Source organism: Vampirovibrio sp. (genome assembly GCF_041737375.1).
Classification (GTDB): Bacteria; Cyanobacteriota; Vampirovibrionia; order Vampirovibrionales; family Vampirovibrionaceae; genus Vampirovibrio.
Window position 1 is genome coordinate 1 of sequence record NZ_JBGSRV010000019.1, and the last position, 57380, is coordinate 57380.

55 protein-coding genes and 1 pseudogene are annotated in these 57380 nt (G+C 49.0%); 25 read left to right on the top strand and 31 right to left on the bottom strand.

All coding sequences use genetic code 11. The annotated features are described in order from the left end of the window. The first annotated feature begins 193 nt into the window (after positions 1-193). On the top strand, positions 194-1933 hold the full coding sequence (locus tag ACEW81_RS12725; protein ID WP_373533372.1) for an ATP-dependent nuclease: 1740 nt from the start codon (positions 194-196) through the stop codon (positions 1931-1933). Positions 1934-1983: 50 nt separating this feature from the next. After that, complete coding sequence (locus tag ACEW81_RS12730; protein ID WP_373533373.1) at positions 1984-3144, top strand: ATP-binding protein; 1161 nt, start codon at positions 1984-1986, stop codon at positions 3142-3144. Between the two features lie 105 nt (positions 3145-3249). Here ACEW81_RS12730 and ACEW81_RS12735 read toward each other — a convergent pair whose 3' ends face one another. The 17 genes from ACEW81_RS12735 to ACEW81_RS12815 form a co-directional block, all read right to left on the bottom strand. Continuing rightward, positions 3250-5487 (bottom strand): zincin-like metallopeptidase domain-containing protein, encoded by a 2238-nt coding sequence (locus ACEW81_RS12735; protein WP_373533374.1) that lies wholly within the window; start codon positions 5485-5487, stop codon positions 3250-3252. Next, on the bottom strand, positions 5480-5704 hold the full coding sequence (locus tag ACEW81_RS12740; protein WP_373533375.1) for a hypothetical protein: 225 nt from the start codon (positions 5702-5704) through the stop codon (positions 5480-5482). The genes ACEW81_RS12735 and ACEW81_RS12740 overlap by 8 nt, the downstream gene beginning before the upstream one ends. 43 nt (positions 5705-5747) lie before the next feature. After that, on the bottom strand, positions 5748-6377 hold the full coding sequence (locus ACEW81_RS12745) for a lytic transglycosylase domain-containing protein (RefSeq protein ID WP_373533376.1): 630 nt from the start codon (positions 6375-6377) through the stop codon (positions 5748-5750). A 6-nt stretch (positions 6378-6383) separates the two neighbouring features. Next, positions 6384-7721 (bottom strand): TraB/TrbI/VirB10 family type IV secretion system protein, encoded by a 1338-nt coding sequence (locus ACEW81_RS12750; protein ID WP_373533377.1) that lies wholly within the window; start codon positions 7719-7721, stop codon positions 6384-6386. Then, on the bottom strand, positions 7722-8540 hold the full coding sequence (locus ACEW81_RS12755; RefSeq protein ID WP_373533378.1) for a hypothetical protein: 819 nt from the start codon (positions 8538-8540) through the stop codon (positions 7722-7724). It abuts the gene before it with no gap. Further along, positions 8541-9500 carry a P-type conjugative transfer protein TrbG gene (gene trbG / locus ACEW81_RS12760; protein ID WP_373533379.1) on the bottom strand — a complete coding sequence of 320 codons (960 nt, stop codon included), beginning with the start codon at positions 9498-9500 and terminating at the stop codon, positions 8541-8543. Between the two features lie 17 nt (positions 9501-9517). Next, a complete protein-coding gene (locus ACEW81_RS12765) occupies positions 9518-10192 on the bottom strand; it encodes a VirB8/TrbF family protein (protein ID WP_373533380.1) in 675 nt (224 codons plus the stop codon). Beyond that, a complete protein-coding gene (gene trbL, locus ACEW81_RS12770; protein ID WP_373533381.1) occupies positions 10192-11427 on the bottom strand; it encodes a P-type conjugative transfer protein TrbL in 1236 nt (411 codons plus the stop codon). Before trbL ends, ACEW81_RS12765 begins: the two co-directional genes overlap by 1 nt. Positions 11428-11693: 266 nt before the next feature. Continuing rightward, positions 11694-12437 carry a P-type conjugative transfer protein TrbJ gene (trbJ, locus tag ACEW81_RS12775; protein WP_373533382.1) on the bottom strand — a complete coding sequence of 248 codons (744 nt, stop codon included), beginning with the start codon at positions 12435-12437 and terminating at the stop codon, positions 11694-11696. Further along, positions 12418-14898: a VirB4 family type IV secretion/conjugal transfer ATPase gene (locus ACEW81_RS12780; protein WP_373533383.1), complete on the bottom strand. Its 2481-nt coding sequence runs from the start codon at positions 14896-14898 to the stop codon at positions 12418-12420. The genes trbJ and ACEW81_RS12780 overlap by 20 nt, the downstream gene beginning before the upstream one ends. 9 nt (positions 14899-14907) lie before the next feature. Further along, positions 14908-15195, bottom strand: coding sequence for a conjugal transfer protein TrbD (gene trbD, locus ACEW81_RS12785; protein ID WP_373533384.1), 288 nt, complete (start codon positions 15193-15195; stop codon positions 14908-14910). Beyond that, positions 15195-15545 (bottom strand): TrbC/VirB2 family type IV secretion system protein, encoded by a 351-nt coding sequence (locus tag ACEW81_RS12790; RefSeq protein WP_373533385.1) that lies wholly within the window; start codon positions 15543-15545, stop codon positions 15195-15197. Before ACEW81_RS12790 ends, trbD begins: the two co-directional genes overlap by 1 nt. 28 nt (positions 15546-15573) lie before the next feature. Next, positions 15574-16548, bottom strand: coding sequence for a P-type conjugative transfer ATPase TrbB (trbB, locus tag ACEW81_RS12795; RefSeq protein ID WP_373533386.1), 975 nt, complete (start codon positions 16546-16548; stop codon positions 15574-15576). A 155-nt stretch (positions 16549-16703) separates the two neighbouring features. Next, positions 16704-17240 (bottom strand): helix-turn-helix domain-containing protein, encoded by a 537-nt coding sequence (locus ACEW81_RS12800; RefSeq protein WP_373533387.1) that lies wholly within the window; start codon positions 17238-17240, stop codon positions 16704-16706. Positions 17241-17423: 183 nt separating this feature from the next. Further along, positions 17424-18080, bottom strand: a complete 657-nt coding sequence (locus ACEW81_RS12805; protein WP_373533388.1) for a hypothetical protein — start codon at positions 18078-18080, stop codon at positions 17424-17426. 148 nt (positions 18081-18228) lie between these two features. Then, on the bottom strand, positions 18229-18942 hold the full coding sequence (locus ACEW81_RS12810; RefSeq protein WP_373533389.1) for a chromosomal replication initiator protein DnaA: 714 nt from the start codon (positions 18940-18942) through the stop codon (positions 18229-18231). Further along, the gene (locus ACEW81_RS12815; protein WP_373533390.1) at positions 18942-19838 is read right to left on the bottom strand and encodes a DnaA N-terminal domain-containing protein; all 897 of its coding nucleotides are present in this window, start codon (positions 19836-19838) and stop codon (positions 18942-18944) included. Before ACEW81_RS12815 ends, ACEW81_RS12810 begins: the two co-directional genes overlap by 1 nt. Positions 19839-20311: 473 nt before the next feature. Here ACEW81_RS12815 and ACEW81_RS12820 point away from each other — a divergent pair, with 473 nt between their 5' ends. Continuing rightward, the gene (locus ACEW81_RS12820) at positions 20312-20845 is read left to right on the top strand and encodes a hypothetical protein (protein ID WP_373533391.1); all 534 of its coding nucleotides are present in this window, start codon (positions 20312-20314) and stop codon (positions 20843-20845) included. A 24-nt stretch (positions 20846-20869) separates the two neighbouring features. Here ACEW81_RS12820 and ACEW81_RS12825 read toward each other — a convergent pair whose 3' ends face one another. Further along, positions 20870-22126: an ATP-binding protein gene (locus ACEW81_RS12825; protein ID WP_373533392.1), complete on the bottom strand. Its 1257-nt coding sequence runs from the start codon at positions 22124-22126 to the stop codon at positions 20870-20872. 526 nt (positions 22127-22652) lie between these two features. On the opposite strand from ACEW81_RS12825, the gene ACEW81_RS12830 reads away from it, so the two are divergent. From ACEW81_RS12830 to ltrA (ACEW81_RS12850), 5 genes are all read left to right on the top strand, one after another. Next, positions 22653-23078 (top strand): hypothetical protein, encoded by a 426-nt coding sequence (locus tag ACEW81_RS12830; RefSeq protein WP_373533393.1) that lies wholly within the window; start codon positions 22653-22655, stop codon positions 23076-23078. 82 nt (positions 23079-23160) lie between these two features. Beyond that, complete coding sequence (locus tag ACEW81_RS12835; protein WP_373533394.1) at positions 23161-23436, top strand: DUF3768 domain-containing protein; 276 nt, start codon at positions 23161-23163, stop codon at positions 23434-23436. A gap of 517 nt (positions 23437-23953) precedes the next feature. Further along, positions 23954-25204, top strand: coding sequence for a group II intron reverse transcriptase/maturase (gene ltrA / locus ACEW81_RS12840; protein WP_373533395.1), 1251 nt, complete (start codon positions 23954-23956; stop codon positions 25202-25204). Between the two features lie 11 nt (positions 25205-25215). Then, positions 25216-25377, top strand: a complete 162-nt coding sequence (locus ACEW81_RS12845) for a DUF3768 domain-containing protein (protein ID WP_373533396.1) — start codon at positions 25216-25218, stop codon at positions 25375-25377. A gap of 1033 nt (positions 25378-26410) precedes the next feature. Next, positions 26411-27889, top strand: a complete 1479-nt coding sequence (gene ltrA, locus ACEW81_RS12850; RefSeq protein WP_373533397.1) for a group II intron reverse transcriptase/maturase — start codon at positions 26411-26413, stop codon at positions 27887-27889. A 412-nt stretch (positions 27890-28301) separates the two neighbouring features. Here the strand turns inward: ltrA (ACEW81_RS12850) and ACEW81_RS12855 are convergent, their stop codons facing one another. The 7 genes from ACEW81_RS12855 to ACEW81_RS12885 all read right to left on the bottom strand — a co-directional run bounded on the left by ACEW81_RS12855 (position 28302) and on the right by ACEW81_RS12885 (position 36593). Continuing rightward, on the bottom strand, positions 28302-29447 hold the full coding sequence (locus ACEW81_RS12855) for an acetyltransferase domain-containing protein (RefSeq protein ID WP_373533398.1): 1146 nt from the start codon (positions 29445-29447) through the stop codon (positions 28302-28304). An 81-nt stretch (positions 29448-29528) separates the two neighbouring features. Then, a complete protein-coding gene (locus ACEW81_RS12860; RefSeq protein WP_373533399.1) occupies positions 29529-30584 on the bottom strand; it encodes a WD40 repeat domain-containing protein in 1056 nt (351 codons plus the stop codon). Continuing rightward, entirely contained in the window at positions 30548-31951 is a 1404-nt protein-coding gene (locus tag ACEW81_RS12865; RefSeq protein ID WP_373533400.1) for a CobW family GTP-binding protein, read from the bottom strand. The genes ACEW81_RS12860 and ACEW81_RS12865 overlap by 37 nt, the downstream gene beginning before the upstream one ends. Before the next feature lie 127 nt (positions 31952-32078). Continuing rightward, the gene (locus ACEW81_RS12870) at positions 32079-33452 is read right to left on the bottom strand and encodes an energy-coupling factor ABC transporter ATP-binding protein (protein WP_373533401.1); all 1374 of its coding nucleotides are present in this window, start codon (positions 33450-33452) and stop codon (positions 32079-32081) included. Continuing rightward, on the bottom strand, positions 33442-34392 hold the full coding sequence (locus ACEW81_RS12875; protein WP_373533402.1) for an energy-coupling factor ABC transporter permease: 951 nt from the start codon (positions 34390-34392) through the stop codon (positions 33442-33444). The genes ACEW81_RS12870 and ACEW81_RS12875 overlap by 11 nt, the downstream gene beginning before the upstream one ends. 18 nt (positions 34393-34410) lie before the next feature. Beyond that, the gene (locus ACEW81_RS12880; protein ID WP_373533403.1) at positions 34411-34854 is read right to left on the bottom strand and encodes a Fur family transcriptional regulator; all 444 of its coding nucleotides are present in this window, start codon (positions 34852-34854) and stop codon (positions 34411-34413) included. 95 nt (positions 34855-34949) lie between these two features. Next, complete coding sequence (locus ACEW81_RS12885; protein WP_373533404.1) at positions 34950-36593, bottom strand: hypothetical protein; 1644 nt, start codon at positions 36591-36593, stop codon at positions 34950-34952. Between the two features lie 123 nt (positions 36594-36716). On the opposite strand from ACEW81_RS12885, the gene ACEW81_RS12890 reads away from it, so the two are divergent. Both ACEW81_RS12890 and ACEW81_RS12895 read left to right on the top strand, forming a co-directional pair. After that, a complete protein-coding gene (locus ACEW81_RS12890) occupies positions 36717-37001 on the top strand; it encodes a hypothetical protein (protein WP_373533405.1) in 285 nt (94 codons plus the stop codon). Positions 37002-37611: 610 nt separating this feature from the next. After that, positions 37612-37714 (top strand): annotated as a pseudogene (locus tag ACEW81_RS12895) (FAD-dependent oxidoreductase); the annotation flags it as partial. Positions 37715-39845: 2131 nt separating this feature from the next. Here the strand turns inward: ACEW81_RS12895 and ACEW81_RS12900 are convergent. Continuing rightward, entirely contained in the window at positions 39846-40535 is a 690-nt protein-coding gene (locus tag ACEW81_RS12900; RefSeq protein WP_373533406.1) for a DUF1826 domain-containing protein, read from the bottom strand. Between the two features lie 133 nt (positions 40536-40668). On the opposite strand from ACEW81_RS12900, the gene ACEW81_RS12905 reads away from it, so the two are divergent. Next, on the top strand, positions 40669-41409 hold the full coding sequence (locus ACEW81_RS12905; protein ID WP_373533407.1) for a hypothetical protein: 741 nt from the start codon (positions 40669-40671) through the stop codon (positions 41407-41409). Positions 41410-41457: 48 nt separating this feature from the next. On the opposite strand, the gene rpsR is transcribed toward ACEW81_RS12905, so the two are convergent. Both rpsR and zigA read right to left on the bottom strand, forming a co-directional pair. Continuing rightward, on the bottom strand, positions 41458-41679 hold the full coding sequence (rpsR, locus tag ACEW81_RS12910; protein ID WP_373533408.1) for a 30S ribosomal protein S18: 222 nt from the start codon (positions 41677-41679) through the stop codon (positions 41458-41460). Positions 41680-41700: 21 nt separating this feature from the next. Beyond that, a complete protein-coding gene (gene zigA / locus ACEW81_RS12915; RefSeq protein WP_373533409.1) occupies positions 41701-42972 on the bottom strand; it encodes a zinc metallochaperone GTPase ZigA in 1272 nt (423 codons plus the stop codon). 136 nt (positions 42973-43108) lie between these two features. On the opposite strand from zigA, the gene ACEW81_RS12920 reads away from it, so the two are divergent. The 9 genes from ACEW81_RS12920 (at position 43109) to ACEW81_RS12960 (ending at position 50141) form a co-directional block, all read left to right on the top strand. Continuing rightward, positions 43109-43381, top strand: coding sequence for a hypothetical protein (locus tag ACEW81_RS12920; RefSeq protein ID WP_373533410.1), 273 nt, complete (start codon positions 43109-43111; stop codon positions 43379-43381). Between the two features lie 61 nt (positions 43382-43442). Continuing rightward, positions 43443-44087, top strand: a complete 645-nt coding sequence (locus tag ACEW81_RS12925) for an RNA recognition motif domain-containing protein (RefSeq protein WP_373533411.1) — start codon at positions 43443-43445, stop codon at positions 44085-44087. Positions 44088-44149: 62 nt separating this feature from the next. Next, positions 44150-44584, top strand: a complete 435-nt coding sequence (locus ACEW81_RS12930; RefSeq protein WP_373533412.1) for a Fur family transcriptional regulator — start codon at positions 44150-44152, stop codon at positions 44582-44584. Between the two features lie 254 nt (positions 44585-44838). After that, entirely contained in the window at positions 44839-46581 is a 1743-nt protein-coding gene (locus ACEW81_RS12935; RefSeq protein ID WP_373533413.1) for an ATP-dependent nuclease, read from the top strand. A 266-nt stretch (positions 46582-46847) separates the two neighbouring features. Then, positions 46848-47414 carry a recombinase family protein gene (locus ACEW81_RS12940; RefSeq protein ID WP_373533414.1) on the top strand — a complete coding sequence of 189 codons (567 nt, stop codon included), beginning with the start codon at positions 46848-46850 and terminating at the stop codon, positions 47412-47414. Positions 47415-47432: 18 nt separating this feature from the next. Further along, complete coding sequence (locus ACEW81_RS12945; protein ID WP_373533415.1) at positions 47433-47822, top strand: hypothetical protein; 390 nt, start codon at positions 47433-47435, stop codon at positions 47820-47822. 8 nt (positions 47823-47830) lie between these two features. Further along, positions 47831-48517 (top strand): hypothetical protein, encoded by a 687-nt coding sequence (locus ACEW81_RS12950; RefSeq protein ID WP_373533416.1) that lies wholly within the window; start codon positions 47831-47833, stop codon positions 48515-48517. A gap of 104 nt (positions 48518-48621) precedes the next feature. Beyond that, complete coding sequence (locus tag ACEW81_RS12955) at positions 48622-49626, top strand: helix-turn-helix domain-containing protein (RefSeq protein WP_373533417.1); 1005 nt, start codon at positions 48622-48624, stop codon at positions 49624-49626. A 161-nt stretch (positions 49627-49787) separates the two neighbouring features. Beyond that, positions 49788-50141 (top strand): hypothetical protein, encoded by a 354-nt coding sequence (locus ACEW81_RS12960; protein WP_373533418.1) that lies wholly within the window; start codon positions 49788-49790, stop codon positions 50139-50141. 2 nt (positions 50142-50143) lie between these two features. On the opposite strand, the gene ACEW81_RS12965 is transcribed toward ACEW81_RS12960, so the two are convergent. From ACEW81_RS12965 to ACEW81_RS12975, 3 genes are read right to left on the bottom strand one after another with little or no spacing between them, the layout of a single operon-like run. Continuing rightward, a complete protein-coding gene (locus ACEW81_RS12965; protein WP_373533419.1) occupies positions 50144-50581 on the bottom strand; it encodes a hypothetical protein in 438 nt (145 codons plus the stop codon). A gap of 10 nt (positions 50582-50591) precedes the next feature. Next, entirely contained in the window at positions 50592-51317 is a 726-nt protein-coding gene (locus tag ACEW81_RS12970) for a nucleotide-binding protein (RefSeq protein ID WP_373533420.1), read from the bottom strand. Positions 51318-51342: 25 nt separating this feature from the next. Next, positions 51343-51690 carry a TraK family protein gene (locus tag ACEW81_RS12975; RefSeq protein ID WP_373533421.1) on the bottom strand — a complete coding sequence of 116 codons (348 nt, stop codon included), beginning with the start codon at positions 51688-51690 and terminating at the stop codon, positions 51343-51345. A 367-nt stretch (positions 51691-52057) separates the two neighbouring features. Between ACEW81_RS12975 and ACEW81_RS12980 the strand changes: the two genes are divergently transcribed. The 5 genes from ACEW81_RS12980 (at position 52058) to ACEW81_RS13000 (ending at position 57258) form a co-directional block, all read left to right on the top strand. After that, entirely contained in the window at positions 52058-52417 is a 360-nt protein-coding gene (locus tag ACEW81_RS12980; protein WP_373533422.1) for a plasmid mobilization protein, read from the top strand. Next, complete coding sequence (traI, locus tag ACEW81_RS12985) at positions 52414-54381, top strand: TraI/MobA(P) family conjugative relaxase (protein ID WP_373533423.1); 1968 nt, start codon at positions 52414-52416, stop codon at positions 54379-54381. Before ACEW81_RS12980 ends, traI begins: the two co-directional genes overlap by 4 nt. Then, a complete protein-coding gene (locus ACEW81_RS12990) occupies positions 54378-56327 on the top strand; it encodes a type IV secretory system conjugative DNA transfer family protein (RefSeq protein ID WP_373533424.1) in 1950 nt (649 codons plus the stop codon). The genes traI and ACEW81_RS12990 overlap by 4 nt, the downstream gene beginning before the upstream one ends. Next, positions 56324-56872, top strand: a complete 549-nt coding sequence (gene traF, locus ACEW81_RS12995; RefSeq protein ID WP_373533425.1) for a conjugative transfer signal peptidase TraF — start codon at positions 56324-56326, stop codon at positions 56870-56872. The genes ACEW81_RS12990 and traF overlap by 4 nt, the downstream gene beginning before the upstream one ends. Before the next feature lie 68 nt (positions 56873-56940). After that, the gene (locus ACEW81_RS13000; RefSeq protein ID WP_373533426.1) at positions 56941-57258 is read left to right on the top strand and encodes an AAA family ATPase; all 318 of its coding nucleotides are present in this window, start codon (positions 56941-56943) and stop codon (positions 57256-57258) included. The last annotated feature ends 122 nt before the right edge of the window (positions 57259-57380 follow it).

Below are 57380 nucleotides of genomic sequence, written 5' to 3' on the forward strand. Positions count from 1 at the left end.
CATTGAACGTTGCTTTGCCTGGCTGGGCAAATTTAGAAAGCTTGAAATCCGCTACGAGTATCACTGGCAGAACTGGGAAGCCTTCTGGCAGCTTGGCTGTGCCATGCTCTGCCTTCAAAAAGTTACCGTATGAGTTCTAACTGTTATTCCAAATAGCCTCATATGCACCCGCTTTTATGATGGTAGCTTGTCTATGGAGTATACGCCTGAAATTCTGGATCCAATGGTTGGATCAATTGATTTGCAAAATGCTTTGTCTGAATTTGCAAAATCCGCCCGTCGCCTCACAACTGCGGATGGTGATGAAACCAACGCTGTCGCGAAAAGAACAGCTCTTACAGCATGGGTTCAGCAGTCTTTAGATGCCTTAAAACATATTAATGACCTTCAAACCAAAACAGGTATTGCAGCGATTAAAAAAATTCGTGATGAGGCAAATGCAAAATCCGATCCAGATACCGCTGATATTGTAGAGCAATTGTTAGAAACGGTTTCAGAGACTTTAAAATTGGCTGAGGACGAGCTAATTACCGATCAATTGTACGAGTTAATTGAACCGGAATTGCCTGTTTTAATTTATTTTGAAAATTATGGCATTCTGGATAGTGCCGTATACTTACCGCACTTCTTAGATTTACTGTCTCGCTCCCCCCATGACCCAAAAGTGAGAACGGTGAATGCTATGTTTAAGCACGTGGGGCTGACCGCAAAGGAAATTGCGGATCTTGGGACAGAGCAGGCGGCTAGCGCACGCCTGTCAGGTCAGACAGTAACATCGGAAATGATTGCAAGCGATCAGGAACGTAAGGAACGCCGCGCAATCAAGTTGAATTCTGGCTCGCTTGATATTACTCAGCGGTTCAATGAATGGTATGGTCAACGCAGGCATCAAATCCGCTATGATGCCGATGGCGACTATTTTAGGATTTGGATTGCAGACGATAAGCGTCCTGGGGTGGAAATTGAACTTGAGTCCCGTAGTAAGGGCTTCCAATGGTTTTTCTCTTTTTATCTGGTGTTTTTGGTTGAATCTGAAGAGGGCCACTTACATTCTATCTTGTTGTTAGATGAACCTGGACTCAACTTACATCCAACAGCGCAGCAAGAGTTGATTTTTTTCTTTGAACGTCTCTCTGATACCAATCCATTGATTTATTCTACGCACTCTCCATTTTTAATTGATGGCGAGCATATTCACCGGGTGCGTCCGGTAACTGAGGACGAATCAGGGCATAGTCATATTAGCAATGAAAGTACCTGGCCCAAGGATAGGGAAACAATTTTCCCACTCCAGGCAGCTGCTGGTTATGCGATGGTGAAGGGGTTATTTCAACATAAGAAAAATGTGCTTGTTGAGGGTATGTCCGATTTTATGTACCTTATCAGCTTGAACATGATGTGTCATGCCGCCGGGCGGCGCGGTTTGCCAGATGATGTTTACATCACGCCATGTGGTGGAACGAAAAATGTAGGTAACATTGCATCACTTTTCTTAGGCCAAAATGTCCGTCCTATAGTTCTACTGGACGGTGACGAAGCTGGTAGAGCGCGTCGAAATGCGCTTTATAAAGAGCTGTATGCAGGACAAGAAAGTTCAATCCTAATGTTACCTGATGTTTTAGGAAAAGATGACTGTGAGATAGAGGATATTCTTGGCGAAGCGCTGATTTTGCAAGAGCTAAGTTCTCTTTTAGATAATAAAGTTACACTTAATAAAGATGATAGAACAAAGGGCAGTTTACCTGATCAGATCAAAGCTGCGTGTGAACGACACTCAATTGTTTTGCCTGATGGTTGGAAACCTGAAGTTGCACGGCGTTTGTCCATTGCATGGTCTTTACAGACTCCCAAAGATTATCCAGAAGAGGTTTTAACCGTTGCGGAAAAACTTTTTGATGCCATTAATCAACGGTTTGATAGTTCTACTGTATAGCAGTCTTTAAAAGGGTTGTATTTCTGGACGATTGATCCATAATTACAAGGATGATTACTCGATTTCTTGAAGTGGAACTAAAAGAGCAATTGGCTCATTTCCCTGCTGTGGCTTTGCTTGGCCCCCGGCAGGTGGGTAAAACGACCTTGGCTCGGTACATAGGGGCTGGAGCAGACTATCTTGACCTGGAAAACCCGGCTGATTTGCAAAAGCTGGAAGATGCACGGGGATATTTGGTTTCTCGGCAAGGCAGGCTGGTAATCTTGGATGAAATCCAGAGAAAGCCTGAACTATTTCAAGTTCTTCGTGGTCTGATTGATGAACGAATCTTGGCGGGTGAACCAGCAGGCCACTTTCTATTGCTGGGATCTGCCTCTATCGACTTGTTGCGGCAATCCAGCGAGACATTGGCTGGACGCATCGCTTACCTAGAGCTGTATCCTATACAGATGCTTGAAGTTGGCCAAGCAGAAAATGAAACCCTTTGGGTGCGCGGTGGATTCCCACGAAGCTTACTGGCCAGTAGCGATGCTCAGAGCGTAAAATGGCGTGAAAATTTCATTTCCACTTATCTGGAGCGAGATATACCGCAGCTTGGCCCTAGAATTCCAGCCGAAACCCTTCGTCGTTTCTGGACAATGCTAGCACATAGTCAAGGAACTCTCCTGAATGCTGCGCAACTGGCAAAAAGCTTGGCTGTAGACGGCAAGACGGTGGCCAAGTACCTGGATCTGATGGTGGACTTATTGATGGTGCGGCGATTACCGCCTCATCATGTCAATGTCAAAAAGCGGTTGGTTAAATCGCCTAAAATCTACGTTCGGGATAGTGGACTGTTGCATGCGTTGCTCCTAATTGACACTCAGGAACAACTTTTAGGGCATCCGATTGTTGGTATGAGCTGGGAAGGGCATGTGATTGAAACACTGCTCTGTTATGCTTCTAGTCGGTGTCAGGCCAGTTTTTACCGGACAGCAACCGGTGTAGAAATTGATTTGGTACTAGAATTACCTGGAAATCAAACCTGGGCTATTGAGATCAAACGGGGCTATGCACCCAAGTTGGAACACGGTTTTCATGTGGCGGTGGAAGATCTTCAGCCTCAAAAGAGTTTTGCGGTCTATTCTGGCCAGGAACGCTATCCTAAGGGAAGCGGAATAGAGGTGATTTCACTGGCTGAACTTGCTCAGGAGATTGCAAATCTCTGCTGAAAAAATGCAGACCCCTAATCTAACCGTTCCCAACCTTACGCGTTTGGGAGACAACGTTGGGGTTTTTCAATGTTGTGGCACTGTTAAATTGCGGTTTCCTTTATTTCATCGCGTCAAACCTCTATTAGCTGCTTTCACCAATTGTTTGCTGAGTTCCTGGTTGGCTTCTCTCAAAGGCTGTTTTTGATTGCTCGTTAGCTGATCCGCCAGGAGTTTGGTTTCACTGGCCTTCAAACCACTTTGAATTTGGCTTAGAACCTCATCTTTCCCTTTGGCCACACAAAGATCGTTCCAGTCGGTGCCACAAGCGCCTTTCTCAAACTGGGGAAGCAACACATTGCCTTTCACCAGTTGAGCCGCTTCCTGGGCCTTCTGGAGGCCAACGTTTTGCTCTTTGGGCTTGTGATGATCGTTATCGCCCGCTAGAAACAACATTTTTTCTGGGTGCTTGGCTTTAAGGGCTTGGGCGACCGGAGCCAGGTTCCCAGCATTGAAGGCCACGGCCACGGGCAGGCCTGAAACCTCATGGAGGGTAGACCCGGTGGCATAACCCTCAGTAATCAGGATTTTATCTGAGCCATTGAACTGGCCAAGGGTATGGAAACAGCCTTGCAGCTTCCCGCCAAAAGGAAAGCTTTTCTGCCCCTGTGCGTCAATAGATTGAGCGCTCCACAAGACGCCCTCAGTATCTTGAACGGGAATTAGCATTTGACCCTGGCTACTCCAGTGGTGGCTTGTTCCGTCCGGCTTGGAAAGCGCCAGTGCCCCTTGCGTGTTCAAGCGTAGTCCATGGGCGGCCACCCCTTTGCTGCTCAAATAGGGATGTTGATCCGCTGGGTTTAGCGTATTCCATAGTTCACGCACCTGGTCTGCGGTTTGGGCTTGCCTACGGTTTGTCTCTAGCTCTCTTAGCGCTTGTTTTTGGGCCGCTTCGGCTGCGAGTCGGGCTTTGTCCGCCTCGGTAAGGGTCGTGACTGTATTCTCATATTTCCAATTGGTTTTCTGGCCGGTTTTATAATTCTGGATAAAGCCTGCTGGATAACCATCCAGAAATCCCGCATAGGCTCCGCTTTTTTGCTGCTGGGTATCCCCTTGCACTTTCACCCGGTATAGTTTGCCATTCATGATGGGGCCGCTATCCATAATCAATCCCGCCGCCTGTAAGGCATTGGCGAAGGCTTCTACCGGCTCTATCTGATCTGATTGATTTTGTTTGGGTTCAACTTGCCAACGACTCAGGGGTTCTAGATCAAGCCCCGAAGGTGCGTACCAACACTTGGCTTGCCGGTCATATTGAGCGCCATGCTTTTTGGCTTCCTCCTTTTCAGAATAGGGCACTGCTAGATAAACCCGTTCGGAGGCCATTGTTTGTGGGATTTTTGGCATGTCTATCGTTCCCCCTCTATTGACCGATTCATCCGGTCGGCCAGCCATTTCATGCGTCTGGCCTTGCTCCTGAGTGAACGACAGAACAAACCGTTGAATTTTCTCGGCGTCTGACGCTGCCCGGAAAATTTCATAGGGATCTTCTTCCAGGGCTTTGATCCAGGAGCCAATGTAGGCCACATGTTGTGAGGGATCATGCCCAATACTCAAGCGGTCGCCCAGCATGAGGGAACTGATCTCAGCCCGGAGTTCTTCCTTGGCATAGCCATCAGAGCCAAACGGATGAACTAAATCCCGGTTTAATCGGGATTCATGCCCTGTCCAATGGCCCAATTCGTGCAAGGCGGTGGCATAAAAATTATCTGCCGTTGGGAATTGACCCCGTTCCGGCAATACAATCCGATCCGTTCTGGGTTGATAAAAGGCCCGGTTGCCAGCTTGGAACTGAATATCGGCCTCAGATTGCGACAAAATGCGTTCTGCCTGTTCATGCCGTTCCCAAGCGGGCAAGGCCGAACGGGTTTCAGGTTCTATGCCGCTCATTTGCGAAGCATTAAAGACAGTAGCGTTAAAGCAGCGAGGCACTTGCAGACGAACGGTTGCCAAAACAGGCTTGCCGTCCGGGTCTTTGAGTGGCTTCCCCTCCGCGTCGGTGGCGGGCACTTGTTTATCCCATTGCCAATACTGGATGGTTGTGCCTTTTTCGCCTTTGTTAATCCGGGCATCGACTTGACTGGCCTGTTTGAAGGTCATCCATCTGGAATCCTGATAGCCACGGTTGTCCGCTTGGCTCATCAGCCAGAGGGCATTCATTCCCTTGTAATCATTGCCGGTGGTGGGATTATAGGGCATGCTGCGCTGGCCGGGTTCCCAGGGTTTGATCCAGGGAGCGGTGCCGGTTTTAAGCTGCTCAATGATGCGACTGGCCACCTGATCCACGTATTCATGGTTATTCATGGCGTTCCCCTTGGGTTTGAATGCTATCAAAACTCGATTCCCAGGCATCTTCTGAGGAAAGAGCATCCTCAACAAAGGCTCCCATGGTTTCAGCCGTTTCCAAATCTACTTCCACCATCACCCCAGGCTGGCCCCAATCCTCCAGGCTTTGGCTAATTACGGGCAATTGCTCCGGTTCTCTCAGATCCAGTTCTTTTTCTCGTCGGCTGTCCGTCATGAAAATTGGCTCCTTTGCTGCGTTGTTTTGACCTGCGGGCCTGTTATTGCTCGGTTCCTTGGCCTGATGTCCAGATGGAATACACGGTTGAATCCGCCGTATAAATATCCGGTGGCCCTTTTAGGGGATCAACCGGAAGGGACGGCTTTTCGGATTTGGGTTTGGCTGCGGCTAGGATATGCGCTGGCCGTTGCGGGATTGAGGCCTGCACAGTCACTTGTAGTCCTTTTTTGCCATAGTATTTGGCCACATACCCGTTGTGAAAGCCCCGCTCGTAATTGCCGGTATTGTAGGCAGACAAAGCGGCGCGCAGAGCATCTTGTCCGTGTCCATACCGTTTGACCGCGCCCGCATAGCCTCGGCTCAAAATACGGCTTCCTGCGGCCAGGTTGTGGCAAGGTTCCAAGACTTGCTCCAACGTAAGCCCCAAGCCTTTGAGATTCTGGCTATTGATTTGCATCAGGCCCAAATCCACGCTGTAGCCTAAGCCGATATAGTAACGTGCCAATTGAGCGGCTTCAGTGGCGTTTTGGGGCCGGGGACGCTTTGCAATAGGGCCATTAATACCCAGCGCATAGGGATTGCCGCCCGATTCTACCCGGATAATGGCGGCAATGGTTTCAGGTGCCACGGTAGGGGCGCAGTGGTGCATCAGTTCAAGAGAAGGCAGCATAGCGCGTTATCTCCGGGAGAGGGTTTGCAAGACGGTTCGCTGGTATGCGTTTGCGTTCCCCTCGCCCCAGGGCGGTAAGACCATATCTTTGCTGACCATCACATTAAAGCGATAGCCGGGGCGAATGGTAATGGTGGGGGCCATGTTGGCCCTGCCCTGATAGGTGGAGATTCCCAATTGATTGAGCTGCATACCCAAGGAACCCGCGATCATTTGCTGGCTAGAATAAGAATAGTCCCCTTGTTGCGCGCGGGGTTGGGAGAGCTGGACACCTGCGGTGATGGCCGATAAAAGCAGGGCCTGTTTAAAAATGGAGGCAGTATGATTATTGGTTTTGTCTTTGAACCCGGCATAGCCGCTTTGATCTTGACCGGCCATTGTTTCCAGGTTTAAGGAAGAAGAATCGGGGTAAATAATTCGGTTCCAGGCAATCAAGACCCTTTTTTGTCCTTGATTCACGGCGTGATCGTAAGTGCCTACCAGTTTGGCCCCTTGAGGAACCAATAAATACCGTCCCGTGGCGGAATCGTAGACGTTTTGGCCGACTTGGGCCACAATCTGGCCGGGCAGTTCGCTGTTAATGCCACTGATCATAATGCTGGGAATCACGGTACCGGCTTTAATTTCATAAGGTGAAATGGCAGGCATCCTGGTATGGGCCAGATAATTGGAACCTTCCAAGGTGCTTAGTCTGCCTTGAATGGTGTTGGGTGTTTCTATCCCATCCAACGTTTGCTCATTGTTGGCTGGAATTGCACTGGCTGTCTGAGCATTCGTGCCGGATTTCAAGGGCAGGGCGGAATAAACGGTGGAATCGGCTTCCATCGCTTTTTTGAGTTCCTCCCGTTGTTCTGCCCGACGTTGGTCCGCTTCCTGTTCCCGCTGCATCTCCATCTGGATTTGCGCCTGGCGTTCATAATCTATGGGCGGCGGAGCATAAGCATTGGTAGGCGGTGGCATAGCGGCATTGGGATTCATGGTGCCATTGGCGGTAGAGGTACTGCCCGGCAGCAGGGAATCTTCTTGGGGCGGCAGGGTAAGCGCAGATTCTTTGACGAAAACCGTATCCGGGGCTTTGGCCATGACTTCAGATGCGGAACCCGCCGAAGGCACGTTGGGATTATTTAGCATGGGGCTTTTGGCCATTGAGGGTTTGGGGATTAGATAGCAGCTCAAACCCAAGACAAGGGCAAACAGAAATACACCGCCAAAAGCCAATACGGGCCATTTCCGCAATTGTTCTCCCAAAGCAAACGAGGGATTGGCGTTCTCCGTAAATTCATCCGGCTCATTTCCAACTAAGTGGGGCGACTCTGGCGTGTCTCCCGGCTGATAGTCACTCATTTATGGCGCTCCTTTGGATAGGCGGGTAAGCGGGGACGCGGCGGCCAACGCGCCGGTATACGTCCGCTCATACAACCGGGACAGTTCAGTATCATCAATGCGAACCCGGATTAAAACCCCTTGGTTTAATGGGGTCACTCGGTAACGAATTTGATGGGCATTGGCCACTAAAGAGTGTGGGCCAGCAATGGTATAGCCTGCTTGCTGTAAGGTGTGTTCCAAAGCGGCACTGAAGGAATTACCGGATTGGCTTTGGGGCGGCTGGGCGAAAGCAAGGCTGCGTTGCTGATTGGGCAAATGCCCTTGAATGAGCTGGGCCACCGCCTCAGCCAATTGAGTGGACTCCACGGCGGGGAAGGGATCAACCCAGGAGGAGCCAGAAGTGAGGACTTCAGGCCGTAGAGCTGGCAAAGCGCCTTTCGTTTCTGAAAATAAGGTTGCAACACGCTTCCAAAGCCCTTTACGCGATGTGAAATTGACCTGCACGGAATGAGATGCTGGCTTAATTTGAACGGGTGTAAAGTTTTCTGGTGCTGATGGCGCTGGGTCAATAGGAGCGATGGGCAGGGTGGTTTGAAAGGTTGCCGGTGGGCTTTGTTGTTGCACAATACGGCCTGTTAGAGGTTGTTGTAGCCGAACAATACTTTCCAGCGGCTGTTTAGCGGGAATAAAGGAAAAGGGTGGTTGGGTTTTCTGAGCTGGTTTGCGGTGATTGCTGGTGTGGTGGGAAGACCTCCGTTTTGCAAGGGGCGTAGCGGCTTCACTGTTGAGTGTCATGAGCAAAGCCAGGCAAACGAAAGCAGTTAGAAGGCGGATCATTTAGCTGCCCTCCCGAACAATGTCCACGCGCTCTTGATTGCGGCCCACACCGCTAATCAGGGTGGCCCGTTGGATCACTTTGTCCACGATGAATTGATCCCCATCCATCCGGTAATTGACCAATTGCTCCGTTTTGCCTGGCCCCAGCAGCACCAGAACCGGAATCTCATCGTTTTTAGCGGCGGCGGGCAGTTGAATATAGGTTTTGGCCTGATCGGTATACACCCGTAAAGGACGCCAAACGGGCTTATCGCCTTTGAGATGGTAATTGAAATCCAATGCGCGGGTGCTGGTACTGGGGGCAAGATTGGCGGCATAAGTTGCCGATGGTCTGCTTGGATGGGCTTCAAAATAGGCTTGCCAGGATTTTTCGGCATCTTCGGGATAGACGAATGCCACTTTGGGCATCCAGGCGCGTTCCCGCTTGCTGAGCAATTGCAGGTTATAGGTGCGTTTATCGGTAATGGCAATCAAATTGCTGACGATACTGGTGGCTGAGGGCTTGATAATCAGGTGCGGGGTTTCTACATTGTCAGACAAGCTGCGGCCCACTTTGACTGACCAGCGCACGGGATCGCCCACTTCCAACTGCTGAATGACCTCACCGGGTTGCAGCCGCACGTCACAGACATGCAGAGGGGCGCAAATCACAGAAGGCAGATTGGCCCCAAAGGTAAAGGTGAACGACCCATCTTCACCCACCACAGGAACCATTTCCGGGCGGTTGGGAGCATCAGGCATTTGGGTAATGGGGGCAATGGATTCTGGCGTGGCTTGAAAGGCCGGTTGTGGTTTGGGTTGGTAGTTGAAATACGTTTTGGCCACTGGAATGGGTGCGTAAGAGCCAGGCATATAGCTGACATTGCTATAATCAATGGCCGGAACTTGCTGGGCGTTAGCTTGCACAAAGCCGGATAAGGGCAGGATGGCCGCAAGTGCCATGAGATTTAATTTTTTCATGGGGTAAATCCTTTTGCTTAAAGTCTTTGTGACCAGTTAAACGAATCGATATAGACGCCCAGTGGGTTCAGCATTATGGTTGCCTCATCCGTGGGTGGGCTGATGGCCAAGGTCACTGTGGCTTGCTGATTTTCTACGATACCCACCCGGCCATCTCGGCTCCGATGCGTTTCTTCCCATTCTAAGCGCCAAGTCTTCTCACTGATGGGTTGCACGGAATTCACCTGGACACTGACCGATTCTTCTTGCGCCCGTTTAAAGGGTTCATGCTGGGTAAAGTAGTCGTTGATGGTGGCAAAGGCCGGGCCATTCTTATTGATGAACGCATAGGTTTCCTGAACCGCCCGCTTTTGAGCAGGAACATCCAGATACACACTGCGGGCATTTTCCACCCACTGAGCCAGTTGCGATTTGATGACAGCGGCATTGGGCGCGGCTGGAATATCGGCGCGTTGGACAGACGCCGTGCGGCCCAGCTTATCTACTTCTATGACATAAGGCACCAGCTTGTTTTGCGCCCCAATGTAAATCACGCCCAGCACAGCCACAATATTCAGGCTCAAGCTAATGAGCGCCGTTTTCTGCCAAACTTCTTTTTGGTGAATAAAACCGCCGTATTCCTCCTGCCATTGGCGCTTGGCCAGTTTGTGCATGGTCATCACGGCTTCTGTGTTGTTTTGTCGAGTGGCCATTAATTCTCCCCTCCAATGGCATTGCCTGTAAGTTCTTTATCTTTGAGATTGACTGAATTTTTCTCCTGGCGCATAGAAAAATTACCTGGCGGGGCACTGGTGGCAGGCCCCGGCATATATTGATTGAAACTGCCAGGCGTTATCCCCATCCCTTGCGAGAAAGCGTCGCTGGCGTGGTTGCCAGCGGCATTAGCCATATTGCTTGACGCATTGCCCAGGCTACTGGCGGCCCCTTTAAAGCCCATCAATCCAGCCCCGGCGCTTAAGCCACCCGTGGCCGTTGCGCCAGCAGCATTCAGCATGCCCATGCCCACGTGCATTCCTGCCATGGAAGATTGCAGCATGGCCGCCCCAGAAGAGTAAGAAGCACCATTGAGCATCCCTTGAACCATTTCGGGGATCATTTTGGCCAAAGCTAAAAAGACAACGGAGCCACCGGCAATCCGCATGACCATCCCCAAATCGATAAAGCCTTGACTGGCGTCCACTTGTGCGTCCCATTGATGCACCATTACCACGGCAAGCCCGACGATGAGGTGAATAACGAATAGTTTGGCACCTACGGCCACAATACCGAACAGGAAGCGTTGGGCAACGGTGCGCGTAAAGCGACTGCCTCCAAACCCTAGGAAAATGATGCCCGCATAGGTAAAAATATAACTTTCTACCAGAACGACCACTTGTAAAGCGGCAATCAGGGCAAAGCTAATCAGCATGATAACCGCCCCAAAAGCCAAGGCAATGCTGTCTGTGAGGCGATCCAGCCGCATGGATTTCAAAATGGTGGTGACAATGTTTATCCCAGTGTCAAAAATATCTGTTGGCCCCAACCCTGATCCACCAATGCTATTGGCGGCGTCTCCGGCCAGGCGAAAACTTTGGATAATGGCGCTGGCCCAATCAGAGGAGTAAGTGATTAGGGCAAAGAAAAAACCAATGACGATTAATTGCTTGGCCAGGTTCAGCATCCAATCGCCTAAGTCGCCCTTATTCATGAGTAATTCAATGCCGCCCCATGCAAAATCGATCAGCACCAGCAGCCAAAAAACTTTTGTTGCAAATCCACGCAGAGGTGCTTCCCAGGCGCTGCTATTGCTAGCGTACTGCGATAATATAGGGTCGATGAAATTGTCGTTAGTAGTTTGGGCAAAAGCCAAATTGCCGCTAATCAGCGGTATCAGAAGGACTATTAGCCACATCCACTTTGAATAAATGATATTTTTGAAAGTTTGCATACGGGTTTTGCCCTAAAATCTCTTACCGTTGTTATTTGGAACGCGGTGGGTATTGTGAAAAATTGCGCTGTCGTTATGGGCTGGCTTTGCAATGCAAGGGGGGCAAACAAGCTGTTGCGCTTGGCAAATGGGTTGTGGTGAGGTTGGCAGGTGAGCCACTTGGTAAGTAACCCAGCTTGAAAGCAGTGTAGTTGCGCCCAGAGATAGGATTAAGACCCATAACTTAAAAGAGTAGGCTTGATTCAGCATTTCCATCATGATTTCCTTTAAAACCTTTTACCGTTGTTGTTTGGAACTCGTTGCACATTGACAAACTGCTGGTGAGCCGCTTCAGCGGCATCTTCGCGATCCTGTTGCAACTGGTAGTAGTTGGCTTGCATAGCCAATTGGCTCATCATTAATTGGCGGAGCTTTTGGATTTGCTCAACCTGTTGCGCGGCCATCATATTGGCGATTTGAGCAGCTTGCATGCGCCCCTCGCTGCTTTGGCTCATGGCTTGTAGGCGCTGCATCAGGGCATGCTCATCTTGGAGGCCAGCGTTCTGTAGATTGGCTGCTTTTAAGGCATACAGCGCGTTATCGCTAGATTCTTGTGACCATTGATTGTATTTACTGCGCCAATCCAGATTTTTAGAGGCTGCGTATCCTTGATAGCCTTGATACCGCTTGGCAAATTGAGCGTCCAGGTTCCCGGCGGAATAGGCCAGGGCTTTGCTTTGTTGTAAGAGATGGGACAAGCGTTGCAGTTGGCCTGCGCCATTGCCCCAGACCTGATTTTTGACGCCCACGGTGTTTTGCAGCATATTCTGATACTGCTCAACCTGGTTTTTAATCTGTACGGCCTGATTGGCCAACTGCTTGGCCATGCTGAGCTTGTTGGCCAATTGCGTGTATTCTGTGCCGCAGTTGACGCAGTACATAGCCCCAGCGCTATAGGATGGGGCCGGATGCTTACCAGCGGCCAATAAAATCATCGATAAGGCGGCAGCACTAACCAGCCAGCGTTTCATAGTCCACTCCTCTCTCTTTTAGCCAGACATAAGGCCATTGTTGACCATGCGATGCTTTGAGCTGACGCAGGTGGGCCAGCTTTTCTTTATCAGAAACCGCCACAAACGATAAGGCAACTGGCCCCAAACCCAAGTCAAACAAGCGTTTTCCTTCTGGGGAAACAAAATAATACTGCCGCTTTTTGATGGCCGTTTTCAGGATGCCGATTTCTGTATCGTTCAAGCCCATCATGGCATAGAGATCCCGTGGGCCTGGATGCTCAGAGGTGCCAGTCTTATCCGCCTCTTCATTGGGCAGCAGAATTTTGGTGGGGCAGCTTTCGATCAATACATCATAAATTTTGGATTGCACGGCATCCGAAAGGCTTTGGGTGGCCATGACCACGGCACAGTTTTTCTTTCTCAGTTCCTTGAGCCAATGCCGGATTTTCTCGCGGAATACCGGATGACCCAGCATGATCCAAGCTTCATCCAGGAGCAATAGTGCCGGTTGTCCTTTTAGGGATTTTTCAAAGCGTCGGAACAGGTAAAGCAGCACAGGGATGGCAATGGGTTCTTTCATGCCCATTAGTTCTTCAATCTCAAAGACCGTAAAAGCGCTCGATTTCAGCCCATCTTCCCGTGCATCCAGCAATTCACCGTATGGCCCTCGTAAGGTATAGCTTTCCAAGGCCAGCTTCAGGTCATCCCCAGGGCCGGTTTTTTGTAGTGTCATCAGATAATCGGTTAAGGTGCGCTCATGGGGGGCTTGGGTTTCCCGCAATAATTGCATGGCGCGGTGGATTTCGCTTTTTTGTTCTGCGGTTGGCTTTTTGCCGGTACTGATTTCATACAGACTTTGAATCCATTCCTGCGCCCAAATCATGTCGGAATCCGAATCGATTTCAGCCAGGGGAGCAAAAGCCAGGGTTTGGTAGTCACCGCCAATGTCATAATGTTGGCCGCCACAAGCTTCCGCTAGGGTCCACATGGAACGGCCCTTGTCAAAGGCCGTAATAGTGGCATTGGGATACCGCTGAAATTGAGCAGCCAGAGTGGCCAGCAAAACCGATTTTCCCGCCCCGGTTGGCCCCAGAATCAGCGTATGGCCCAAGTCTTCCACATGCAGGTTGAAGCGAAAGGGGGTGGAGCCTGTGGTGACCGTGTGCATCAAGGGTGGTAGATCAGGTGGGTTCAGCGGGTTGGGGCAAAACTTATGTCCTGCCCAGATATTGGTGATGGGCACCATGTTAGCCAGGTGCGTGGAATGAATCAGTGTGCGGCGCACGTTGTGAATTTTGTGACCCGGTAGAGTCCCCAGCCATGCTTCCAAGCAGTTGATGCCTTCTAACCGACTGTTAAAGCCCAACCGTTTGATTTCACGAGTGGCCAGCCGAGCGTTTTCCAAGACCGTGGCCCTGTCTGACCCCATTAGGACGATGGTTTGGGTGCAGTAGCCAAAGGCCATCCGCCCGCTATGAACGTCCGCCATGACCTCTTGCACATCCAATGTCAATTCCAGGGCATTTTTATTGATCATGCCGCCACCCAGCTTAAAAATTTGCCGCAGTGGACTCTTGATCTGCTGCTCAATTTGCATACCCAGCTTTTTCAGGGTGCCAATGGCTTCATGGCTGTCGAGGTAAATCATGCGCGTGACCCAACGGTAAGTCATTGGCAAATGATTCAAGGCTTCCAGAATATTGGGGTAGGAAGCGTTGGGTTGCCCGGTCAGGCTGACACAAGCCATAAAGGTGTCCCCCACCTTCAGGACATCGCCTACAAACAATTCTTGCCCCAACATTTGATCCAGATACATGGGGCAGTGCGGCAAATTAATGGGATGATATTCCCCGCTGATACTGAAATTCAGGAAGTTGATCAGGTCATCCCGCAGATGGAGCAAGCCGTGTGAGTCGATGATTTCATAGCTTTCCATGCGGCGCACAGAAAGAACGCTGCTGACGGCATCGATAAAACTTTCCAGGGTGCGCTCAAAGTAGGCGATGTTGGCCTCTAGTGAGGTGTTGAGCTTTTCCTGCTTGTTCTTGTAAAAAATGTTGTTGAGTTTGGCGTTATCCAAGGCCGGTGGATGGTAGGTGATGACCAGGATGTTGGTGGACTCAAAGTGATTGCCAACTGCCTCAAAGTGCTGGCGACGCTCTTGCTCAATGAGGCGTGTAATCGGTTCCTGAAAATGGGAGTTGTTGAGATCAGGATAGCTGGCCGCAGGCTTTCTAACTACTTCATGGCTGGTCATCCAGCCGCCGGAAAAATGGCTGGTGATGGCATTATTGAGAATATTAGCGGCATAATTCCGGTTGTTAGGTGTCATGGCCGCAATATCCTGACCTTTTATTTCGCAAGCCGTGGTCAGGGAGCCATCCTTATTCAGAATGACCGCATTGGCTACCCGCGCCAGCGCGTTCAAAAAATGATCCAGGCCGTGTGGGTTGCTCTTAAACAAGTCAGTGGGCTGCATACGGATTCCTTATGATGGGTAACTGGCCCGCGATTGTGCCGGGTAATAGGCTTGATAACGCACCCGGCGCAAATAAATGGTGCTCAGATCTGGGTCATGCTTGGCCATGCGACGCAGTAGCGCTACAGAAACCAGCCATAACAGCAGGCCCAGTCCGATTTTGACTAGACTAATGTCAGACAGGATCACAATCAAAGCGCTGACGATGACCAGGATGACGAGCTTGCGCTCGCCACTCAAAAGCAAATGAGGTCGATTGAGCGCTGGGGAGAAGGGTGTTTGGTTCAATCCAATCATTAGCCCAACCCAGTGCCCACATTGAAAAGTTGTTGAACGAAGGGCCGAGCAGAAGCCAACACTGAACCGGCCAAGACCATCACCACCATTGAGCGGACAAACCCGTTAATTTCTCCGCCGGTCATAAAGCCCCAGACGCCGCCGACCATACCAATCAAGACCATGCCCAATGCAATCGGCCCTAAAAAGCTATTCACTATGGTTGCAATGGGGGCTTCCCAAGGCAGTCCCGCACCGCCTGGGCTTGTGGCATGGGCGACTTCGGGAAACAGGATGCTGACTGTGATAAGCCCGCTTGCTAGTAGCATGGGCATGCACTGCGTTAAATGTTTCAGCTTTTTATCATTCATACTCTTATCCTCTCTGATTTTCTCTTATTTACTCTGTCTCAATCCTTTGGGTCTGATATTGATGGTTGTGATAGCCATCCACCGTGAGTAACTCTTTCACTTGGCGTCCAGTCGCCGTTTTTTCGATGTAGACAATGGCATCCACGGCTTCCGCAATCAGCGAACGCATGGGGGACTGTGTGGCCACTTCTAATAATTGCTCCAGGCGCAGAAATGCGCCTTGGGCGCTATTGGCATGAAGGGAAGCCACCCCGCCAGGATGGCCCGTGGACCAAGCGGTTAGTAAATCAAACGCTTCTGGCCCACGGACTTCACCCACTAGAATCCGATCTGGACGATGGCGTAAGGTGGTTTTAACCAAGGCTTGCAGAGGCACTTCTCGGCTGCTTTTCATCTGGATGACGTTTTCTGCTTGGCATTGCAATTCCACCGTATCTTCCAGCACGATGAGCCGGTGCTGGGGACTCACTTGGGCGATTTCGGCGATAACTGCGTTAATCAAGGTGGTTTTGCCGGATGAGGTGCCACCCACCACCAAAATATTCTTTCGTTCGAGTACCCACTGAGCGACGATGGCCCGCTGTTGAATGGTCATGACTCCTTGGGCTACATAATCATCCAGGGAAAAGATTTGGAGTGCCCGCCGCCGGATGCTGATAATGGGGGCGCTGACTACTGGTGGAATGGCCGCAGAGAACCGAGAGCCGTCGTTGAACTCACCTTCAAAAATGGGACTGGCCTCAGTGATGGAAGCACCCATAACGGAAGCTACCACCTTGATGAGCGATTCAGCGTTGAAGCGATCTATAGTCCCGATTTGGCGGATGCCGGATTGAAGGTCGTCTACCAGGAGTTTCCCATCTGGGTTCACCATAATTTCAATGATGCTTGGATCGCTAAAGCAGGCTTGCATACAAGGCGGCATATGCTTCCAAATGCGCTCATTCTGACGTTTATGTACCTCTATAGTTGAGGCGCTCTCCAATGCCAAATCCTGAAGCAACCCAAATTTCCCCAGCTTAAAAAGCTCGCCAAACAGAAACGAAACTACTCTATGCTTTGCCAATTTATTTACAAAAGACTTTAAGCAAAGACCTGAAGGTTGTCAATATAGGCATGTGTTAAAAAATATTGCTGCTGCCAGGAAATATATAGCGCTTACAACAAAGGGCTTTCTGTCGGGGGTAGTTGGAAAATGGTATAGAGCGGCACTCCAAACAGATGAGCCAGAGGCAAAATTTTATCTAAGGTGATATTACAGAGCTGGCGCTCCAGCTCAGAGGTGGTGGCATAGCCTGACAGTTCATCCACTTCCTGTTGGGTATAGCCCGCTTCTTTGCGGAGTCGTTTGACGTTCTCTGCCACCAATTGCCGCTCCAGCGATGCGGGCTTAGCTTGATCAATCAGATTTTTATAGCTCAACCATTCCTGAACATTGTTGAGATCCCAAAACTTATTAAAATTCGGGTTCAGTAGGGCATAGAGCGGGACCTGAACGGCATGAGAAAGCTTGGTCATAGAATCCAGACTGATGTTATAGGTGAGTCGTTCCACCCCTGAGATATAGGTAACTGTGATGCCCGTTTTATCACTAAGGGTTTGCAAGGTATAACCTGCAAATAACCGGGCTTCTTTTAAATTTTTCGCAAACACTTTGCGTTCAACTGGAAGGGATTTCTTCTCCAGTTTCGGCATTCAAGTTTCCAATCTAATCCGAAGCCTGCGTGAATGGCAGGCGGCTCCCGCCTACTGCTCCACTTTTCAGCCCCGGATAAGCCTATCTCTCTATCATGACTGATTATTAGATCTTTCAGATTGTGATTGCAAGGGGTAAAGCTGTCCTTTTCCATTAGCAGCTCAAGTTTTTTTTGAACATTCTCAGCCAGGATTGACGGCCCAGATTTTTGGAAAGGTATCCAGTTCAACAGCCATTGATTTTAAAGGCGCCCCTAAGTCCCCTAGAATACCGAGTAAGGTTTGATAATCATCATAAAGGGTCTGCCGGTTCCAAATCGCCTCTTGATGCGCTATGCGGTTCCGAATGACCCGCACCCGATCCAATTGTGCGTAAGCTTGCTTAGGTGACAACTTCGGATTGTCTTGGAAAACGGTTCTCATGGGTTTTTCTTTACGCTGCCAGATAACCGGATGATAGTGCGACTTGAAAAGGCTGATCCAGAAACCGAAGTTCAACTCAGCCACAAGCTTTGGATGGCTCCATTGCCCGTTTTCCCGGAGGAGCTTTTGTTTTGCCTTTAAAACGGCATCCTGCTCTGGATTAGGAAATCCTTGGTTGATCATCCGAGGTGTTCTAATCCAATAGGTGCCCTCTTTCTCAAGCCAGTGTAATCCGTATAGCTGAGTCAAAGCGGCATCCATTTGATTTCGTAAACCTACTTCCAAAAGGGAAAGCGAAGGATACAACGCTTGGGACAGGGCCAAATTCCATTTATATCTCGCAAAAACGAGGGACTCTGGGCTTTTCCCAAGTCCATAGGCTTTAAGACGGGGCTGAGAGAGCAAATTGATTAGCATCTTGGATTCTCATAAAAATACTGCTATAATCATAGGGTATGCCCCGGTCTTCTTCCTAGCGCTTTGCGTTTATAGATGCCGGGGATATGTTTTTTTAAAGGGGGGTATTGAAGTAGAAAGCGATGCTGGATTGATTTTATCTTTGGAATCATGATGGTGAGAGGCGTTCCAGCTTTTGATAGAGGGGATTGTCTAGCCCAAGCGTGTCAGCCCCTTTAGCGCGACGATACCCAAAATCCCCGGCAGCCAAGCGTTTCAAGAAAAAGGTGCGGGGATTCTGTATTTTAGGCTTTTGAGCGGCCTCCAGCGCATTAAGAACGGCAGCCACGCCATAGTCCTTGCATGCATTGGTCAGCAATTGTGGGAAGATACCCCAACCACCTTGATCCACAGGTTTACTGGCTTCCTTGAACATGGGATGGTTATCCACGATGCCCATAATGTCCCCGTAACGGCCATGCAGCTTGGCCAACTCCAGCTCCGCTTCCAGTTCACCGCGATCTCCGCCTAACAAGCAGTGAACGTTATGCACTTCTTCCTCATAGGGAACATCCGGGGACTTGGCCAAGTGCTGAAAACGACTTTTGGTTTGGTATAACTGTTTTTTGCCCACCGTTACTTTTACGCTTAACGGGTTTTTGGCGTTTTTCAGAATGGCTTGGGTCAGTGCTCGCATCGCCTTTTGTTCAATGAGTCGCTGTATATTACGAGTTGGAGCCACAATCAGGACGATGCCGTCATCGATGGAGTCGATATAGCATTGATCCAGAAGCATAAAAAACAGGCCAGGGTCTAGGGAGTCTTCCGCTTCGGCCAAGATGGCTTTCCAAAGCACTTTTTTATTTGGGATATTCAGCAGCATTACGAGGGCCTCCGGCTTGCTTCCAGACCCTTGCGCAGGATGTGGTAAAACAATTTGCCCCGGTTATTGGCCCCGCGATAAGCCACGGTCTGTCGAATGGCCCAAAGGACTTGAGCCAAAGTGTGTTGTTTGCCTGCGGTAATCATAGCCCCCACGCTGATGCCCCAGCCGCCTTGCTCGATTGGCGTACAAGGCTTCTCAAAGAGCTTGCAGTCCAAAATCACGCCGCGCATATCCCCATAGCGCTCCAGTAAAATAGCGACTTCTGGGTCATTGGTTGGATTCTGATGCGCCGCCCAAGAACTTTTTGCCGGTGCAAGGGCGGTTTCCGCCTTTTGGGATGATCCGCTGGCCGCCTGAGTGGTAGCCGGAAGGGTTGCGGCAGCGGAAGCGTCTACCCGTAAGCACAGTGTTAACGCTTGCCCCGTTTGGATCAAAAGCGCTTGCTCAATGGTTTTCCGGTAGCGCTTTTGGATCAATTCCCGGTTAAAATCGCTTTCAACCAGAAGGGTGAGTCGGTCATTCTCGAAGGAGATGGCTTGGCACGAGGTTATCCAGGTCTGGTAAGAAGCAGAACTCATTGCCTGTTGAAGGGCTGGCTGGGCAGCTTGCCATAAAGCAGCACTATCACTTTGTAAAGCCCTATTATCAATGCGGATTTTTGATTTTTGAGGCTTATAGGACTCAATAAGCAGCGGCTTGGGTAAAGCAATAACTTCAAAATCCCTACTTCCCTTCTTTCCTACTTCGGTAGATCTCTGAAGTAGGGGGTCATTGGTGCTTAGATTCCTTTCCGGCGAGCGCGCGCGTTTTGTGCCCAAGCTGGGGCTGGCTGGCATTCCAGCTTGACTTTCCAGCGCATCATTAAACGCCTCGGTTGTGAGTCGAGTAGTCATTAAAATCTCCGTCCTTGCTCGCGCCCACAAAAGTATTGACCGCGCGATCGCAAGGCGGTAAGATCTTATTGTGAGCTTAGTCAGCTAACTCTAAATTTGGAAAAAGTCTCTGATTGCAGTCAGGGGCTTTTTTGTTTGTTGTTTTTTTCTCTATCCTCCATTTAGTTCGTTCATTTATCTCGCAGATCCGATCATAGAGATCTTTTCCGTCTGGTCAAGTAGATGTTTATTAATGTATCGCCTGAATACGGGATATTTTTGGTTTTTTTAAACTTGGAGCGTTACTTTTACAACTTGTACTATTCCTTTAAAACCTTTGTATATAGGGGCCTCTCTATCTCTTATTGGATTAGGGATATTAATCTGCTACAATTGTTTTTCACTTGTTCCAGTTGCAAAAGTAGTTGTTACAAGTCTTCACCATTTGTACAATCATATTGTACAAGTAGTATTTAGATCAAGAGGTAATTCTTGTGAAAGAAGTAGAACAAGTTGTACAAACAGAAGAACTAACCTCACAATCTCTTTCAAAACTTGCACAAGCTGAAGATGAATCCATTCAATGGATGGATATGGAAGCCTTTGCCAAGGCGGCAAATAAAACGCAGCAGGGTGTTTCTTACCTCATGAACAAAGGACGTCTCAAGGAGTTTAGAGATGAAGGTAGACGGATAAAGAAAACAGATAAGTGGTATCTTGATGCCTCTCTTGTGGAACTTGTGAAGACTGAAAAAGCTTTAAAAACAGTAGGTGAGGTCGAGGCCTTAAATAATCAGCTTCGGAGCGTTCAAACTGCACTTGTCAAGTACCGAGATTTTGAAAACAGAATTGAGATTTTAGAATCTGAGAACTCACAACTTTCACAACAAGTACAAGAGCTTTTGCAATCAACTGAAGAGAAACTTGCTACATTACAGTTCGAGAAAAATTCTCTTGAGGAGAAGGTTGAGCAACTTGCACAAGTGTTGGAAAGTCAAGTTACCAAGCCTTGGTGGAAGATTTGGTAGTCTAAGCTTTACCTTATGTAAAGTTCATGCTGCCCATAGACAAGCAATGGGAACGGCCCATAAGTTTTCTCCAAAGGCCACAGTTTGCTCCCCAGTATGCAGCACAATTCCCACGAAACGGGCTGGCTGATACTTTTCTCGAAACCAGCGTAGGTGGGTAAAGTGTCGGGATGAGAGATTGGCCCCTGCTTTCACTTCAATGGCCAAAATAGCCCCATTCTGCCCTTCAATTAAAAAATCTATTTCATGGCGATCCCGATCGCGGTAGTGATAAAGCTGATAATCCCGTCCCAAGGTGTCAACTTCCGAAGCAAGTTGGGTGTAAACGAAGGTTTCGATGAGCTTACCCAAACGGTCATCCGCAAAACGACTTTCCGCTTCTTTCCATCGCAAGGTCGCTGCCAAAAGGCCGGTATCACTCATAAAAAGCTTATCCTGCTTGCCAATCCGGGCATAATCGTTGTTTGACCAAGCCGGTAATCGGTCAAAGAGGTACAGGGCTTCTAGCAAATGGATGTAGCTGCTCAAAGTGGGCCTCGCCAGCTCCAGAGAAGTACCAATGGCAGAGAGATCCATCAGCTTGCTAGACCAAGCGGCCAGCGCTTGAACCAACCGACGCATTTCATGGCGGCGCTTGATTTGGGTTATATATTGGACATCCTTGTCCAGGAGTGTATCTAGATAATCCCCATACCAATCAGGCCGGGCGCGTTGGGGTAGTCGAACGGCTTCGGGAAAGCCCCCTTGAAAGGCCAAAGACACAATGGCGTCTTGGTCATACTGCTTATCGGGCTTGAAAAAATCCTCTTCAAAGGCCCCTTGAACAAATCTAGGGGGTTGTTCCAGTAATTCGCCTTGAGTCAATGGGCGTAGACGAAGTGTCCGAATCCGTCCTGCTAGGGATTCGGTGACATTGGGTAAGGCGTTGAGGCTGGCAGAGCCGGTCAGAATAAACTGGCCCGGTCGATCGTCCTCATCCACTTGCATTTTAATGGCGGGGATGAGGCCTGGCTCCTTCTGGATCTCGTCAATAATCAGGCATCGCCCGGTATGTTTGAGAAAAGTTTTATAATTAGCGCTGGCCGCTTTAAGCAGTAAATCATCGTCTAGGGTTCGGTATTCGGTATCTGCCCCGGCAACGCGTTTTGCCAAGGTAGACTTCCCGGTTTGGCGCGCTCCAGTCAGCAAAATGACGCGTCGCGTCGTCAAAGCACTCTGCAAGTTGGTCTGCTGCCATCTAGGATAGAACGGATTTTGAGGCAAAGGTAATCCCTCTAGCATCCAAAAGGACCACTATAAAAATATCACTATTCTGAAGCTAAGAATAGCGCAATATGTAAAATAAGGCTAGCGTATTTCGGTAATAATTTATCTGGGTAGTTATCCACAATCTTCTGAAATGTAAGTCCCTGCTGCCAGACAGGGTAATAAAGCGGCCTCGTCTAACAGGAGCATCTCTGACTTGATAGTAGGCGTCCAAACTTCTTCAATTTTAGTATTAGCAAGCCTGCAAAAGGAGTAGCAGCAAATTATCAGGAGAGGTTTGCTTGTGATGGGATTTACCGTAGACCCAGCACGGGCCCTTCAAGATGGCATAAGCCGCATTAGTTTTTGGCTATCCTCAACTGTTTTTCGGGATTTTATCGCTCACAGTTCCTTTTACCAGGGCTTCGCCCTCGACAGGTCAAGGGTAAAGGCTTCGCCCGGCTTCTCGCGTCGCCGCCCTTGACCCGTCTCACCCGATAGTACGCCAGGAAGGGAGGTCGGCACCAATTGACCGGCAGTTAAAAATTAAGGAGTTGAACCCATGAGCCAAGTGATCCTTTTTCCCATCCAGCAAGCCCCTAGCATTGCCCAGCAACCACCCGTTTTCAAAGCGTTTCCTGACTATTCGATTCAGTATGGCAGCAAGTATGAGCGCGGCCTGGATGTGGCCGAGATTGCCAAGCGAGTGCGGGCGGAACTAAAGGCCCAGGTCAAAGCCAAACAACTGCCAAAGGCCAGGGTACGCTTTTGCCATCAGCATCCCGCTGAGAATCCTTTAAACCTGCCACGCTTTACAGAAGCAGGGCAAGCGTTGATTAAAGGCGTTGAGGCGATTGTAGCCGCCTATAACTATGACGGTAGCGATACGGCCAGCGACTACTGGAACGTGAATTTTTACAGCAGTGTCTTTTTTGCTGGCTCTTTTGAGCAGGCCCAGCGGGCGCTCATTTTGGAGTGGATGGAGTAAACACCCCGCCCGCGGCCTATCGGCCAGATAGGCCGCTACCTTCCCTTTTGAAAATCGACATTTAATGAAAGGTATTTTTAAAATGAACTCAGCAACCGATTCCCAGCGCATTGCCGCCCTGAATGACACGTTTCGGCGGTCTTTTTTAGGCGGCCAAGTGGTAATGACCCCAGGGGTGCAATCTTTGGATAGTAAGCAACTGCACGCCCTGATCTACGCTGTTCAAGGTTTTGATACGTTTAATGAGGACAATGACCCTTATCAGGAGCATGATTTTGGCACCGTGACGATTCAGGGCCAGCAATTCTATTGGAAGATAGATTGTGTGCCGCAGGCACTAAAGGAGGACATTCTATGAATTGAAACCTTTGGGCATAAGCTCTAGGGAAGATGAAGGCAGGCCCTTCGGAGTCAGCTTTCAGGAGCGGGCTTCAAACCACCTCAAGCGGCTGCTGTAAAGAGCAGTGGTCGTGAGCGTTGAGGAAACGTCGAGCGAGACTCGGCAGGTAGGAATCAGAAAGACGAATAAACCTGAACCATTGTTGACGTGTCGTAAACCAGAGAATGACACCAAAAACCGGAAGCGAGTCTATCTTCCGGGATAAGTCTACAGGTTACCTGATTACGGTGTAGGTGGTGTCCGGCATATAGATGGCGTGATTCTGATTCGGGCTTCTCTAGGGAACTGCGGGAACCAGCGTTCTTGATGTAAAGGGAGAAATCCAAGCAGCCGAAACTGTGAGGATGAGAGTACCGAGGCAAGGCGTTGGGGCGGAGCAGCTCGTAGTAGTGATGAAGTCCTTGTAATGAGGATGGAGCGAAGGGGCTGCGTTTAGGCCGTTGAATCGAAATACAACTCGAAAGAGGAGGATATTTTGAGTAAGACAAAACCCTTTGCCATACCAAAAGCACTGGTGGTAAAGGCTTATGAACTGGTTAAAGCCAATAAAGGGGCTGCTGGTATAGATCGGCAGTCACTTTCTGACTTTGACAAGCACTTGAAAGATAATCTATACCGGATATGGAATCGATTATCGTCAGGCAGTTACTTTCCGCCTGCGGTAAGGGCTGTGCCAATACCGAAGAAGCAGGGAGGTGAGCGTATTCTGGGGATACCTACGGTATCCGACAGAATTGCGCAAATGGTGGTCAAATTGATGTTTGAGCCGACTGTTGAGCCACACTTTCATCCTGACTCCTATGGTTACAGGCCGAATAAGTCGGCATTGGATGCCATTGGTGTGACTCGTCAGCGTTGCTGGCGGTACAACTGGGTGATTGAGTATGATATCAAGGGTTTGTTCGATAATATTGATCATGAGCTCCTGATGAAGGCGGTCCGAAAACATACGAGCAATAAATGGGTGTTGCTTTATATCGAGCGGTGGTTAAAAGCCCCGATGCAGCTACCGGATGGGACTTTAGTAGAAAGAACCCAAGGAACGCCGCAAGGGGGTGTAATCAGCCCTGTTTTAAGCAATCTGTTTCTGCACTATGTGGTGGACGCCTGGATGAGTCGAACCCATCCCAAGTTAAAGTGGTGTCGTTATGCAGATGACGGTTTGATACACTGTCGAACAGAGCAAGAGGCCCAGCGACTTCTCGCTGAGCTGAAACAACGGTTTGAGGTGTGTAAGTTGGAACTGCATCCAACGAAGACCAAGATTATCTACTGCAAAGACGCACAGCGGAAAGGAACCTATCTCCAGACGGAATTTGACTTTCTGGGATACACTTTCCGGCCTAGGCTGGTGAAAGGGAGCAAACGAAATCAATTATTCGTGGGCTTCAATCCAGCAGTCAGTAAGGCGGCGTTGAAGTCGATGCGGGCATTGACACGAGACCGGGATTACCGGAATCAAGCAGATCTGGAGTTGCAGGATATAGCGAACATGGCCAATCCAGTCCTGAGAGGTTGGATTGCATACTATGGGCGCTATTCCCCCTCTTCTCTATACCCTGTTTTCCGGCATTTTAACTGTACCCTGGTGATGTGGGCAATGCGCAAGTACAAACGGTTTAGACGCCGAAAGACACAAGCAGCAATCTTTTTGGAAAATATTGCCAAAAGGCAGCCTGATTTGTTTGTCCACTGGAAACGAGGCATGGTCGGGGCGTTTGCCTAAATGGGAGCCGTATGAGCCGAGAGGTTCACGTACGGTTCTGCGAGAGGCTGGCGGGGAAGTTCCGCTGGCCTACTCTCCATTATGCCCCCTCGATGCAAGAGGGAAGCGAAAACCCGGCTGATCCACAGCAAACCCGGCGTGTGCTGACCCTCATGCAGGCCCAGGAATACTAATGTTTTGCCCTGCCCGCTTCCAGGCGGGCAGGGGTTTTCCTTGTTGAGACTGAAAGGAATGATGATGAATAACCCCTATCCTAGATATAAAGGTTTTTCAGCCCGTGTTGCGTATGCAGAATGCAGGCTTACCAAGCTCAGTCAAGATCCGCATTGCCTTATTTTCACCAGGGCCTTTGATAATTGTTTTGAGAATGGGGATGGGGACGCCGTTGTTTTTGCCCTAATGCAAAAATCCGCCCGAAACCCTTTACTGCTAAAGGGTATTGAGCAATTGCAGGATGGAAAGGTTCCACCGCGCTGGTTGGAGCTATTCAATGGGGCGTCTGGTCAGATGGGTCTATTTGAGTGAGTGCCCATCAAAATATTTTCACCCCGGCCAGAGGCCGGGGTTTCTCTTTCTGGTGGTCCACTTTTTGATTACCAGTGCGACGTGAAAGTCGCGTCCGTTATTGTCTCAACCGAACGAAAGGAGGTCAGAGAGACCGATTATTTCCTTAATCGTAGCCTACCGAAGCAGGCGGGGCTGGTAACGGCCTGGTCTGAAGCCTTCGGGACAATGTAGCCCTTTGTAAAAGAAGGAAACACTGTAAGGTGTTTTCAACGGCCACTAGTATCGTGTGGCCAGGGCGCTAGGCTGGATGGGAGGGTCAACTCAGGTGAACTGTCGCAAACCTCGTAAAGAAAGGCAAGCCAAAGATACTGACAGGCTTGGACCAAAAGGTACGTGGTCGGTTATCCGTCTTGGCAATACGGATACAGGAACAAGAGCGCCACCGGGGTAAAGGACAGGGCCTAATCCATCCGTGTAACTGACGCGGAACACGGTAAACCCATATCGCTGCTTGTAAAAAGCAGGCTGACCGTAAGGAAGGCTGCTAGCGATGTGGGTAGAGGATACCGGAAAAAGCGAATGCCAAGTTGTAATGACTTGGATAGAGTCTGAAACATTGCCTCACGCGAAAGCGAGCCCACTTCCGGTAGGTCTTTCCGGGTGAAAGAATTTGGAGAATCTTTGCAGAATGGAAAGCAAATGAACACGACAGTGTGTGCACCATCCCACCCAACCTCACTCTGGAATAGTATCGACTGGACCAGAGCGGAAGCTGCGGTGAAAAGACAACAAATGCGTATCGCCCAGGCAACCAGGGACGGCAGATGGAACAAGGTGAAAGCCTTGCAACACTTGCTAACTTCCTCCTTCTACGGCAAAGTTCTTGCCGTGAAGCGAGTGACTGATAATCGTGGCAAAAACACGCCAGGAGTGGATAAAGTCACTTGGTCCAGCGCCACGGCTAAATGGAAAGCCATTGAATCGCTTCAGACACACGGCTACCGGGCCAAACCCTTACGCCAGGTGTATATCCCTAAAGCCAATGGAAAACGGAGACCGCTGGGTATCCCAACGATGAGAGACAGGGCCATGCAGGCCTTATACCGGCTAGCCTTGGAACCTGTTGCGGAAACTAAAGCAGACCCTGATTCCTACGGTTTTCGGCCTGAGAGATGCACGGCTGACGCCATTGCCGCATGTTTCAATATGTTTGCCAAGAAAAAGTCAGTCCAATGGGTACTTGAAGCAGACATTCAAGGCTGCTTCGACAATATCCACCACGCCTGGCTCCTGGAGCATATTCCGCTGGACAAACGAATCCTTCGACAATGGCTAAAAGCCGGTTATATTGAAACCGGAAGATGGCAGCCAACTCAAGCCGGAACACCTCAAGGTGGTATCATCTCACCACTCTTGGCGAACATGGCTTTGGATGGTTTGCAGAAAGAAATCGAATCGCGATTTCGGATTCCCTCCCGCAAAGAGCCCCGTTTTCGAGTGATCCGCTACGCGGATGACTTTATTGTGACGGGTCCTTCGCTAGCGACCTTGGAACAGGATGTTAAACCCGCCGTAGAAGCCTTTCTCAAGGCCCGTGGCTTGGAACTCTCACCCGAGAAAACCAAGATTACGCATATTGACGTGGGTTTTGACTTCTTGGGACAGAACGTGCGCAAGTACAGAGGGAAGCTGCTCATTAAACCGGCGTTGAAAAACCGGCGGGCTTTCTTGAACAATATCCGAGAAACTGTCCGGACCTTGCGACAGGCCAAGACGGAAACGGTCATTGAAGCCTTAAACCCGAAAATACTGGGTTGGGCCAATTACCACCGGCATATTGTGGCTAAGAAAGCATATCGCTTTGTCGATAATGTGATTTTCCATATCCTCAGACGCTGGGCAATCCGACGGCACCCCAACAAGAGTGCTGCCTGGGTTTTACGGAAATATTTCAAGAGCGTGGGAACACGCAATTGGGTATTCTCAGTGGTTGTGCAAGGAAAAGCCGGACTAAGGCGAATCAAATGCCTGCGACTCTCAACGGATGTGGCCATTCGGCGGCATATTAAAATCCGCTGTAGGGCTCACCCGTTTGACCCTGCTTTTACTTTATACTTCCAACAGCGCCAGTCACGAAAAACCAGAAGGTTACCGGCTCTCCCCAAAGAGAGTTTGTGAACGGCTTGAGCCGTATGCGGGGAAACTCGCACGTACGGTTCTTAGGGGGCGGGGGTGCAGCAATGCACCCTTGCTACCCGACTTTTTCCAAACTGACCAACATCTCAAAAATGACCAAAGCAAAATAAACCGGCTTATGCTACAGAGTCAGTATGAACCAAGCGTTTCGTTTTTTAATCACAGCAATGATTGCCCTGATCCTGTTTATAGGACAGGGGTTAGCTGCGTTTTCAGCCGAGAAAATGGCTTGCTGTCAGCACAATTTTTTGAAGGGGATTAAACCAATCCAACCCCTCTCATCGGAAGTTCAAGCTTGCTTTTGCGATACCGATGGCAAACAGGCTTTGGCCAATGACGCTTACCCCGCTCAATCTCTGAGTCATCAAGAATAATAAGGTTATTGATTTCTAATTTAAATATAAGAGAGCCATTTTTTTCCTGATTTAGCCTTTATCTCAGTAAACCATATAACCAGAGGATAAGTTGCCAGCAGCGTTAATCCTGTAATGAGCCAAACCATCCCAATATGAGGAACACTGTATTTTACTCCATCTGGTATGGTCAGGAAAAACCGGGTTATATGGCAGGCAGCATGCAAAACATACAAATGAATAATGTAATAAAACATGGGAACACGCCCAAATTTTAATAAAATATTGCCGACCATTCCCGCCGACGTTTCAAAATAGCGCAACAGTAATAACGCTGGGCCTAGAGCCATAAGGCTAAACAGGAAAGAGGGCGGGTACTTGGTAAGATTCAAAAACGACATGACTGTTTGTACGGGGCTTTGTGGACTGATTACAAATGGATTCAATTCGCCATAAACGTTTGTGGCCCTCAAGCAAACAAAAAGGCCAATTAAGCCCAGGCCCGTCCATGTAAGTAACGATTGACGTTTTTGAGGTGAGAAATCGGGCGTAAACAGCTTTCCTGCCCAATAACCCAATGCGATAATTCCAATCCAAGGCAGAAGCGGATACGAGGTTCTGACTTGTAAGTAATCCGTTAGGGGCATCCAATTTCGGTGGTAAAGGATAGACCAGAGCGTATTGGCAAAACTTCCATCGGGAAAAATCAATTCAGGAAGCAGGTGTTGAGCCATCACTAAAGCCAATGCGATTCCAACCATCGCCAGCACGGGTAGCCATATTAGCCCGGCCAAGCAAATCATACTGAGGCCTATCACCCAAATGACCTGAAGGTAAAGCTTTTCAGGTGGAAAAGTAAAACTCCAAGCGAAATTAATAACAGTAACTTCCAGCAGAATCAAAATCAAACCTCTTTTTAAAAGGTGGAATGAGAGTGCTTGCTTGGTAATGCCTGTTTTTCTGCCATATAAATAAGCCGATACACCGGCCAGAAAAACAAAGGTGGGGGCGCAAAAATGGGCAATCCACCGGCTTAAAAAGACCTCCCAGGGCACGACTGAAAGATCCATGGGATCTGCAATCGGAATCGCTTTGAAGAAAAACTCACGGGCATGATCTACAGTCATTATGGCGATTACCAGCCCCCGCAAAATATCAATGCTTAAAAACCGGTTATTGGGCTGCATTCCAAAACCTCAACAAAAAACAATTAAACTTTGATTCAGTGACAAATGTGAGTTCAGTTTGATAACGATAGCCGGGATTTCCTATTGGCTTTCCCAGCCTTTAATACAGCCATCAGCATCGCCTGCGATTAACATGTTGTCGTCTGAACTCCATGCTAATTGACTAATTTCAGCCTCATGCTGAGCGATTTCCAGCGGCACCTCAATCATTCTGGGATGCCAAAGAAAGATTTTGCCGTCCTGACAACCGCTGGCCAGCATATCGCCTTGATGCTGGAAGGCCAGCGCCATGATCAATTCCACATGGGCTGAAAGAAGCAAAGGGGTTGTTCCGGCCGGGCCTTTGCCGGAGAAGTTCCATAGGGTCACATCCTGGCTCCCGCCGGTCGCCAACAAACGACTGTGGCGATCCCAGGCTTGCACGGTGGGCTTCACCGGATAACCTGGCATCTGGACGTCCTGCCCGTTTTTCGCTTCCCAAACATGAACGGTGGAATCCTGAGTGGCGCTGGCGATAAACTGACCATCAGGACTCCAGAACAGCCTTAAGCTTGAGCCCTTCCATTGGAATTTACGGACAGGTTTTGACGCGTCCAGCTTGAAACGTCGCAATCCATTGTAACTGGTGGTCGCCAACTGATCTTTCAAAACCGGGTGCCAACCCAATCCGGCAATGGTGCTGTCATGGGGTTCAAACGCTTGCACCAGTTCACCAGTAGAATTCCAGATTTTAAGGGCTTTCCCGGCAGCAGTGGCCAAAAGCGATTGATGCGGGGACCAGGCCAACAAGTCAACCCAGGGCGCACCACCATCGCATTCGGCAATGATCTCATACGTTTGAGCATCATAAATACGCGCTTTGCCATCCTGTCCACCGGTAGCGAAATACTGACCATCCTGCGACCAGCCGCCGCAGAGCATTCCCAGTTGATGGGCCTGCCACCGCTTGAGAAGGTCTCCCGTGGCACCCTGAATCAGCAGGGCTTCTCCACTGGCTGAGCCAGCTAAGATGCAAAGGCTTTCGCTTAGCGCTTTGGGAGAGTGTGCCATGGTATTGACGTAATCATCCAGATTAACAGACCAAACTTGTTTGAGCCGTTTTACTTGGATGCCAGTTGGGGGGCTTTGGCTAGACATGCTTTAAATCCTTGCACTAATTCACTACGGTTTAAATTGCGCCCGATAAACACCAGTTGGTTTGTTCGGGACTCGTTTTCATTCCAGGGCCGATCCGGTTGCCCGTCAAACAGCATGTGGACACCTTGAAACACAAAACGGCGATCTTCGCCTTGAATATTCAAAATGCCTTTCATGCGAAAAATATCGACGCCCTTTTCCCGTAGTAACGTTCCCATCCAGGCATTCAACAACTTGGAATTTAACTCCCCCGCAATTTCAAGGCCCACGGAAGTAACCGAATTGTCATGCTCATGACCAGGGTTAAATAACAGTTCAAGGGTTGGATCGACTCCCTCATTTTGGCTATTCACCATATTCATGGCAAATTCAATCGGCTGATGCTGCGTAAACAAAGCATAGGTGCCCGGTTCCTCCACCCGCATGTTGAACTTTTTAGAGCCGGGTTGCGCCAGTTCCAGCGTCAGTAATTGTCCGGCGGGTTTAAAGGTATCCTCTCCGGGTTTAACGCGAAGTGGCGGCTCCGAAAAGCGATGGGCAATCTCTTCCTGAATGGCGCGAATGGCTTCTTCACCGGCTCCTTCCACTTTGAGGGTCATCAGGTTCATAGTGGGGTCTGGCCCCTCTTCCAATTGAAATTGATAATAATCGGGTTTTAACTCGTATAAACCCGCCCATTCAAAGGGATATTCGGTTTCCAGAAAAGTAGGGCGAACCGTTAAGGCTCGATCCAGCGCAAAGCCACCCACTTCCAAAATTTTCTCCATCTCAACCGCGGCATCCTGAGTTTGATAGATTTTAGCCATGGCGTTCATGGCGCGAATGCGGGCTTCCAGTTGCACCAATTCATCCGGGGTGACCAAATCCACCTTGTTCAGCAGAATCACATCGGCAAAGGCAATCTGCTCTTTGCATTCCATGCTGGTATCAATATGCTGCCAGACATGCTTGGCGTCTACCAGAGTAACGATTCCATCCAGACGAAGCAGCGCCTTGATTTCATCATCCACGAAGAAAGTTTGGGCCACAGGAGCCGGATCGGCCAAGCCGGTGGTTTCGACCAGAATATAATCAAACTGGTTTTTGCGGCGCATCAGGTTTCCGAGGATGCGAATTAAATCGCCTCGCACGGTGCAACAGATGCACCCATTGTTCATTTCAAAAATTTCTTCTTCCGCGTTAATGACCAAAGCGTCATCAATGCCGATTTCCCCGAATTCATTTTCAATGACGGCAATACGCTTACCGTGATTTTCACTTAAAATGCGGTTCATCAACGTGGTTTTGCCAGAGCCTAAAAAGCCGGTCAGAATCGTCACGGGAATTCGTTTGTCGCTGGAAATAGGGAGATCACTATTAAGCGTCATGGGATACCTCCTGAGGGGTTACAGTCAATTGCGGGCACAGTTTTTCAAGATCGTTATAAACGATGGGCTTGGTCAAAAGTTCAAACATGGTTGCGCCTTTCATACTCTTGATTTAACTGGATATTACTTACTCTTCAGGCAGCAAGCCCGCTTGCGCCAAGCTTGCTGGTTTCAATCCTTCTGTCCGGCGGCCATCAAATATTTTTTGGCCATTGCGTAATAGAACGGTTCTTTGAATCTGAGTGGGTAACTGTTGCCATTCATGCGTGACCCAAATGACCGCAATTTTGCGGTGGTGGGTCACGGTTTCCAAAACCCGAATTAACTGGCTGGCAGCTACTGGGTCTAAGCCACTGGTCGGCTCATCGCAAAGCAACAATTCTGGCTCAACGACCAGGGCCGAGGCAAAAGCCACCCGCTTTTGCTCTCCAAAGCTGAGTTGTTGGATGGATCGGTGGGCCAGATGAGCAATCCCCAAAGCTTCCAACAAATGATAAGACCGCTCACAGGCTTCCTGTTCAGAGACGGCTCTTTGTTTAAGGCCCCAAATCATATCCTCCAAAGGCGTAGAACCTAATAATTGCTCAGAAGGCTCTTGGCCAACCAGGGCAATCCGGGGGTCTACCCGTTTCAAAAGGACACTGCCTTTCATTTCCGTATCAAATCGGGTCACTACACCTTGGGTGGGCTGATATAACCCGGCAGCGGTTTTAAGTAAAGTGCTTTTACCCGAACCGTTTGGGCCTAATACGGCTATCCATTCACTGGCTTCCAAGGTCAATGAAAAATTGGTTAAGGCTTGTGGTGCGGTTGTATGTGGATTCAAACTGACAGAGACATTCTCAAAGCGGAGCTCCGTTTTTGGTTGGATAGGCAGGACTTCAATACGCTCTAAGTCGTCAGGATAAGCGCGTAACGTGCGATTGTCTTCCGCGCAAACAGCCTGATCATAAGCCTGGCTAGAGGCGCTGGCCAACAATAAACCCAGATTGGACACCTTGTTTTTAGTGTCTCCCCCAAAACCACCCCGGAGGGTCAAGGTGGCGTAGATTTGCTCCAGGGAGTGAAATGCAGCAAGGCCACTGTTGATCATTTGATCCGCAAACTCAACCAGCAATTCAGGACAATGGAGATTTCGTAAAAATCGCTTGAGTTCCGGCCAACTGGCTTGGCTGCCGAACCACAGCCCCCAACAAAGCCCGATGTTTAAATGTAGACTCAACAAGATAGCCCGATGAAAATCCTGCGTCCAATAACCCATTAAAACGGTCAAGAGAGCGATAAAACTTTGACTTCCCAGCCAAAGCCAAAACCGTTCTTTCAGGCCAGTGGCGCAAATCAAGCTGGTAATGCCAGTCAACATCAAGGGAACCAAGACCAGAAGCTCTTGGTTCAATCCATTGATTACCAGCACAACGCCCAGCAAGAAAACACTTCCCGCCACGGGCAATCGGCTTGGACGGGCATCCTGAAACAGGGTGTCAACGGGTTCAAGATGCATGGCTGTTTTCCTTTTTGCAGCCCTGGAGCTTGCTCCAGTTCAGGCCCGTCAAAAGTCCCGCCAAAAATCCACCCAGAAAGAAGACGGTCAAAGCCAATTCACCTTGCGTCAAATCAATCCAGGGAGCCATGTTACTAACACCTGCCTGAATCGCAGCCTGTTCCAAAACAGTTTCATCCAGCCCGGAAAAAGCGGCTCCGAAAGCAAGCGGAGAAAAACCAAATAAAAGCAAAGTTAAACCAGCAATGGTGCCAACTGTTTTTATCTGAACATTGGATGGTTGAGTCAACCCTTTCAAACCGTTAAAAGCGGGCAGTTTTTTCTGAAGAAACGCGATGAAATAGGCGCTCAGCAAACCTTCCAAAATCGCCAGAGGGATTTGCGCGGGGGCGAACCCCAAAGCAATTCGAGAAAACCAGAAGTAAAAACCCTGTTGCCCTGATAATGCCTGACCCACAATAACCGCATCCAGCAAATAAACCGATAAATCACCCAGAAAACAGGCCAGCGCAATGGAAATCCATTGAGGTAGGGAGCAACGCTTTAACCCTGTAAATACGCCAATGGCTATCAAAGGCCCGGTGACCGCCAGCGTCAAAATATTCGCGCCCAAGGTGGTGATACCTCCGTGGGCAAAAAACAGGGCTTGAATAAGTAGCGCCAGAGCTGTAGGCAGTACCACCCGCCAAAAACCTAATAAAATCCCAAGTACAGGGGTGGCGCACATATGGGAAGTCACCCCTAGCATTGGAACTGGCAGTGGGAAAAGTGTAATGGCGAAAATCAAGGCACCCGCCAGATTTTGCAAGGCTTTTTCCTCACTCGTGCCATATTTCAGGAGCTTTTGCAGTTTTTGAAAACTTATTATCAGAAGTGGGGAGCTTAATGCGCCATAGACTAAGGCTTGAGGGAGTGGCAGCATGCCTTCGGCAATATGCATGAATAAAATTCCTTTGTTTTAGAAGCTTTGAACTGAAAGGGGAACGTCGCATTCCTGTTTTTCGAGATTGCAGCGGTCGCAAAGACCAAACACGTTAAAGTTGCTGTAATGAACCTGAAACGCCTCTCCTAACTGCTCCGACACCAAGGATTCCCAAGGAGAGAGAGCAGGAAATGCTAAAATCCGAACCCGGTTACAATCCGTGCAAACAAAGTGCGCCTGTTGGTTTCCGGGTTGCCTGAGGCTATAGCTGGCCTGATTTTCATTAAAATAGAGGGGTTTGATCAACCCGGCTTTTTGCAGGAGGTGAACCGAGCGGTACACACTGCTCATGCTGACTTCCCGTAAGGTGGACGGGCGATTCAACCAGTCATAAACTTGCTGAACCGTTGCATGGCTCAGATAGTGCAAGGCATCTAGTACCAAAGGCAAGGAGCGGTTTTTACGGCGAAGAGTCTGCATTGCTCCAATCCACTAAATCGACAATGATAATCATTTTCAAAGCTGTGTGAGTAGAATAGCACCTACATTTAATATTGCAACATTATTGCTTATGCTTATTGGATTGGCTGGGTTGCTTGAGGCGATTTTGGGAGGGAAGGCTTGGCTGGATTTGAGACAGGAAAATATGGAACAGCAATGCTAGCGGGGGACGTTTGGTAGAATGGGCTATTTTGAGTGACGGGGTATGGATGACCTTTCAAAAAAGCCTGGAAAGCAGTCGGCAGATTCAGTTGACTGTCCACCTTGGATTTCAGCGCTGCTACAACAGGCAAGGCTTGGCTATAATTGGTTCCCGCCGTACCCGCCAGGAAGCCAGAAATGCCATAAAGCACCTGAATCATCGATTCGACGGCACGCACCCCACCTAGATAAAGCGCTGAGGGAACATCATCCAGGTGCAGAATGCCGTCATACCAGTGAATGCCCCGTTCCCCAACCGTACCGGACAGCCAGCCCTTGTTTTGCTCGGAGCCGGTTGCACTGGACTGATTCGTTTGGCGTTGAAACAGGCCGGGACTTTCATGCGTGGTGGGCCAGTGGAACAGCTTGGACAGGCCGGCGTTTATGCCATTGGACACCCAAGCCCCACCCACTACGCCAGCAATCAACCCGCCAATGACCCCCAGGGTTTCGCCTCGGCTCTCGAATTTGAGCTGGGCCAATTCTCTCAGCGCTTCCGGTTGATGAACAACATCTTGGGCATGCTCTTTGAAGGCCGGACCAAAGACACCCCGCACATACTGATGAATCGCCTTTTTATTAAACGGTCCTTGCTGGATCAGGCGCTGCAAACCTTCATTGTATTCGTGCCATTTCATGCCTTTTCGCACTGTTATTTGCGACAAATGAAGATTTAAAGCGTTCAACAGATTTTTGGGGTAAGCCTTGTGTTCATGAAAGATTCGCTCAATATCACCGGTCAGTTGGGTGGGAATCAAGGCCAAATCGTCTTTGGGACGCTTGGCCATTTCCAAAAGCCCGTTGCGGGTATTCTGGATCATTTGAGATTGCAGCTTGGGCAATTGCCAGAGCTTGGAAACCGTGGCTTTGCCCAACTTGGAAAAACCCAGAATGGCGATGGTGCAAACCGTGATATTGCCCAAAAACTGAAATAGCCCTTCCTTGATTTTCACCGGCCCGGTTTTCCCCAAACTTTCCCCGTTAAGCTTGTCGGCGATCAGGCCAGCGGGAATCCCCCCCAGAAAGATGGGAATGGCCGATAAAAGGCTGAGATCCAGCGCCCCTTGCAGGCCATGATCATGCAAATCCGCTTTAAACAGAAGCTTCAAACGATCTAGGGGTTTTCCTGGAAAATATTCATCCGCCCCATGGACATGGGATGAGCCGGGTTGAAATTTCTTGAACCGGCCAAACAGGTACTTTAAGCCGTCTTCAATCTGATGCAGCATCCATTTGGAAGTCTGCGTCCGGTTGACCAGATAGGAGGCCAATATGCTGGAAGTGGCGATGCCGCCCAAAACCAAGCCGTCCCGAACCAACACTTTCCGCTTGCTTTGGGTATCCGGGGCTTGTTGATAGTCAAAAACGGAAACCGCCAGCCCCAATCCTGTCCCCATGAGGGGCAGGCCAATCCGGCGCAGAGGGGCTTGGCGCAGAATGGATTCCCTGGCATCAATCTGGGCGATGCCATGCAGGATGCGGTTTTTGGTTTGCGAGATCGGGTTGATGGTTGGCATGGTTGCTTTCCAGAATCATAGCCTTGATTTCTTCGCAGTTTATAGTAACCTTCTCAATATTGCAACAGAGATGCAATAAAAATCATAAAACCGAATCCCAAGTGGGTTAGAAAGAACATCATCATGTTGAATACTTCAATGCCAACCGCCATGCGGAATAACTTTGCCAAACCGTCCAGCTTGAAAGCCAAATCAAATCAAAATCCTCAGTTTGGTATGACCGCTAAAACCCCTACTGAAAAAGAGAAACAGACAGCGGCCCGTCTGGAAAATCATGGCAGTCAAGTGATTGCGGACAAAATTAAAAACGTCTGGAAAATCATTTGCCACTGTGGGCATCAAATTTTAGGCCGCTCTGGCGGGGATTTAAATGACATCTCCGATCAGGCGGACGGTCACAAACATTAAACGATAAGGAAAAGGCACGCTTTAGTTCTAAGGCGTGCCTCTCTCAGTCATGAGCCAACCCGTTCATAATCTAAAATTTGCGGCCACCAAACGCTATGATCAAATCACCATGGCCGATATGGGTTACACGGCCCCGGATGCGGCGCAAAAAATGCCCATCTTTCAGGATGTGTATTTTCCGCATCAAAATAAATTAAAAAATATTGAAACCAGTCTTGCGTTTCAGCAAAAACAAATTCAGGCGAGAATGCTAGTGACTTTAACCGAGTTAGCGCGGCAACAGTCCGTCATCCCTGAGTTGGCCCCAATTTTTCAAGATTTAACAATAAAAGCAACGGGGATAAACCAGGCATTATATACTGAAATCGCCTTAGGGCAAATCCAAAAGGCTCAAACGCTCATTCAAACAGCGCAGCAGCAAGGTAAAATCACGCCTGAGCAGGCTGGAGCCATGACCCAGCCCTTGCAGCAACTACAGGCCGATTGGCAGTTTTTGAACTTATTACATTCGCATGGGTGTTTACAGGCAGATGGCTTGATTCGATATAACCCGCTGGTGTTAAGCCCCACTGCTTTATTGAAAGATCAGCAGGCCAAATGGGAAACGCCCATAGCGGATGTGGCTATTATTGGTGGCGGACCTGCGGGGTTGAGCATGGGCATTCACGCCACCCATTACGGCTTAAAAAATGTGCTGTTTGAGGCGGGGCATGTGGGGCAAAGTTTTTCGGATGCCTTGGCTCAACCTGTTCATAAAATGAGGACTTCCGCAGGGTTAAGTTCCTTGGTGTTTGGCATTGCTCTTAGTAAAGAAAAGGGCGAGGAACCACCAGCTTTGGCAGATGAGTTTAATTTTAATTATGGTGAAAAGGCCAAAGACAAACTCAGGCATTATAGGGCTCAAGCCATTGCCGCTAGAAAAAACATAACCGCAACCGTTGGCAGGGATTTTAAAACCACTCCCATTACAGCGGAAGAGTTTGCTGAATTTGACAACGCTGACATTCTAAACAATCAAAAGTATCAACCCAGCACCCAAGGTGGTTTTGCGCGCGCCGAATTTTTTCAGCATATCGATGACGTGGCCAATAAGCTTCAACAACCTAAAAATGGCACCGTGACGGATAATAGCACGCTGACCGAGCAGGCTCCCATTCAGAGCGTGCAAAAGCTGACCGCTCAGGACTTGCAAAACCCGGACGGCATTATTACCAAGTATCAGAAACTATTACCGCCTGATGAATACAATCAACTGGCGGCTCAACTGAAAATGGCACTCCCCAAAGAAAAAGAGCTTTATCTGATCACCGGCAGAAAAGGCCATGTGCAACTGGCCCGAAAACTGGTGGTATCCACCGGCCTAGTAGGAGAAGCTGGAGAAAATGGCAGACAGCCACAAGTATTTAAAACGTTGATGACCCAGAACTCAAAAACAACGCTGGGCCTGTGGGGCCAAGCAGACATGCTCAACAACCGGGAAGATATGCTGACCAATCTCAATGCCTTAATTCAAAAGCAAAGTTTGCCCAAACAGGTTTTCACCAAGGAAACCCAACTGGGGCATCCCGATATGCGTAAAACCATTGCCTTGCTACCTGCGGGTACCCGTTGCGCGGTAATTGGAAGCGGTGAATCCGCCGCCAAGTCAGTGATGGAACTCTTTAATCTGAATCCGAACATCAAGGTGGATCTGTATACTAGCCAGGAACTGGAACCATCTCCTTATCAAATCCCTTTTAATCATGGCAAGTATGCCCGACCGGCAATTTATAACCAAAAACGGGCGGATGAGTTCAGGGAACATATGGAGCGCAATTTTGGAACGCCCATCACCGATCCTACGTTTGCGGACTTGCAACACGAGCAAAACGTCACCAAGCGCTTGCGGGTGATTAACCTGAAAAAACATTTTGATCAAAATACGGTGGTTCTTAAACCAACAACCGGAAAACTACCGGGCTTTCAGGTCTATCGTACCTATAACCGGGTGATTACCTTTTTGTTTAACACTATTCCAGGGTTAAGCAAGCTCTGGAAACCCACTTCTAAAATTAATGGCGTAGTGGTCTCCGCCGGTGGGTATGATCGGGCCAGCGGTAAGAAAAGCCCCTTGTTTCAGGATTTGCTGGCTAAAAACTTATTGGCCTTGAAGCCGTCAACCTGGTTTCGGAAGAATAAATTCGCTGAAGTGGCGCTTAATCAGGAAAACCGTTTGACCAGTGGGCGGGATTCCAGTCTTTATTTGTCGGGTCAGGCCAATGGCGGGCTGAATACGGATACCACTATCTTTGGCAGCGCCTTTCGGAATTATGAAATTACCCAGCACATCCGGGACGGTTTTAATGGCAGGGAAATGCTTTGCTTTAACAGCGATTCCCGCTTTCTTCAGCAACCGCAACTGGAAGCGATGCTTCGACTGGCCATCTTTCAAACGACTGATCTCTCTGAAAAGAATTTATACAGTACGATTCAAAAAATCACTCAAGAAAACGATATGCCACCCGATACAGTGGTTTATGGCGCACTGCGGCTTTCTTCAACGGGTCAGGTTCTTAATAGCGTCAATAATATCAATCCCACCCAAAAGCTGAGTAACTTGCAGGACGTGGAAAAGCTGGTTAAAAAGCAACTGGGTCCCTTCCTGAGCGTACCTGGCTTCCCCAGTGATACCGATATTCCGCCGCCGCAGGCCTTATACTATTCCGCTTTTCGGCAAAATTTACTCAACGGTCAACAGATTCTACTATTTTTGGGTTCCCGATATGCGCCCAACAGCCGTATTACCCCGAGCGATTATGAGGGAAACGTTCCCTTGCCGGAAGAAGCAGAAGAATCTTCTAAAGATTAATCCAGACTATCTAGTGTCAGCACAATGCGCTTGGAGGCACAACCTTCCATCGCCGGAGAACGGTGGATGATGCCATTGCCGTGATTATCATGTCCGTCAAAGGATTTCCAGGCTTCGCCTTTTAAAAGACCCACCTCATAAGGCTGAAGCGATTGAATCACCGCGTCTGGTCTGATTAACCCTGAATTTTCATCGGACTGTCCTTGAGCGATATAACCCAATTTAGAGCGATCCGCATGAACATTTTCCAGCCATTGCGTACCCGGCCCATCATACGTGCAAATCAACCGGATACCGACTCGATCCACATGAAAGCCGGGACACATGGCCTTATTCATTGAAAGTAGCCGAATGCCCACTTGATTGGTATCCACCAACAGTCCATACAAATCGATTAATGAGGTAATGTCCTGAATGAACTTTTCATGGCCTTCAAGTGCCATTGCTGAAGCGGGCATGACCTCTGATAAAGCATCTTTCACCCCATCGGTCAAAGTGAACGATTGCTTGAGGTGAAACTCAACCTGATGGCGGGCCTGATGAACAAAGTGGCTCAAATCGCTTGAGACTTGCCGCTTTAAAATACCGATATTGTACTTAGGCTCAAAAATACGGGTTAAATGCACCACTTCAGAAACCCGAACCGCTGATGATTTCTCTATATTCAGGGGGCTTGCAAGTGACATGGGTTCCCTCAATGATTTTATAGTACGACCACTCCCCATCATAGTTTACCTTGCATTATTTTGCAACTCTATTGCATTAAGTTAAACAGTCTCTAAAATAAGAATGGTTAGCGTGTCTTGTAAGGATGAGCGTATGTCAGGGGTTATCAACTGGAGTCTATTTGCCATTGGGGCGCTGGATGCTTTGGAGCCGGGCCATGGAAAAGCCTTGATTAGCAGCTTTATTGCCGGATCGAACGCCAAAATCAGGCATATTCTCCTGCTTGGCGTTGCGAGCGCCGGGATTCATACATTCTTGAACGCTGTTTTGGCTTTGATCTTATCAAAGTTCGCTCTCATCTTGTTTAAGGACGCTTTTTTGCAAGGGGTTCAATTGAGTTCAGGCATCCTGATCTTGGGAATGGGCTTGTATCTTTTGGTAAAAAGCCTTGGCGCTAAAGCTTCCCACACTCAATGCTGCGGCGGGAAGCATGCCGGTAAAGGTCATTCAGTTTATTCGCCTGAATCCTTGGAAACCATGACCACGCCAAAATTATTATTACTGAGCCTGGCCGGAGCCGCCCCTTGCCCTATCGTTTTGATGGCGATGGTTTCAGCCATTAGCGCCAGTAAGGGCTTTGAAGCATTCTGGGGGGTACTGGTATTCAGTCTGGGAATGGGCGCAGTGCTAACGGGCATTGGCTTATTAACGTATGTAGGGACGCATTATTTGAATGTCCACTGGAAAGCAAGTCCTGACCATTTACTTCGACTCAGGCAGGCCAGTACCGTATTACCTATTTTGTTGGGCTGTTATCTCATTTTTAAAGCCTTCTTTCCGGCAGCCGTGGAAACCGAAAGTTTTTCCCTGCTTTACACAGCCGCAGGCAAATAAGCAATAAAAAGCTGGTAGCCATTTTGACTACCAGCGGAACTACGGATGTTAATCGTTTCGGGTATAGGGTAAAATCGCGTTTTGACGGGCCAGTTTAACGGCTTTAGCCAACTGCCGTTGCCAATAGGCGCTGGTTCCGGTAATTCGCCGGGGCAAAATCTTACCGTTGTCTGATAAAAAGCGCTTCAATAAAGAACCATCTTTAAAATCGATCAGCTTGAAATTATTTTTAAGGAAAAAACATTCCTTCTTTTTAAAATCACGGGCCATTTTCAAAGTCCTTTCAGCGCCTTAAGCCGTTATCAAGGAAGGTAAAACGCTTTCAGGGCTAGCGTCAACCTCTTCTAAAATAGCCTCATCATCGGGTTCAGATACCATGTCATATTCAGGAAACGGATCTTCAAATTGCGACCAGCCCGCTGGGCCTGACGCCATTTCCTCATTAGTCAGGAGACAGGCTTCCAGGCGATCGAGTAAATCCGTCTGGTTCATATTCATCCCAATAAAGACGATTTCCTGCATGCGATCCCCATAGGTTTCGTCCCAGTGGGCTGTAATTTCATTCCGCGTTTCTACGTCCTCCGGCCACTCTTCCTGAGGCACCGTGGCCCACCAGGGGCTGTGTCCTTCAATTCGGCAAGCGCCGCCTGCCTGGGACCACAACATGGAATACTGCATCCGGCTGGCCAGCCAAAACACCCCTTTAGAGCGTAATACGCCTTCCCAACCCTCGTTCAGAAAATCCCGGAACCGTAAGGGGTGAAACGGTTTACCTGACTTGTAAACAAAACTGGAAATCCCATACTCTTCTGATTCCGGGATATGTTCTCCCCGAAGTTCTTTCAGCCAGCCTGGCGCTTCAGAGGCTTTCTCAAAATCAAATAGGCCGGTATTCAAAATCTCAGTTAAAGGGACTTTCCCAAACGTGGTTTTAATCAGTTTTGCATCGGGATTCAGGCGGTGCAGGATGCTTTCCAGTTTGCCCAAGTCCGTTTCACAGACTAAATCCGCCTTGTTGAGCAGGATGATATTGCTGAATTCCACTTGATCAACCAGCAAATCGACGATGGTGCGGTCATCGTCCGCACCCAGCTCCAGGTTTTTATCTTTGAGATCCAGCCCCTCTTCATAGTCAGGCAAAAAGTTAAAGGCATCCACAACCGTCACCATCGTGTCCAAATGGGCCACATCCGATAAACTTTTGCCGTCTTCTCCGTTAAAGGTAAAGGTTTCAGCCACCGGCAAAGGTTCAGAAATACCCGTGGATTCAATCAACAGGTAATCAAACCGCCCTTCTTGGGCAAGTTTATTGACTTCCAGCAGTAAATCCTCCCGCAACGTGCAGCAGATACACCCATTGCTCATTTCTACCAGTTTCTCATCCACCCGATTCAAGACGGCGGAACCGGCCTGAACCAGTTTGGCGTCAATATTCACTTCGCTCATGTCGTTGACGATGACCGCAACCCGCAGTCCTTCTCGGTTGTTCAAGACATGGTTCAGTAGGGTGGTTTTCCCGGCCCCCAAAAAGCCAGACAGCACGGTAACAGGGAGTTTCTTCATGGATTACTATCCTTCCAAAATCAGTATCTCAAACGTTCAGATGAAACTTTGTTGCAACATTATTGCAACTTGATTGCATTACATCTATACTGTCTTTAGAAGCCAATGTCAATTACGTCAAGAAAGTTGAGATCGCATGTTTGAGCCTACCCTCAAATCAGCCTACGAGTCTGGCGCAGAGGTCATTGTCCAATTGAAGCATTATTGCTGCGAGCAATACAAAGGTCGCATTCTGGAACTATCCGACAATACGTTCAATCTGTTCCATAGTGGCCCTGATGGCGGCATGTTATGGACTTTTCAGCTCAAAGATATTGCGTTTTGCGGCTTGGTGGTCGAACTGCCCAATTTGGCGGAAGAGGCCAGCCGGACTCGCAAGTATAAAACTGAAGTTTCAGAGGGGGATTAAGCGAGCAATTTAAATGGGTTTCTGTTCAATTCAATATAATTAAAAGAGGTTCTAATTCAATATGAGCGCAAAGTTGTTTGTCCGTAACTTAAGCTGGTCGGTCAGCGAGCAGGATTTATACGATCTGTTCAGCGAAGTCGGCGTTGTCCTGTCAGCCAAGATTCCCACCCGCCGTGAGGACGGCAAACCCCGTGGGTTTGCCTTTGTGGAAATGGCTTCGATGGCTGAAGGGAATGAGGCCGTACAATCCCTTAATGGCCGCCTGCTTTATGATCGTGACATTGTAGTGAGTTTCCAGGATGAGAATGTAGGTGGTAACGGAGGCGCACGTTCAGGCGGAAGTCGTTCTAGTGGAGGCACTAGTACCAAAAGTTCCAAGCTCTTTGTCCGTAGCCTGAGCTATTCAGTGACAGAGGATGATTTGCAAAGCCTGTTTCAGCAAGTGGGCTCAGTTATTTCAGTGAAAATTCCCACGGATCGCGATACTGGCGAGTCCAAAGGCTTTGGCTTTGTGGAAATGATGTCCACCAATGAAGCAGAACAGGCCATTAACACGCTGAATCAGGCCCCGCTGAAAGGTAAATCCATTGCGATTGACTATCAGGACTCTAACCGGAGCAGTAGCAAGCCTCGTGGCGGCGGCAACGATTATAACCGGGGCGGTTACAACAATGACCGTTCTGGGGGGTATTCCAACCGCTGGTGATAATGGATTCCAGTTGGCGGCTCATTGCAGTATCATGATACTGATAAAGGACATTGACACCAATGAGCAAGTATAGCGAACAAGCCATTGCCATTCTCAAACAGAAAGGGTTTCGGATTACCCGACCCCGGATGCTGGTTTTAGAGCTTCTGGATCGGACTGAACGAACCCTTTCTGCCTATGAGATCAAAGATATACTCGATGAATCCGGGGAAAAGGTTGATACCGTCAGTGTTTATCGGATTTTGGAATGCCTTGAGGAGAATCACCTGATTCATCGCGTGCTTTCCTCTGGCAGGGTGATGAAATGCCATTTAGAGCATGAGCAAGAAGATCAGCAGGAACACTTGATTATTTCCTGCCAAGGTTGTGGCTCGATTGAAGAGATTCAGTTCCCAGAGGTTGATAAAATCATTCGCAGTATTGAAAAATTATCGACTTATAAAATTCAAAACCACAACTTGGAATTCTTTGGCCTCTGCCGCCAATGTGAGTAAGGAGCGGTTTTAGGCAAGCGGGATGTGACTTTTAGCGTTAAATGTCACCCTAACGCTTCTTGGTAACGGCCGTTAAAACTTTAAGATGGTTCATTACGCAATGTAAATCGGTCACATCCCTTGGAGTGACTTGCTATAGCAGGATTAAGAATGTTTTAATAATTGCATGGGTTTAGCCTCGCTTACTATAGTGCTGAGGTTGTAAGGCAACTAAACTTCTTTACCGTAATAGTTGGGATTAAAAGAGGCGATTCATGAGACTGATCGAGATGAGAGTGCGGAATTTTCGCACTATTAAAGGTGGAAACGTACGAATATCGTTTGAAGGTTCAGACATCATCTTCCTATTGGGACAGAATAACGCTGGAAAGTCTACGCTGCTCAGCGCCTATGAACTGCTCATCAATCCTAAACACAAGCCAAAGATTCATGACTTTTACGGACACAAGGCGTCAGAGCCTATCATTATTGAAGGCCTCTTCCGTAAGGAGCCAGGTGACGATGAAGCGTTCGCTGATAATGGTCTGGACAAATGGGTTGATACGGATGGGTTACTGAAATTCAAAGTGGAATGGACTACTCCTGATCAGGTTGGTCAAAAATATACATTCGAGCCTGCGAAGCAAGAATATGCTAAAAATGGCTTTGGGGGCTTGGACACCATTTTCATGCATCATGCCCCAACACCGATCCGTATTCCAGCAATGCCATCAATGGATGAACTTTCTAAATGGGCATCAGATACCTTTAAAACTGTTGCGATCAAACTAATGGCTGAACAGGAGCATGATACCTATCAGCAGGCGTTGGAAAAAGTGCGCGCACTGGAAGAAGCCATGCTCAGCCAAGAGCATATCTCCGCACTGGTCAAACGTTCCAATACCCATTTCTGTAAAGTGTTTCCTGATATCGAATTACAAGTCACCCCAAAGGACGGGCAAGAGTTCGACCTCAGCAAACTGTTTGACAAACGGTTCGATCTCGGTGTCAAGGATAACCGACTGCCTACTCTAGATCAACACATCACCTCCCAAGGGCACGGGGTAATCCGTCTTGCGATGTTTAACGTCCTTGGGCTGCTCAAGGATCTCGACGGAAAAACGGACAAAAAAGCCTTTCTGCTGCTGTTTGAGGAGCCGGAAATCTACCTCCATCCACATAAATTGCATTTGCTCCGGCGTTGCTTGTATGAACTATGTGCAGATTCACCCTTTCAAGCCCTTTGCGCTTCCCACAGCCCTGCTTTGATTGATATTTCCAGGCCGCATACATCACTCGTCCGAATTGCCCGCGATAGCAATGGAATTACCCGTAGTTATCAAATTGGCGAAGACGTATTCCAGTCAGATGATAACCGCAAACAACATGTCCAAATGGTCAACCGTTTCAACCCGCATATCTGCGAGGCCTTTTTTGCCGATGAGGTGGTGCTGGTTGAAGGTGACACCGAGACAATCGTGTTGCGTGAACTATTGGAAAAGCATGCGCTAGAGCGAGACATCTTCGTTCTCAACACGGGTTCCAAGAACAACATTCCATTTTTCCAGGAAGTGCTGACGCACTTCAGGATTAAGCAGCACGTCCTTCATGACTGTGATTCAAAATACTTGCCAGCCAAGGAAGGAGGAAAGCCCCGTAAGAATTCGGCTTGGGTACTCAATGACTCAATCTGGCAATGGGTCGTAAAAGCGCAAGAAATAGACACAGGCCTTTCCAGACGCTATGTTTTTGGCCGTAATTTCGAGTCCGCGCATGATTATGTATTTGACCCTGACAAGGGCAAGCCCCTGTCCGCCTATGAGTTTGCAAGGGCATTGACACTCAATGATTCTGGTCAGCCGGTTATTAACTTCCTGCTCCAAATTCTGAATAATAAGGGACGCGAGTGCGAATTCACCCCAGAGGATTTGCTGGATATTCTCGAAAAGACTGAGAAAACCCAGATCAGTATGACCATGATTTCTACAAACTCCGAATCCACTGAGACATCGGCCTAATCCCATTTTATTGCTTCGATGACCTCCTGCTCGGTTGTTCGACAGGAAGTCATCGTTTCATTGCCAGCTCTGCTGGGCAAATTTAAATGGTGCCATTTGGCAGATAAATGCTGCCCTGGATCTCCTGAAAACGGTCGTTTTTCGGAGGGCTTTAGCAAAGGCTAAGATTTGCTTTTATAAAGCTGACTTTCTCTCTTAAAACTGTCTCTTGAAACAAAATCTCTTAAAAGGTAAGATTGAGATGAGTTTTCGGAGGCTTTCTTTTCATGTTAGTGGGCTATGCTCGTGTTTCAACTCAAGAACAAGATCCGGCATTACAGTTAGATGCCCTGCAAGCCGCCGGTTGCGAGCGAATTTTTCACGAAAAAGCATCCGGTGCCCAAAGGGATCGACCCCAGTTGGCTGAAACCATTGCCTTTATGCGGGCTGGTGATACGTTGGTTGTATGGAAGCTGGATCGGCTAGCCCGCTCTTTAAAACAGTTGATTGAAACGGTGGAAGCCTTGCATGAGCGTAAGATTGGGTTACTATCCGTTACCGAAGCGATTGATACCACAACTTCCGGCGGGAAGCTGATTTTCCATATCTTTGCGGCCCTGGCGGAATTTGAGCGAGCGATTATTCGAGAGCGCACGGCTTCCGGCTTAGAAGCAGCTCGCAAGCGAGGTCGGTTTGGGGGGCGGCCAGCCTCGTTAAACAGTGATGACCTAGCAGCGGCCAAAGCCATGCTAAAAGATCCTGATATTACCGTTGAGCAAGTGGCTAAACGGCTTTCCGTAGCACCTTCAACCCTTTATCGACATTTGCCAGGAGGTAGAGGTGGTATAGATTAGTTCAGCTAGGAGAATCTTATGGAAACCCCAGATAATGAAAGTCTTCAGCATACCATCACGGAAGTCATTGCTGAAGCGCGAATTTTTCAAGGATCGAATGACGCCTACCCAATTACCATGGCGGTTATTGAGCATTTGATTGGCCGTGTGGAAGAGTCCTTTGAGAGGCAGCAATTCCAGACGGTCATAGATAGTCTGCGAAACATCAAAGAAGTAATGGCTGGGCCGGAGCCGAGAGAGCGGGTCAGTGGCCAAGTGCAGATTGTCGCCGCCGCAACCTGGGAAGAAGCCAAAGAACTATGCCCTTGGGCTTGTCGCTTTCAGCCTGCTGGGAAACAGGCTCATCAGAAGGGGAAATGGATCTGTTTTGAAACCGATGATGACGCCGATTTTTATAGTGGTCTTTAATAAATCATATGATAAACCGTTTAATAGCTGCAATTGATAGTGGAAAGCCAGAACTTACAAAAGAACATATTGTAGAATGTGTTATTCATCTTAATTCTGAATTGAATTGTTTTTGGCGTAAATCTCAAGGCTGGGCACCAATTGAAGCCGCAAATTTATTGTCTAGCGCCCGTTTGGACAGGCAATTGAGTATGTCTTATAATTTGAGGCTGTTTCTTAACACTGTATCAGAGCCTATTGAAAGCGAAGGAAGGTTAATTCTTGCTTATGTGGCTCTGAGAAGCCTTGTTGAAAGTACGTTAAAGCTTTATTTGACAGTTTGGCATAGCGATTATATTAATTGTAACGATGCGCCAAGGGCAAGAGATGGAAGGGTGAAAAATATTTCGGACGAGCTTGGCTTAGAAGATCTGAAAGTATACCTAAATAAAAAAGGGCTATTGCAGACAACGCCTTTTCAACACGCCCATGGTTATCCTCCAATAAGTAATTTTCTTGCTTGGTTGACCAGAGTTCAACAACGAGGGAATGGCATTCATCCTTTTAAGCATAGAGAAATGGGAACTTTTGAGGACTATTATGAAGATACTGCTCGATACCTTGAATTTTTAGCGTTCATCATTGCAAATATTCCATACCCTGATGATGAAATCCATAGACCTCGTGCCTTCTATAAACCGTATAGAAGCTTTTAATTTAAAAGAACGAGCAAAATACTTAAGCAGGTCTGTGTTTGCAAAATTTTAAATGTCACCTGTTACGTTGACAGTGTGCTATTGTAACCGATATAGTGAACAGTATGCAAAAAACATTTGGCCCATACATTCGACAAGTGAGACTTCAGCGGGGGAATACGTTGAGGGGCTTTGCCAGAGCGGTTCAACTCTCCCCTAATTTTGTTTCCAGCATGGAACGAGGTCTGGTACCGCCCCCAAGCGAGCCAACCATCCAGCGAATTGCCGAGCTGTTAGCGGAAAATCCCGATGAACTGCTGGCGATGGCCGGAAAAATTTCCCCCGATTTGGTGGAGATTATTCTGCAAAAACCGAGGGAAACGGCGACCCTGCTGCGCCGCTTAAACCATGCCCCAGCGCACAGGCGAAAAGCGGTCATTTATACCAAAGCGGCTGATGATCCTTTGGAGTTTTACCCGCTGGAGGACATCAGCCGGGAAAACCATACGGCGGTGATTGGGGAAAGCGGCTCTGGGAAATCTTTCTTGACCCGTTATTTAATTCAGGCATTTTTTCAACAGGCCAGCATTCGGGTTTATGACAGTGATGCGGCCCCATCTGATTGGCCGGAGCTGGAAGTGCTGGGCCGCAAAGGAGACTATTCAGCCATTGCTCAAAATATGCAAGCGGATCTGGAAGAATTGCAGCATCGGACGTCATTGCATGGCGATGGTCAGGATGTTGGCCAGGAAATTGTCCGGGTCATTGAAGAGTACCCCAGTACCGCCGCCGAGCTGGCGGAAATCCTATTAGCGGACGTCCCCGCTGATATTGGCGTCAGTTGGCTTCGGAAATTGTTGCGGCGGGGCCGGAAGTACCGGATGAAAGTCTTTGCAGTAGCTCAGGAATTTGAAGTCAACGCCTGGAAAATATCTGGAGAAGGCGGCTTGCGTCGAGCATTCACTGTTTTGTATCTAGGAGCGACCGCTTATAAAGCGCTTTCCCAGGTGAAGGATGCGAAATACCGAGAGCAGCTTCAAGTGTATCTGGATAAGGTGAAATACCCCTGCCTAGTGGACGTCAAGAGCCGATTCTATCCGGTAGAAATTCCAGACTTAACCAAGAAATAGAAAAGGCTCTTAAAGCAATGGTGCGATTATGCGAAGCAGAGCGAACAGCCTAAAGGAAGGAGGCAACCATGCAACGACGAAGACGCTCATCCCGGCGAGATAATGTAATTTCCTTCAAACGGATTGATAGAACCCCCTGGCAAGAAAAGATGCTGAGCTTTATGGCTGCTTTGCCCCGTCGGCTGATGTCATTTGTCCTGCTAATCGTTGCCATGACGGGGATGAGTCTGTTCAGTCTGGCTTATCGGCTTCTAAAATGGGTGCTACGTTTTTGTTTTGGGTTAGCAGGTGGTGGCGCAATACTCATCCTTGCGTTTTATGGACTCATCTACGCGGTTTCACCCGGCAAACTGAAGCCGGATGATTGGGCTGCCCTTTGGAATGGAGAAAGCGTCATGACGGTTATTTTTATGGGCGGGCTGGCTTTGTATGTGGCCATTCTATTTCTTGAAACATGGCTCATCCGGCTTGCTCAGCCGCCCTTACAACGTTTTTGGCAATGGGGTTTCCGGTAAGTCTAGGGCCAAATGTAGCTTTTAAAAACGATGCCCAAGGCAAAGAAAATCACGGCTATAAGAGCCTGTGGGAGGATCGTTGCAAGGCTAATCGAGGCTTTGCTATGGCCTTCCGCTTTTTTCTCAAACTCGCGAAGTCTGGCGCTCAGGGTTTGATCCAGTTTTTGACAAAGCGCATTCCCGGCTTCCTGAAATGTGCCGTTCATGGCGCTAATCACCTGATTGGCTTGCTCGCTAACCAGTTCAAACCCTGTATTAATGCGCTCGGCACTGCCTTCATTCAACAGGTTTTTTTGCTGTTCCAAGGCAACCTGAATTTGTTCCATGTGATTGGCCAGCAATAGTTCATTGAGGGTAAGCACCGCAAAGATGGGATCATTGGGTTTCAGGCTGACTTGGTGCCGTTTTTGAATCTCTTCAACCAAGGCTTGCGTATTCACCAGCTTCCTCCTAGACCGCCACGGCGTCCATTTGTTCAAACAGGGCGCGTTTGACCATCAGTAAGCGTTGTTTGGCCATGAGTTCAAAGATGGGGTTTTCTTTCACTTCTTCAAAAGTGGCTCGGTGGGTCAGCATCATTTCCACATCCTGGCCAAAGGTAGAAGAAGTTTGGCGGGGAATGCGAATCAGCCCGTTGATGCGGCTCTTGTGCTTGGTATAGACCTTCATTTCTTCAAAGGACTTGCCCTCTTCACTGATAATGGGGCCAAAGTATTCATTGAGCCAGACAATCAGATTGGCGCTTTCCGGTAAATGTTCAGCCAACTTGCTAAAGCCGGTTAAGGTATCCCGAAGTCCTTGAGAACCCGTAATCAGGGTATGGATATAGACCTCTTTGCCTTTATCAGTCAGCATATTGATGACATCGTTTTCCACAATGTAGCTGGAGAGTGGTAAAAAGGAAGCGGCCCCATTATCAATCACAAAGTGGCTGTCTTCCTCCACCAGTTGTTTCATCATCTGGTCAAACTGGCGAGCGTTCAGTTCGTTGCCGTCCATCAGCTCCAGGCGTTTGACGTTGAATGCTTTATAGCCAGAAAACGTGGCATTCACGGGATCGGTGTCCAGGCAAATGACCTCGCGGTCATGTTCTTGGTGGTATTGGGCCAGTAAGGAGGCCACATAGGTTTTCCCGACGCCGCCTTTGCCTTGTAATACAAAATGCACCTTTTTCATCTCTTTTGCTCCTATATGCTCTTATTTAAAACAATTCGCTGTCCGATAACGGGGTCGCATCATTCAAATGCTTTTTATGGCTAGGGGTGGATGAAGCCTGCTTATAGACAGGAACTTCCATACTGGATGAATCCATGCCGCTTTTTACGGGTTTTTTAGGGCTTTCCCCTTTAATGAATTTTTGAACGTAGCGGTGAAACTGCATGTATTGAATATTCAAACGGTCTTTATGGCGGTCATAAACGGCTTGCAATGGCCAGCCCGCTTCCACTTCATTACGAATACTTTCCAGGTTGGCCAAAAAACTGACCCGGCCTTCCCCTTTATAATGCCTGGCTGATGCTGTGCTATTTTCCCCTGGTGTTTTATCCATGCAGCCCTCTAACGCTGAAAACCAACTCTCTTAATCCAATAGGTGAGAATAAGATAACAAACCAGCATGAAAGAGTAAATAGGGGAGTGAACGAGGGCGAATGAGGAAAATATGGAAAATATAAGAGCAAATCAGAGCAAAAACGATGAAAATGGCTGCTTTTCTCGCAAGCTCCCCTTTGCTATCATCGAATCACGTCCATTCACGCAAATACGAATGGCAGGACAGGTATTGTTGGCCAACAAGCAAAGCTTGTCACCCAACAATACAGGGGGACTTATTCGGCTAACGCCTCAACGTCCGTCCTGCTCTGCGAGGCTGGCTTGGCTACCGCCAAGAGAGTATCAATTCAGGGTTAAAGAGGGCCATGATGGAAGTAAATCGGGAAGTCCGAGATCGAAATCGACCTTTGCGGGTCGTGGTTTCAGTAGGGGAACGCGCTCAGATTGAAGCAATGGCCAAAGAATGCCGGATGTCGGTGTCGGCTTATCTACGGAATGTAGGACTTGGCTTTCAGCCCAATAGCCGTTTTGACCGGGAGGCCATCCGCAATCTAGTTTCCCTTCATGCAGATCAAGGTCGCCTGGGCGGCTTGTTGAAGCTATGGCTGGCTGAGCGGAAAGGCGAAGGGGCCAACGCCCGCGAGATACGTTCTGTTCTACAGCAAATCGAAAGCCTGCAAATGGAGTTAGCCAGAATTGTGATGACTGAAAAAAAGCGACTATGATTTCCAAGCGCATTGACCGGGGCAAAAAAACATCAGACTTTGACCGTCTGGGCCGCTATGTGCTGGAAGCCAAAACCGATGCTGCGGCCATACTCTGGACGCGCACGGCAGAGTATGTGGTGGATCTCAAAGACGATTCCAGTGGAGAAAAAGTGCTGTGGTATCGTCTCACCAATTGCCAGGCGGATGTACCAGCAATGGCCATTGCGGAAGTATTGGCCACGCAGGCTGAGAACAGTCGCTCTCAAGCGGATAAGACCTATCATTGTGTGGTATCTTTCCCAGAAGGCGAAGTGCCCACCCGTGCGCAGCTAGAAGATATTGAAAATGCCTTGTGCCAATCGCTGGGCTTTCAGGCGCATCAGCGGATTAGCGCGGTTCATCAAGACACGGATAATATTCATCTGCACTTGGCCATTAACAAGGTGCATCCGGTCACTTTTAATGTTCACGAGCCTTACCGGGATTACTATATCCGCGATAAAGTCTGCCGGGCGATGGAGCAAAAGCATGGCCTGAGTCTGGATAACGGGATGAACCAGGGACAACGCCAAGGTAAAGCCGCCGATATGGAAGCCTTATCGGGACGGCAATCTTTAGTGGGCTGGATTGAATCGAATGCCAAAGGGGATTTGTTAGAGGCGGTGGGCAAGGCTCATCAATGGGAAGCAGTGCATGCGGCGATGGCGGAATATGGCCTGGTGATTAAACCCAGGGGAGCGGGCTTGGTTATTGCCCTGCAAGATGGTTCACAAGCCGTCAAAGCCAGTGCCGTGGACAAAATGCTCAGTTTTGGCGCTTTGACGCAACGCTTGGGAGCCTATCAGCCGCCCCAAGCCGCTACAGAAAAAGTGGAAAGGGTAGACGCCCGCAAACAATACAGCGCCATGCCCAAACAGCCGGATGCGAAGGCCACTCAACTTTATGCCGCTTTTCAGGCCGCCAGGCAAAACGCCTTGGCCGCAAGGCAAACGTTACGAGAGCAGCAACGCCAAGAGCGTTTAGCGTATGGGGATACCTTGAAGCAATGGCATCAAGGGGAACGGCTAAAAATCAAGGCGTCTTTTGGGCGTGGCAGGCAAAAATGCACCGCATACCAGCAATTGAGCCAAGACCGGAAACAAGCTTGGGCGAGTTACCAACAAAAGGCGGCGGACGAGAAAAAATCTTTGCAAACCCAGCAGCCTTTACTCACTTGGGAGCAATACCTCATTCAGAGCGCAGAAGCGGGAAACACCAAAGCCCTGGAACTCTTGCGAAACCGCAAGATCCGTCAGGAAAAAGCAGCGGAAGCCGTGTTGAGCGCGGATCGTTTAGATACGGCCCGTTCTATTGTCTATGCTGATTTAAAGCCGCTTATCAAGCGAAATGGGCATATTTTGTATCGGGTGCAGGATGGTGGCCAAGTCACGGATGAGCAAAACCGGGTGCGGGTGGATATGCAAACGGCGGGTTCCGTCTTCTTGGCGCTTACTTTGGCATCTGAGCGATTTACTGGCCAAGGATTAACGGTGAGTGGGAGTGATGAATTTAAGCACCAGGTTGTCCACTTGGCTGTGCGCTATGGCCTAGAGATTCAATTTAAAGATGCAGGTCTGGAGCAGGAGCGACAACGCCAAGTACAGGCGAAAGTGGACAGCCAAGCCATCGCTGCTTTACCCGCCCCCTTGCAAGCCTATCTGGATGCTCGGAACCAATTGCGCGCCAAGGTGACGGACATTCTGAACCATCGGGTTTGGCAGCCGCAGGATGCGACCGGAGAGGGCATTTACCAGGGCCGCCGCACGTTAAGTGATGGCTCATCGGTGATGCTGATCGAGAAATCCGCAGAAATACTGGTAAAACCACTCAATTCGGAGCAAGTAGCCTCCGGTTTGAAAGTGGGAACCCGCTTACAACTGGAAGGGTGGTCGCATCAAGCGCAGCCAGGGAAAGGAGTGAAACGAGAAGGATGGCAGCGATGAAAACAGCAAAAGGCAAAGCGGCAACCCGCAGGCAGGCTCAGCAGGATTGGATGGTGATGGGCGGCATTGTGCTGGCCGCCAGCATTGGGGCTACCCAATTTGTGGCCGAGCGGTTTCATTATCATCCGGCGCTGGGTGCGCCCTGGTTGGATCATCTGTATGCCCCTTGGAGCTGGTTGGTCTGGCAAACCCAATTTGAGGTGCGGGGGCCGCAGACCTTCGCCCTGGTGCGGATTGCTTTCATCCTGATCTTGGGGGGCATGGTGTATGCCTACCTTACCATTCTCAGCATGCGCCAGCGCTCGCTCAAGGCCCATACCGATACGCACGGCACCGCGCATTTTGCCTCTCAAGAAGAAATTGAAGAGTCTGGGCTTTTGACTTTGCCGGGAGAAAAGGGCGCCGGGGTTTATGTGGGGGGCTGGATGGATTCAAACGGCAAATTGCATTATCTGCGCCATGATGGCCCCGAGCATATTGCGGCCATTGCTCCCACTCGTTCCGGGAAAGGGGTCGGCTTGGTGGTGCCCACGCTGCTGACTTGGCCCCATTCGGCGTTAATCCACGATATGAAAGGGGAATTGTGGAATTTAACGGCGGGATACCGTAAAGCACAGTTGGGTGGCGTGGTTTTGAAATTTGATCCCGCTGCGGCTGAGGGCAGTTGCGCTTTTAATCCCTTGCAAGCCATTCGCCGGGCCGGGGACAATGAGGTGGGAGATGTCCAAAATCTGGTCAGTATTATCGTTGATCCCGATGGAAAGGGGTTAAATGATCACTGGATGAAAACGGCGCATGCCTTTATTACCGGCCTTATTCTATATTTGCTGCATACCAAAGCCGGACAAGCCAACCTGTTTGATGTGGCCTTATCGCTGTCTGATCCTCAGCACCCGGTGGATCGCTTGTATGAGGCCATGTTGGCCAATACACATCCCAATCCGAAAACCCGCATGGTGATTGCCGCTGCGGCCAGAGACATGACCAACCGGCCTGAAGCCGAGCGAGGTTCTGTTTTATCGACCGCCATGAGTTTTCTAGCCCTGTACCGTGATCCCCTGGTGGCCAGGAATATCAGCCATAGCGATTTTGCCATTCAGGATCTGATGAATCACGTACATCCAGTATCTCTGTATCTGGTGGTGCGCCCAGCCGATAAAGACCGCCTGAAGCCTTTGATGCGCTTATTACTCAATCAGATTGTGCGGTTGTTGACCGGTGGCAATTTAGAATTCAAGAACGGTTTGCCCGACCCTCAATACCAGCACCGCTTGCTTTTGATGCTGGATGAGTTCCCGTCCTTTGGCAAATTAGAGGTGTTTCAGGAATCGTTGGCCTTTATCGCAGGCTATGGCTTGAAAGCCTATCTCATTATGCAGGATATTGCCCAACTACAAGCGGCTTATGGCCCTAATGAGAGCATTATATCCAATTGCCATATTCGGATTGCCTATGCGCCCAATAACTATAAAACGGCGGAGTGGTTATCGAACATGTTGGGGCAAATAACGGTCAGCCGTAAGGAAACCACGGTGTCCGGCAAACGCTTGGGTGGGTTGCTCAAAAACGTTAGTGAATCCATGCATACCAGCGCCCGCCCCTTGATGACCCCGGATGAGGTCATGCGGCTGCCTGGCCCTAAAAAAAATAAGAAAACGGGTCAAATTGAGCGGGCAGGAGAAATGCTGATTTTTACGGGCGGAGGAACGCCCATTCGGGGAACGCAAATTCTTTATTTCCGCGACCCGTGGTTTCAGAAGGCGTCTCAGATTCAGCCGCCCACTGGCACCGATACCCTTCAAGCCCGCATTCCCTGGGTCAATGCAGTTAAAGTCGAGTTGAGTGAACCGCAGGAAGCCACTGAAGCGCAACCGGAACCGGAATCAAATGATCCAGAGCGAGCCGAGCAACAACAAAGCATTCCAGTAACGGTTCAAACCCTATGACAACCCTATTTGGTGTCTTAAAGTGGGTGGGAGTTACTAGCCTGTGCCTGTATGCCTTGCTTTGGGGCTTGATTGCGTGCGGATACCGGATTGTCACCACGCATTCTGTCCCAATGGGGCTATGGAAAACGGAAGCCCTGACAAGGCCGTTGCAAAGAGGGGATATTGCCTGGTGGTGTCCGCCGGATACGGCGGTTTCCAGACTAGCCAAGCATCGGGGCTATTACCCTGAAGGGGACTGCCCCGGCGGGTATCCCCATGTTATGAAGCCCGTGGCGGCCTTGCCAGGAGATAGGGTGGTCATTGACCGCGAAGGCATCAAAGTGAATGGCCAGCGACTTGCCAATAGCGAAAGCCGGGAACGGGACTTGAGAGGTCATGCGCTTGAGGCCATTCGGTCAGGCGCGTATCAGGTAGCGCCAGGCTCTCTTTGGTTGATCTCATCTTTTACCGCTGAGAGCTTTGATAGCCGTTACTTTGGGCCTGTTTCAATGAAGCAGGTTCACGGATTGGCACACCCAGTGTGGGTGGATATGAGCATTTAGCTAAAGTTGTTGAGTTTAGATTTGGGCTACTTTATGATAACGATGTGTAAAGACAAGAGGGATAGGGTTTGAACAAGCTATCAATCAAACAGTTCCGAGTACAAAACTACCGAAATATTGATGATAGTGGATGGATTTCTCTTGAAAAGGTAACAGCATTTGTCGGACGAAATGAATCCGGCAAGACAACCTTGCTTAAAGCCCTGCATAAGTTTAACCCGTCTAGTGCAGAGCCTTATAACCCGCAACGAGAGTTTCCACGTGATCGATATACCCGCGAATTTAAAAATGGCGGAGACTGGCCGGTTTGCTCAGTTCAATTTGAGTTCTCAAATGAATTTAAGCAAGAGTTGACAGGAAAACTAAACCTAGAGCCAATACGGTAACTTTGGGTTAGAATTTCAGGGTTTGGAAGAGGATAGCGTATGCCTTGGAGACCCTTGAGTGACGAGCAATGGGAACTGATTGAGCCAGTCATTCCAAAACAAAGAACTGGCCGCCCCCGGAG

Excerpts from the sequence above, each read along its gene's own strand:
- ACEW81_RS12940 (WP_373533414.1), top strand. The coding sequence starts at position 46,848 with ATGTTAGTGGGCTATGCTCGTGTTTCAACTCAAGAACAAGATCCGGCA.
- ACEW81_RS12990 (WP_373533424.1), top strand. The coding sequence starts at position 54,378 with ATGAAAACAGCAAAAGGCAAAGCGGCAACCCGCAGGCAGGCTCAGCAG.
- ACEW81_RS12870 (WP_373533401.1), bottom strand. The coding sequence starts at position 33,452 with ATGCATCTTGAACCCGTTGACACCCTGTTTCAGGATGCCCGTCCAAGC.
- ACEW81_RS12865 (WP_373533400.1), bottom strand. The coding sequence starts at position 31,951 with ATGACGCTTAATAGTGATCTCCCTATTTCCAGCGACAAACGAATTCCC.
- ACEW81_RS12980 (WP_373533422.1), top strand. The coding sequence starts at position 52,058 with ATGATGGAAGTAAATCGGGAAGTCCGAGATCGAAATCGACCTTTGCGG.
- ACEW81_RS12765 (WP_373533380.1), bottom strand. The coding sequence starts at position 10,192 with ATGGCCACTCGACAAAACAACACAGAAGCCGTGATGACCATGCACAAA.
- trbD (WP_373533384.1), bottom strand. The coding sequence starts at position 15,195 with ATGATTGGATTGAACCAAACACCCTTCTCCCCAGCGCTCAATCGACCT.
- ACEW81_RS12935 (WP_373533413.1), top strand. The coding sequence starts at position 44,839 with ATGAGACTGATCGAGATGAGAGTGCGGAATTTTCGCACTATTAAAGGT.
- traF (WP_373533425.1), top strand. The coding sequence starts at position 56,324 with ATGACAACCCTATTTGGTGTCTTAAAGTGGGTGGGAGTTACTAGCCTG.
- ACEW81_RS12945 (WP_373533415.1), top strand. The coding sequence starts at position 47,433 with ATGGAAACCCCAGATAATGAAAGTCTTCAGCATACCATCACGGAAGTC.
- ACEW81_RS12970 (WP_373533420.1), bottom strand. The coding sequence starts at position 51,317 with ATGAAAAAGGTGCATTTTGTATTACAAGGCAAAGGCGGCGTCGGGAAA.
- traI (WP_373533423.1), top strand. The coding sequence starts at position 52,414 with ATGATTTCCAAGCGCATTGACCGGGGCAAAAAAACATCAGACTTTGAC.
- ACEW81_RS12830 (WP_373533393.1), top strand. The coding sequence starts at position 22,653 with ATGAGCCAAGTGATCCTTTTTCCCATCCAGCAAGCCCCTAGCATTGCC.
- ACEW81_RS12835 (WP_373533394.1), top strand. The coding sequence starts at position 23,161 with ATGAACTCAGCAACCGATTCCCAGCGCATTGCCGCCCTGAATGACACG.
- rpsR (WP_373533408.1), bottom strand. The coding sequence starts at position 41,679 with ATGGCCCGTGATTTTAAAAAGAAGGAATGTTTTTTCCTTAAAAATAAT.
- ACEW81_RS12745 (WP_373533376.1), bottom strand. The coding sequence starts at position 6,377 with ATGCTGCCTTCTCTTGAACTGATGCACCACTGCGCCCCTACCGTGGCA.
- ACEW81_RS12905 (WP_373533407.1), top strand. The coding sequence starts at position 40,669 with ATGTCAGGGGTTATCAACTGGAGTCTATTTGCCATTGGGGCGCTGGAT.
- zigA (WP_373533409.1), bottom strand. The coding sequence starts at position 42,972 with ATGAAGAAACTCCCTGTTACCGTGCTGTCTGGCTTTTTGGGGGCCGGG.
- ACEW81_RS12860 (WP_373533399.1), bottom strand. The coding sequence starts at position 30,584 with ATGTCTAGCCAAAGCCCCCCAACTGGCATCCAAGTAAAACGGCTCAAA.
- ACEW81_RS12960 (WP_373533418.1), top strand. The coding sequence starts at position 49,788 with ATGGCTGCTTTGCCCCGTCGGCTGATGTCATTTGTCCTGCTAATCGTT.
- ACEW81_RS12855 (WP_373533398.1), bottom strand. The coding sequence starts at position 29,447 with ATGCAGCCCAATAACCGGTTTTTAAGCATTGATATTTTGCGGGGGCTG.
- ACEW81_RS12920 (WP_373533410.1), top strand. The coding sequence starts at position 43,109 with ATGTTTGAGCCTACCCTCAAATCAGCCTACGAGTCTGGCGCAGAGGTC.
- ACEW81_RS12880 (WP_373533403.1), bottom strand. The coding sequence starts at position 34,854 with ATGCAGACTCTTCGCCGTAAAAACCGCTCCTTGCCTTTGGTACTAGAT.
- ACEW81_RS12845 (WP_373533396.1), top strand. The coding sequence starts at position 25,216 with ATGAGCCGAGAGGTTCACGTACGGTTCTGCGAGAGGCTGGCGGGGAAG.
- ltrA (WP_373533397.1), top strand. The coding sequence starts at position 26,411 with ATGAACACGACAGTGTGTGCACCATCCCACCCAACCTCACTCTGGAAT.
- ACEW81_RS12900 (WP_373533406.1), bottom strand. The coding sequence starts at position 40,535 with ATGTCACTTGCAAGCCCCCTGAATATAGAGAAATCATCAGCGGTTCGG.
- trbJ (WP_373533382.1), bottom strand. The coding sequence starts at position 12,437 with ATGAAACGCTGGCTGGTTAGTGCTGCCGCCTTATCGATGATTTTATTG.
- trbG (WP_373533379.1), bottom strand. The coding sequence starts at position 9,500 with ATGAAAAAATTAAATCTCATGGCACTTGCGGCCATCCTGCCCTTATCC.
- ACEW81_RS12885 (WP_373533404.1), bottom strand. The coding sequence starts at position 36,593 with ATGCCAACCATCAACCCGATCTCGCAAACCAAAAACCGCATCCTGCAT.
- ACEW81_RS12975 (WP_373533421.1), bottom strand. The coding sequence starts at position 51,690 with ATGGATAAAACACCAGGGGAAAATAGCACAGCATCAGCCAGGCATTAT.
- ACEW81_RS12730 (WP_373533373.1), top strand. The coding sequence starts at position 1,984 with ATGATTACTCGATTTCTTGAAGTGGAACTAAAAGAGCAATTGGCTCAT.
- ACEW81_RS12825 (WP_373533392.1), bottom strand. The coding sequence starts at position 22,126 with ATGCTAGAGGGATTACCTTTGCCTCAAAATCCGTTCTATCCTAGATGG.
- ACEW81_RS12890 (WP_373533405.1), top strand. The coding sequence starts at position 36,717 with ATGTTGAATACTTCAATGCCAACCGCCATGCGGAATAACTTTGCCAAA.
- ACEW81_RS12805 (WP_373533388.1), bottom strand. The coding sequence starts at position 18,080 with ATGCTAATCAATTTGCTCTCTCAGCCCCGTCTTAAAGCCTATGGACTT.
- ACEW81_RS12950 (WP_373533416.1), top strand. The coding sequence starts at position 47,831 with ATGATAAACCGTTTAATAGCTGCAATTGATAGTGGAAAGCCAGAACTT.
- ACEW81_RS12735 (WP_373533374.1), bottom strand. The coding sequence starts at position 5,487 with ATGAATAACCATGAATACGTGGATCAGGTGGCCAGTCGCATCATTGAG.
- ACEW81_RS12725 (WP_373533372.1), top strand. The coding sequence starts at position 194 with ATGGAGTATACGCCTGAAATTCTGGATCCAATGGTTGGATCAATTGAT.
- ACEW81_RS12815 (WP_373533390.1), bottom strand. The coding sequence starts at position 19,838 with ATGACTACTCGACTCACAACCGAGGCGTTTAATGATGCGCTGGAAAGT.
- ACEW81_RS12790 (WP_373533385.1), bottom strand. The coding sequence starts at position 15,545 with ATGAATGATAAAAAGCTGAAACATTTAACGCAGTGCATGCCCATGCTA.
- ACEW81_RS12925 (WP_373533411.1), top strand. The coding sequence starts at position 43,443 with ATGAGCGCAAAGTTGTTTGTCCGTAACTTAAGCTGGTCGGTCAGCGAG.
- ACEW81_RS12750 (WP_373533377.1), bottom strand. The coding sequence starts at position 7,721 with ATGAGTGACTATCAGCCGGGAGACACGCCAGAGTCGCCCCACTTAGTT.
- ACEW81_RS12955 (WP_373533417.1), top strand. The coding sequence starts at position 48,622 with ATGCAAAAAACATTTGGCCCATACATTCGACAAGTGAGACTTCAGCGG.
- ACEW81_RS12810 (WP_373533389.1), bottom strand. The coding sequence starts at position 18,942 with ATGCTGCTGAATATCCCAAATAAAAAAGTGCTTTGGAAAGCCATCTTG.
- ACEW81_RS12800 (WP_373533387.1), bottom strand. The coding sequence starts at position 17,240 with ATGCCGAAACTGGAGAAGAAATCCCTTCCAGTTGAACGCAAAGTGTTT.
- ACEW81_RS12930 (WP_373533412.1), top strand. The coding sequence starts at position 44,150 with ATGAGCAAGTATAGCGAACAAGCCATTGCCATTCTCAAACAGAAAGGG.
- trbL (WP_373533381.1), bottom strand. The coding sequence starts at position 11,427 with ATGCAAACTTTCAAAAATATCATTTATTCAAAGTGGATGTGGCTAATA.
- ACEW81_RS12780 (WP_373533383.1), bottom strand. The coding sequence starts at position 14,898 with ATGCAGCCCACTGACTTGTTTAAGAGCAACCCACACGGCCTGGATCAT.
- ACEW81_RS12740 (WP_373533375.1), bottom strand. The coding sequence starts at position 5,704 with ATGACGGACAGCCGACGAGAAAAAGAACTGGATCTGAGAGAACCGGAG.
- ACEW81_RS12755 (WP_373533378.1), bottom strand. The coding sequence starts at position 8,540 with ATGATCCGCCTTCTAACTGCTTTCGTTTGCCTGGCTTTGCTCATGACA.
- ACEW81_RS12875 (WP_373533402.1), bottom strand. The coding sequence starts at position 34,392 with ATGCATATTGCCGAAGGCATGCTGCCACTCCCTCAAGCCTTAGTCTAT.